We start from the raw sequence: 40,685 nt of genomic DNA, 5'->3' as shown, positions 1-40,685 counted from the left end.
CCGCCCTTGCCGGGCTTGGCCCCCTGGCTCAGCTTGATCTCAAACATGCGCACCGGTGCCAGGGCGGCCAGGTCCCGAAGCCGGTCATGATCCAGCCGGCCGTCCGGCGTCCGTACCCCGTATTTGGCCGTGCCGATCTGGAACACGAGATCGCATCCGGCCTCCAGGTGGTATGGCGAAAGTCCCCCTTCGCCGGTGTTGAGCCAGCAGCCCGCCCGTGCGGCACCCTGAGTGAGGGCCTGCACCGCAGGTTTGGAGACGGCCCCGTAACTCATGCCCGAGATGTTGAACAGCGAGGGGGCCGCGTAGGGACGGGGGCACTGCGGACCGATAACGAGTGGTTCGCTGGTTGCCGCGTCGGTCGCCAGAGTGGGAAAGGGACAGTTGACGAAGAACACCGAGCCGACGGGTGTGAGATCGCGCGTGGAGCCGAAGCTCGCCGTGGTATCCAGGTCCTTCGAGGCGCGGTAGACAAAGCTGCGCTGGGCGCGGTTGAAGGGGAGTTCCTCGCGGTCCATTGCGAAGAAGTACTGGCGAAAGAACTTGCCGAGGTGCTCCAGCAGATAGCGCAGCCGGCCGACGACAGGATAGTTGTGGCGGATCGCCTGGGTTCGCTGGGTACGGTCGATGATGTAAAGCACCACCAGCGCGGCGATGGTGCTGCCCACCACGAAGATGAACAGCAGCGACATGAACTCCATCAGGCCGATCAGCCAGCCGGACTGTCCCATGGTGGCCTCTCCCCGGGTGGTAACCCGTTTGCCTGGACCTGTCTCCGAGTATTGGCGTACCGGGGCGCGCGCGTAAGGGTCGAGCGTCCGGCAGCCGTGTCCCAGGGTCCGGGGGTACTTTCAGGTTGCACCGACGGCTATCTCGCCCACCCACTGGCCGGCGCGATAATCCAGCCAGAGATTGCGCGGCACCATGCGCTGGGCGCCGACGCTGGACAGCTCGCGGCGGGCGGGGTAGCCGGCGGCAAACGCCTCGGGCGAGCAGACATCGGATTCCACCGTGCTCGCCCGGACGCGCAGGTGATCGCCGGCCTCGACAAAGTCCGATCGACTCGGGGTGTCGTGGAACAGCACGCGTTTTTTCACTACGCAGGAAAAGTAGAGTTGCATTTCCACATAGAGGGGTGTTGCGCGGGTTTGCAGGGCCTCACGGGCCCGCCCGGTGCAGTAGACGTGCACCGTCCGATCGCGCAGGGGCACATCGGCCGCCAGACGATAGGGGTGCAACCAGCGATCGATATGGGGCAGCGGATTGAATCCGGCTGCCGAGAAATACGTATGTCGAAGGGCCATTTGGAACTCCTTGTACGGGGCGATGCCGGGCCCCGGGATTGTCCGCGCGGCCCGGCAATCCCGGTGAGTTAGCCGTCAGCGGCGCGGACGTTGTCCAGCTCGTACCAGGGGGTCGGATTGATCGGGCAGCGGTAACGAAAACCGTCCTCGCTGATGGTGACCCGGGCCGATCCGGTCTCACCCGGTTGCAGCGGGAACATGGCCAGAGTCTCCTCGGTGCGATGACCAGCATCTGGAAGCCCGCGACCTTGCCGGCCTTGTCGTGACGACGAACTCGTACTCACCGGGTTTCAGGTCGGCCAGGGTTTCCTTCGCGGCAAAATAGCCGTTGTGTTGTTGCAGGTGGAGGCGGGTAACGTCTTCGGCACTCGCGGTGGTCGAGAACGCCCGCGCGATGGGCAGGACCAGGCTCAGCGCCAGGCCCCCGATGCTGCGTGTACGGATGGAATGATGCATGACCATGCCTCCTCAAATGGGCTTGTGAGCGGGCGATCGGCCATTGAGCGCCCCGTTCCTCAAGGTAGAGGGGGCAACGTGGGGTGGATATGCCGCGGGGTGCGGTCTTTGTGTCCGGGCGTCCCGGTGCTGTCAGGCCGAGCGCCAGCCGCGCGAAGCCTCGCGATAGAAGGCAGCATCCGCGGTGGTGGCACCCTGCAGGGAGCAGACGGCGGCCGCGAACCCGAGCGCGCGCTCGAGGATGGTCGCCCAGGGCCAGTCGTGTTGCAGGCCGATGATGGCGACACTGGCGAATGCATCGCCGGCGCCCACGGCGTCGCGGAAGCCGTCGACGGTGGGGGCCGGGGCCTGCCAGTGCTGTCCGTCGACCGTGTGGATGCCGGCGCCGTCGGCGCCCTGCGTGATGATCAGGGCAGAGCGGATGGCCGCCCGTGCCAGAAGCGTGGCCGGGCGCTCCGTTGCGGCGACGTCCGGGGCCAGCGTGGCGGCCTCGTCGGTATTCAGCTTGACCACGTCGGCCCCGCGCATCAGTGCGAGGACGTCGGTGGGTTTGTACCACGGTGCACGCAGGTTCACGTCGACGAAGCGCCGGCGCGCGCGGGCCTGGAGGCGTTCCAGCAGGTCCCGGTTGCCGGAGCGCAGGGCCAGCGTGCCGTGATAGAGCAGCGCGGCGGTCTCGGGGAGTGCCTTTGCCCAGTCCGCCGGAACATCGTCGTAGGCCTGGTCGGGCACGATGGTGTAGGTCGGCTCGCCGTCGTCCAGTGCGATGCGGACCTGGCCGGTAGGGGCCGACGGGTGGCGGAACAGCCCCCGGGTGTCCATCGCGATGCGGTCCATGCGTGCGCGGATGTCGCGCCCGTCCGCGTCCTCCCCGATGCCGCCGACGAAACACGCCGACTCGCCCAGCTGGTGCAGGTTCCAGGCGACGTTGAACGGGGCCCCCCCGAGCACGCGTGTGCCGTCGGGGAAGCAGTCGAACAGGACTTCGCCGAAGATCAGGTGGGGTTGCGGTGCGTTCATGGCATCCCTCGACACAGGAATCAGTCGCGGGTCCGCTCGATGCGGTCGCGACCCCGCTTCTTGGCCTGCAGCAGGGCATGGTCGGCCGCGTCGAAGATCATCTCCGGCGTGGCGGCGGGGTCGATGCCGGCCAGACCGGCGGAGATGGTGACGTTCAGGCGGGTTTTCCCGGCCCGCACGATCAGGCGGTCCACGGCCTCCCGGATCGCGTCGGCCTGTTCGTGCGCGGCCGCAGGTTCCCGATGGAGGATCATCACGAATTCCTCGCCGCCGTAGCGCGCGACAAAGTCGGGTTCGCGGACGCCCTCGGCGAGGATTTCGGCGACCGCGCGCAGAACCTTGTCGCCCGCGGTGTGGCCGTATTCGTCATTGATGACCTTGAAGTGGTCGATGTCCCAGACGAGCAGCGAGGCGGTGCCGGACTGCTTCAACTCCGCGGGGAGCTGTTGCAGGCGTTGCTCGAACGCCGTGCGATTGGGCAGGCCGGTCAGGCTGTCGCGCGTCGCTTCGGCACGGGCCTGCTCCAGCCGGGTGCGCAGTGCCTGCACCTGTCCCTCCAGGCTGCGACCCTTGGAGCGCAGGGCCTGGTTGCGTTCCAGTGCGGCCAGCAGTTCGCTTTCCTGCTCGTTGCGGAAGGCCGTGACCCGTTCCACCATGCGGTCCAGACCGCGGCTGACTTCGGTGCGCAGGGTCGGCAAGTCCTTGATGTCGACGACCCGGCCCTTGATTTGCGCGACATCGCCGGAGATGCCGGCATGCAGCTCCGAGACCGATTCGCGGGCGCGTTCGCTGCGCGCTTCGTCCTCGGACAGGGCAGTGTCGACATCCTCCAGGCGATGCCAGATCTCGCCGACGACCTCGGTAAGCTCTTCGCGCTCGGTCATGGCTTTCTGGCACTTGTCGTGCAGCACCGAGAACAGGCGGCCCAGGGTGCGCTCGATCTCTGCCTTGTCGCGTCGGTCGGCCGCGCGGGCCAGGGCGTCCACTTCGGAGTCGAGAAACTCGAAGCCGTGGAGGCCGCGGCGTACGACCTCGAGGATGCCCTCGGCAAGGTCCTGGCGCTGGTCGCTGGAACGCACGGCATCGGCCAGCTGGCCGCTCAGGCGGTCCAGCCAGGCGGTATCGCCGGGGTCGGATTCGATGGCACGGCTCAGATCGCGTACGGCCCCCTCCAGCGCCGGGACCTTCGCGGAAACGACGGCGAGCGCGCGCAACGCAACCCGTCGGGTGGCGTCCTGAACGGAACGTTCCCGCTCCAGCGATCGTTCGAGGTCGATGACGGTTTTTCGCAGATCGCTGTCGGACATCGGGAAATCCCGGAAGTTAGGCGTGCCTATTTAAACGCGGAAGTGGGGTGGATGCCAGGGGAACACGGACTCGTGTGCACACCCGCGTTCGAACCGTACCCGTCTTTCGGCATCGGTTTAGTGCGCTGGATCATGAAGGGCCTGGCGCTGGGGCAGTTCGATCTCGATACCGACCGGGAGGTGGTCCGACAGGGCCACGTTGTAGACACGCACGTCGCTGACGTGCAGGTCCGGCGTGAGCAGGATGTGGTCGAAGACCAGGCGCGGGTCCCAGGCGGGATAGGTCGCGGGGCAGGCCATGGGTTCCATCAGGCCGGTGCGCGCGACCAGCTGGCGCAGTTCCTCGCTGTCCTGCTGGCAGTTGAGATCGCCCATCACCACGGCATGCGGCAGGTCCCGGATATGCTCGGCGACGTAGGCCAGCTGGGACTTGCGGGTGCGCTTGCCGAGCGCCAGGTGCAACAGGAACAGCACTAGCTCCTCGCCATCCCCCATCGCGTAGTGCGCCTCGATGGCGCCGCGCCCGGGCAGCGCGCCGGGCAGCCGGTGCATCTCGACGCGGTCCGGCTCAAGCCGCGAGAACAGGGCGAGGGAGTGCTTGGCGAACTGGCCGAGGTCGCGGTTGATGCGATTGTAGGTGTAGGGGAACTGCGCGCGTTCCGAGAGATAGGACGCCAGGTCGACGAAGTTGCTGCGAATGCTGCCGCCATCGAGTTCCTGCACGCCGACAATGTCGAACTCCGAGATAAATCGTGCGACCCGGTCCAGGTTGTCCATGCGCCCGCCGTACGGGAGCACGTGCTTCCAGCTGTTGGTCAGGTAGTGATGCAGACGGGAGGAATGGATGCCCACCTGGGCATTGAAGCTCAATAGCCGCAGGCGCTGGCTGTCCGGTTCGTGCTGGTAGCCCAGCTGTTCCCGGGCCGGCGTGTCCGGTTGTGCCGCACCCGCGTCCTCGGGGCTCGGCGCGTGGCCGGTGCCGGTCGCGATTGGGGTCATCGCGGGCGTTCTCCTGCTGGCGGGAAAGTCCGTGTTGTCAGAATGGACAAACCAGCTCGCCCAAACGTTCCGTCAGCTTCATGTTCTCGCTGTAGTCCACCGGGCAGTCGATGACGGTCACGCCGGGCTCCACGAGCGCCTCGCGCAGCGCCATCTCCAGGCTGTCACCGGGTTCGATCCGGACCCCGTGCGCGCCGAACGACTGCGCCAGTTGCACGAAGTCGGGATTGCCGAACTCGACGAAGGCCTTGCGACCGTATTCGCGTACCTGCTTCCACTCGATCAGGCCGTAGGCATTGTCGTTCCAGATCAGGACGACAAAGTTCAGGCCGAGGCGGACGGCGGTCTCCAGCTCCTGAACGTTCATCAGGAACCCGGCATCGCCGGTGACGGCGACCACCTGGCGCCCGGGGTACAGCTTCGCGGCGGCGACCGCTCCCGGGAGTGCGATCCCCATGCTGGCGAACCCGTTCGAGATCAGGCACGTGTTCGGCAGCTCGCAGCGGAACATGCGCGCCATCCAGAGCTTGTGGGCGCCGACGTCGGTGATCATGATCGCGTCGAGATCGGCCGCGGTACGCAGGTCCCAGATCAGCTTTTGCGGCTTGAGCGGTACCTGGGCGTCATCACGGTGCTCGTTCATGTCCGCGATCAGGCTTTGTCGCAGCGGGCGCAGGATGGTTTCCTCACGCGGACTGACCTGCTCGGCCAGGCGGTGCAGACAGGTCGTCAGGTCGCCCAGGACCTCGGCGGTCACGCTGTAGTGTCCGTCGATTTCGGCCGGGGCCGAGTCCACGTGGATCAGCGTGCGGTCGCCGTCCGGGTGCCAGAAGCTGGGCGGGTATTCCACCAGGTCGTAGCCGATGCAGACGATGACGTCGGCCTTGTGAAAGCCAAAATTCACGAAATCCTGGCTTTGCAATCCGACCGAGCCCAGTGCCAGCGGATGCCGGAATGGCAGCACGCCCTTGGCCATGAAGGTATTCGCCACCGGGATATTCAGGGCGCTGGCGAGCGCGGCCAGGGCGCCACTGGCGCCGGAGCGGATGACGCCGTTGCCGGCGAGGATCAGCGGGTGGTGGGCCTCGTTCAACAGCCGCGCGGCCGCTTCCAGCGAAGCGTCGGCCGGTACGGCCGCGGGTCCGGAGTGCACCGGCAGGGGTGGATTCGGGCACGGGAGGGAAGCGATGTTCTCCGGCAGCTCGAGAAAGCTGGCCCCGGGCTTGCCGCCCTCGGCCCACTTGAAGGCCTTGCGGACCACCTCCGGAAGGATCTCGGGCTCGACCACGCTGGAGCTGTACTTGGTGATCGGCTGGAACAGGCCCTTCAGGTCCAGGACCTGGTGGGATTCCTTGTGCAGACGGTGGGTGCTGGCCTGACCGGCAATCGCGACCAGTGGGGCGTGATCCATGTTGGCGTCCGCGACCCCGGTGATCAGGTTGGTCGCCCCCGGCCCCAGTGTCGCCAGGCAGACGCCGGCGCGGCCGGAAAGCCGCCCGTGGACATCGGCCATGAAGGCCGCGCCCTGTTCGTGGCGCGTGGTGACGAACTCGATGGAGGAATCGGCGAGCGCGTCGAGAACGGCCATGTTCTCCTCGCCCGGCAGGCCGAATATCCGTTCAACCCCTTCCTGCTCGAGGCACTCGACCAGGCGCTGAGCGGTCGTCGGGTCGCTCATGGACGAACCCGTGTGTGCAAAACCGCGCTAGCCGCGGGCACGTTCGATCAGGTAGTCGGCCACCTCCAGCATTTCGTCGTGCCCGCCGGCCATGCTGGCGGAGACGATTGCCTCGCCGTTGATCACCAGGGTGGGTACGCCTTCGACCCCATAGTCCTGGACCGCTTCGGTGGCCTCGACGACCCGGCGACGGATCGCATCCGAGCGCATGGTGTCGCGGAATTCGTCCGCGTCCAGCCCCCGCTGGTCAATGAAGCGCAGGATCCCACTTTCCGAACGCAGTTGGCGGCCCTGGTCGTGGATCGCGTCGTAGAACGCCTGATGGACCTCGTCCAGCACGCCCAGCTCCTCGGCGGTGTAGTACACCCGGGCATGCAGCGCCCAGACATCGTTCATTGGTGCCGGCAGGTATTCGAACTGCACGTCGTCGGCCAGATCGGGCTTCCAGTCCTGGACCTTGGGCTCGAATTGGTAGCAGTGCGGGCAGCCGTACCAGAAGATCTCGACCACCTGGATCTTGTCGTCCTCCAGACCGGTGTCGAGAGGCGGCTGGATGGCCCGGTAGTGCTGGCCCTCGCGGTAGTCGGCGGCGAGGCTGGTACCGGTGGCGAGCAGGAGGCCGGCGCCGCTGAGGGCGCCCATGAATTCACGACGCTTCATTTAGAGTTCTCCGTAGGAATGCAGGCCGGACAGGAACATGTTCACGCCCAGGAATGCGAAGGTGGTGATGAACAGGCCCACGATCGCCCACCAGGCCATGGTCGGGCCCCGCCAGCCCTTGGTAAAGCGCATGTGCAGCCAGGCCGCGTAGTTCAGCCAGACGATCAGCGCCCAGGTCTCCTTCGGGTCCCAGGACCAGTAGCCGCCCCAGGCCTCGGCTGCCCACATTGCGCCCAGCACGGTGGCGATGGTGAAGAAGGCGAAGCCGATCGCGATGGACTTGTACATGACGCTGTCCAGCGTCTCCGTGCTTGGGATGCGGCGGGTGATTGCGGCGTCGGGCCGTGTGCCGTCCAGCCGGTTCCGGACGAGGAAGGCGACGCCCAGCATCGCGGCGATGGCGAAGCCACCGTAGCCCACGAAGTTGGAGGGTACGTGGATCTTCATCCACCAGCTGTTCAGTGCCGGTACCAGTGGCTCGACCACATGCGCTTCCCGGTCGAACATGTACCACAGCAGGAAGGTGACCGCGGCCGCGATGACCAGCATCACGAATGCGCCCATGTTGCGCGAGCCGGTGCGCTGTTCGTAGTACAGGTACATCAGTGTGGTCAGGGCCGCGAACAGGATGAAGACTTCGTAGAGGTTGGCAACCGGGATATAGCCCCAGGTCGGATCGGTCAGGTAGATCTCGCGCCAGCGCACCAGCAATGCCATGGCACCGGCGCCCGCGCCCACCCAGGCAAAGGCGGCGCCTACGCGCGAGGGGAAGTCGGAGTTGGAGAAGAGGCCCAGCAGATAGGCGACGGTGGAGAGATACAGGAACACGCTCATCCACATGACGCCGGCCTGGCCGGAGCCGATGTAGTTCAGCCAGAAGTTGGTCTCGTTCGCGGCCAGGTTGTCGCCATAGAGCCAGATGCCGAACAGCGCCAGTACCCCGACAATGATCGAGAACGCCTTCCACGGCCGCCAGAACCAGCCCAGCCAGGCGCTGGTGCCGACCGCGAGCATCAGCCCGCCGATGTCGTAACGGTCCATGTTCTCGCCAAACAGCGTCAGCGAGATCGTTGCGACGGTGGCCATGAGGGCAAAGTAGCCCCAGTCGCGCAACTGCAGTTGCCGGAAGAAACCGGGCCGTTCGAAATCCAGGGCCTCGTGGGGTACTGACATGATGTGCTCCTCCGACTACTCGCGGGTCATGTGTTCTTGTTGTGAGAGTCTTCGCGTTGCGGGTCCGAGCCGACCGGCTTCTGGTCGATGATCCACCGCTTAAGATGCGCGAAACGTTCCTCGAATTCCACTTTGTGACGGTTGCTGGTGCCGGCCATCACCACGTGGGTGCCCTCGCCGTCCTCGCGCCGCCGCGCCATGATCCACAGACGCTGGTACGACACGTAGAACAGCAGGAAGATCCCGATGATCAGCATGGTACTGCCGGCGTAAACCGTGCTTTGGCCCGGTGCGCGGGCGATCTGCAGGCCCGAGGCCTCGCGGTGCTCGAAGTCCTTCAGATGGAAGAAGAACGGCGACTGATACAGGCTGATCGCGTTGATCGCCGAGATGGCGTCTTCCAGGAAACGTTGTTCCTCCTCTTGGATCGAGACCACACCCTCGTCCTGCAGGACCTCCATGTAAAGCCCCTGGAGGCCGGCGTGGAGGATGCGAATCATCAGATCGCGCACCTCGTCGATACGCTCGGCGGGCACGCGGCGCTCGATTTCCTCGTGCACGGCCCCGTAGCCGCCCTCGGCGAACAGGCCCATCAGTTCGGCCGTGGTACGGGCGATGGCCTCGCTCTGCTCGTCTGGCACCGTGTCGTCGTCACGTGCCACCTGTTGGGCAATCGCGTTTCGCACCTCGGGATTGTGCAACATGGCCAGATACGTGCGGAAGCGCTCCAGCGAGTCGTCACTGTCGGCAGGCAGGAACAAATAGTTGAACTCGTCGGCCGGGGTCTCGCGCACGCCGCTGAGGAAGTACATCGCACCCTCCTGGAGGGCCGGGCGCATGTAATTGCGGTAGTACAGGCCTTGCCCGGTGCGGTCGATCAAGCGGAAGTCGAAGCTCGGACCCAACTGCCGGTCCTCGCGCACACCTTCTTCATTCAGCAGCGGGACTACGTTCTCCGAACGGAAGTTGATGAACTCGACGGTGCGGTTGCCGCCGTCCGGGGTCGGAACGTCCATCTCCTGGAATACACGTCCTGGAACCTCGAGCTCCTGCAAAGCCTCGGCACCGAGCGGGATGGCGTCGATATCCAGCTTGGTGCCGCCGTCGGCAAAGCTGGCCTGATAGATCGCGTAGCCATCGTAGATCAGCGGGTGATTGACCGAGATGGTGTGGCGCAGCGGCTCGTCACGGTCCGGATCATGGATAACCAGGTCGGACTCGTAAGACTGTTCTGCTCCGGTGGAAAAGCGCTCGATGCGGAACTCCTCGAGCTCGATCCGGAACGGCAGCTCCTGCACGTAATAGCCCTCGCGCACCGGCAGAAAGACCACGTTGGCCGAGGCGCCCTCCGGAATTTCCACCGAACCGCGGAACGACGGGTTCCACTCCGGCACCCAGGCCGAACGCGGGACCTCCGAGATCGGTACGCTGCGGGTCTCGATCTCCAGGTTCCCCAGCCATTCGTTGAGCTTGAGGAGAGTCGTGCCGTCGGCCAGGGCGCCCACGCAGATCACGACGATGCCGACATGGGTCAGCAGGTAGCCCATGCGATTCCAGCGCCCGCGCATGGCTGCGATCACAGTCTGCCCTTCGCTGGTTTTTTCGCGCGCCCTGAAGCCCTGGGCCTTCAGTACCCGGTGGGCATGCTGGGCGAATTCCTCCTGCGGCTGGTCGAGGTCGCCGGTGGCGCTGGAATGGAACGAGCGCAGGGACTTTTCCTTGACCTGCAGGTTGTAGCGGCGCAGATCCTTCAGGAGCCCGGGCGACTGGCGATAGACACAGAACGATGTGGAAACGACCAGGAAGGCCACCACCAGCAGGAACCAGGTGGCCGAATAGACCTGGTACAGCCCCATCCCGGCAAAGACCTCGTGCCAGAAGGGTCCGAAGTCCATCAGGTATTCGGTGTAGGGCTCGTTCTGCACCAGTACGGTGCCGATTACCGATGCGATGGCGAGCGCGACCAGCAAGGTGATGGCCAGGCTCATCGAGCCCATGAAATCGACGATGATCCGGGTTCGCCGCGGCTTGCGGGCGGCCTTCTGACGGGATGCTGGGGCCGGGCCGGCGGTTGCGGCCTGATCGTTATTCGACATTCTGAAACCTGCTTTAACCCTGGCGACTATGCGAAGCAACCCGACGGGGATTCAATTTCCAAGACAAACTGCACGGACGTTTCGTGAGCACCGGGTGGACCGAGGGTGCGCCGTGAAGTTCGCCGCGTCCCACCATGACGCGTCCGGCAGTGGCGGCATTCCCGCGCGAAACATTTTCTTTCGGCCAATGAAAAGGGGCGGCCTAGGCCGCCCCTTCCCTGGGTCGCTCCGCCGCCGGTCCTGCGCGGCGCACCCGCAGCCGGATCAGTTGTTCGGCTGCAGACCGGCCATGTACTGGGACACGGCCTCGATGTCCTCGTCGGACAGGTTGCCCGCGATATTGCGCATCATCTGACCATTGTCGTTGGCGCGCTCGCCGCTGCGGAAGTAGCGCAGCTGGTCGGCGTTGTACTGTGCGTGCTGCCCGGCGACGGCCGGGAACATGGCTTCCGGATTGCCACTGCCGTTGGGGCCGTGGCAGGCGACGCAGGCGGCAACGTTCTCTGACGGGATGCCACCGCGGTAGATCTGTTCGCCGCGCTCGACGACCTCTTCGTCGGCGGTGCCCTCGCTGGTCTCCTGTTCGGCGAAGTAGGCCGCCAGGTCACGCATGTCCTGCTCGTCCAGGTCCGCGACCTGGCCCAGCATCAGGCTGTTCTCGCGGCGTTCGGACTTGTAGTCCTCAAGCTGCTTGACGAGGTACTTCGAATGCTGGCCGGCGAGCTTGGGCCATTCCGGATTGTTGCTGTTGCCGTCCGCCTGGTGGCAGGACGCGCAGGCCTCGGACAGTTCCTGGCCGCGCTGAGGATCGCCCGCCTGGGCCGCCGACAGCGGGAGCAGCAGGGATACGGACAGGGCAGCAAAGAGAGCGGAAAGCTTGTGGTTCATGACGGAGAATCTCCTGCTTGTAAATGCGTGCCGGGTCTCGACCCGTTCCTTGTGCCCCGTGGCAGGGCGATCAACATAAGGGGCGCAGTTTATAGCACAATGCTAATTTGTGCTCAAAAATAAACCGAGTCCGGCACTCGGCAAAGGACGTTTTCTCGCCCCATGGAACCGCGATTTCGTGAAACCGAATTCCTGCTTGGCGTGGCGCAGATTGCGCAGCTGCCGGCCGACACCGGCATCGAGATCGCCTTTGCCGGACGCTCCAACGCCGGCAAGTCCAGCGCCCTGAATGCCCTGTGCGGCCGCAAGGCGCTGGCGCGGGTCGGCCGCACCCCCGGCCGCACCCAGGAAATCAATCTCTTCAGTCTGCCGCCCGCCGAGCACTGGCGTCTGGTGGACCTGCCGGGGTACGGCTATGCGAAGGTCTCGGCCGGCAAGCGCGCCGAATGGGACCAGCTTCTTGGCGGCTATCTGCGAAAGCGCCAGTGCCTGATCGGGCTGGTTCTGATCATGGATATACGCCGCCCGCTGACCGAGCTGGATCGCCAGCTGCTCGGCTGGGTCCCACTGGAGCGCTGCCGGCTGCACTGCCTGCTGACCAAGGCGGACAAGCTCTCGCGCCAGGAGGCCGATCGGCAGTTGCGCAAGGCGCACGGGGAACTGGAAGCGATGGGCGTGGAGGCAACGCTCCAGACCTTCTCCTCGCTGAAGAACCAGGGCGTCGATGACCTGCGCGGCCTCCTGGGCGACTGGCTGGCCGAGCACGATGCGGGCGGCCTGGCGGCCGGGTGAGGAACCGCGTCCCCGCGTCTCGCGAAATCCAGACAAAAAGAAGCCCCGGCCTTGGGGTGGGACCGGGGCTAATTTCGGCCTCTACAGGGGGGAGAGAGGCCTATTGCCCGCTCAGGGAGAGAAGCGGGCCGCGCTGGGCTAGAGCGCTCAGTGAATGAGAAAGCGGTGCGCGGCCAAAGTTCCGGCCGGGTGCTTCTGGATTGCGAAATTTTTCACAGAATCCATCTTTTCGGGCTGCGTGAGCCTGCGGCCGCGGCCTAATCCCGATCGGCGCCCCGTTCCATGTGCCTCTGGAGGCCCTGCACCAGGTCGTCGGCCGGCGTTCCATGCGGGTAGATCTCCAGCAGTTTGCCTTCCGGTCCCACCAGGTAGGTGGATGAACTGTGATCCACCACATACCCCATGGCCGAGTCGATCTCGGTGCGCTCGTAGAACACCCCGTAGCGTTCCGTGATCGGCTGGAGCTCCTCGTGGCTGCCGGTGGCGGCCTGGATGGCCGGGTGGAAGTGCCCGACATAGGTCTCCAGGCGCTGCGCGTCGTCGCGTTCCGGGTCGACGCTCACCAGTACGGCGGCCACCTCGTCCTCCAACTCGGGAGGCAGACGATCCAGCGCGGCGCTGATCCAGCCGAGGCTGGTCGGGCAGGCATCCGGGCAGGCGGTATAGCCGAAGTACACCCAGACGTATTGACCTTCCAGGTCCGCAAGGCGGAACCGGTCGCCCTCGGTGGAGACCGGCAGTTCGATCGGCCCGCCGGAGACTGCATCGGCCACCGGGAGCTGCTCGTGGTCGGCCCCCTGGGACAGGGGCGGCGACGTCGGACGCAGCATTACCAAGACGAGCAGGGCGCCGGCCGCAAGCACGGCCAGGCCCCACAACAGGGTGCTCAGCGGAATACGCTGCATGTCGGTCTCCCTCAGGGTGCCACGGCCTGGCCGCGGCGGGTGATGAAGCGGAACTGGACCCGGGCCGCCTCGGGGTCACCCGCGGGCATCACGGTGGCTGCCCAGGTCATGGCCTCGGTGGTACAGATGGGCAGCGTTGTCTCGCCGGTGTAGCGCCCGTTGCCGGTGTGTTCCAGCCGCGGGCGCTGGAAGCCCATGTACATCTCCACCCCCGCCAGGTCCAGCTCCAGGGCCTCCGGTTCGCCCAGGCTGCTGCGGGCGGCTGCATCCAGTTCCAGGGTCAGGTCCAGTCGTTGCAGCATCGGCACCGGGCGCGGTGCGATCGCCAGGGTCAGCGTGCCGCCGGCCGGATGGGGGGCGCTGCAGGGCCGCGTGTTCAGGTCGCAGTCGCCGGGCTGGACGATGGTGATGCCGTCGGAGCCACCGGTATCCAGATAGCGATCGGCCAGTACCCAGGCCGTCGCCAGCAGCAGGACCGCGACCAGCCAGGGGGCGACCCGGTTGAAACCCTTCGCAAGCGAGCCGGCCATCTAGTGCGCGTCGTCCCAGTTGGCGCCGGTGCCGACATCCACCACCAGCTCCACGTCGAGCTCGGCCGCACCGCTCATGGCCCCGCGCACGAGCGTGGTCAGGGAGTCGATCGCATCGTCGGCCACCTCGAATACCAGTTCGTCGTGCACCTGCATGATCATGCGGGCGCCGATTTGCGACTCCGCGAGGTCGTTCGCGACCCGCACCATCGCGCGCTTGATGATGTCGGCGGCCGTGCCCTGCATCGGGGCGTTGATCGCGACGCGCTCGGACTGCTGGCGCCGCGCGCCGTTGCGGCTGTTGATCTCCGGCAGGTACAGGCGACGGCCAAACAAGGTCTCGACATAGCCGTTCTCGCGCCCGCTGGCGCGGGCCTTCTCCATATAGTCGTGCACGCCGGGGTAGCGGTTGAAGTAGCGGTCGATGTATTCGCGCGCCTCGCCCTGCTCGATGCCGAGGTTGCGCGCCAGTCCCCAGGCGGACATGCCGTAGATCAACCCGAAGTTGATCGCCTTGGCGGCCCGGCGCTGGTCGTTCGAGATCTGGTCCGGCTTCAGGCCGAAGACCTCGGCGGCGGTGGCACGGTGGATGTCCTGGCCCTCGGCGAAGGCCTTGAGCAGGCCCGCGTCCTGTGACAGGTGGGCCATGATGCGCAGCTCGATCTGCGAGTAGTCGGCCGCCAGCAGCTGGTGGCCCGTCTCGGCGATGAAGGCCTGGCGGATGCGCCGCCCGGCCTCGGTGCGTACCGGGATGTTCTGCAGGTTGGGTTCCGACGACGACAGGCGCCCGGTGGCCGCGCCGGCCTGGTGATAGGAGGTATGTACCCGTCCGGTTTCCGGGTGGATGCGCCGCGGTAGCGTCTCGGTGTAGGTGCTGCGCAGCTTGGACAGGCCGCGGTGCTCGAGGATCAGGCGTGGCAGGGCGTAGTCGTCCGCCATCTGTTCGAGCACGTCCTCGGCGGTGGAGGGCTGGCCCTTGGGCGTGCGCCGCAGCACCGGAAGCCCCAGGCGCTCGAACAGGATCTCCTGGATCTGCTTGGGCGAGCCGAGGTTGAACTCGCCGCCGGCCTCCGCGAAGGCCTCGCGTTCGATGCGCTCCATCTCGCTCAGCAGTTCCTGGCTCTGCTCGCCCAGCAGGTCCGGGTCCACCTTCACGCCCGCGCGTTCGATGTCTGCCAGAACCGGGACCAACGGCATCTCGATCTCGCGGTAGACGAAGGCCGGGCCCTCGGCCTCGTTCAGGCGCGGCTGGAACACGGCATCCAGCTGCAGGCAGATGTCGGCGTCCTCCCCCGCGTAGTCGGTGGCGATACCGATATCCACCTCGGCGAACGGGATCTGCTTCGCCCCCTTTCCGGCCACGTCCTCGTAGTGCGTGGTCTTGTAGTCGAGATGACGCTCGGCCAGCGAGTCGAGGTCGTGCCGGTTGGCGCCGGCGTCCAGGCAGAACGACTCCAGCAGCGTGTCATCAACGATACCGCGCAGGCTGATGCCGTGATTGCCAAGCACGTTGCGGTCGTACTTCAGGTGATGGCCGAGCTTGCCGTGGGTGTTCGATTCCAGCCAGGGCTTCAGGCGTTCAATGGTGTCGTCGAAGGGCAACTGCGGATCGGCGTCCGGCCCGGTGTGAGCCAGCGGCAGGTAGTGCGCGTTGCTCGGCTCGAACGCGAAGGACATGCCGACCAGTTCGGCACGCATGGCATCCAGGCTCGTCGTCTCGGTATCGAAGGCGACACGATCGGCCTTGTCCAGGCGCTCCAGCAGCGTTGCAAGCTCGGCCTCCTTCCGAATCGTCCGATAATCTCCTTTCCCCTGCGGCGGCCCCGGGTTGTCGCCGGCGGGTTCGCCGTTGCTGCCCTCCAGCTCCGCGCGCCAGCGCGTGAACCCGTAGCGGCGCACCAGCTCCAGCAGGCGCTCATGGTCCGGTTCCTGGATGGAAAGGTCGTCGGGGCCGACGTCCAGCTCGACATCACGCTTGACCGTGATCAGTTCGCGCGAGGTCGGCAGCCGGTCGGCGGCCGCACGCAGGTTCTCGCCGATCTTGCCGCCGATGTCGTCGGCCTGCTCCAGGATGGTATCGAGATCGCCGTACCTGGCGATCCACTTGGCTGCGGTCTTCGGGCCGACCTTGTCCACGCCCGGGATGTTGTCGACGCTGTCGCCCATGAGCGCGAGATAGTCGACGATCTGCTCCGGGGCGACGCCGAATTTCTCCTGCACGCCCTCTGGGTCCAGAGTGACGCCGCTCATGGTATTCACCAGCGTGATGCGGTCATCCACCAGCTGTGCGAGATCCTTGTCGCCGGTGGAGATCACCACGTCGTGCCCGGCACGCGCGGCCTGGTCCGAGAGGGTCGCGATCACGTCGTCGGCCTCCACGCCCTCGACGCATAGCAGGGGCAGGCCCATTGCGCGGACGAGTTCGTGCAGCGGCTCGATCTGGGCCGCCAGCTCATCCGGCATCGCCGGGCGGGTGGCCTTGTATTCAGGGTAGATGTCGTCGCGGAAGGTCTTGCCCTTGGCGTCGAACACCACCGCCATGTGCTCCGGGTCGTAGTCTGCGCGAAGCTTGCGCAGCATGTTGGCGACGCCGATCATCGCGCCGGTCGGGGCGCCGTCGGGCGCGGTGAGCGGCGGCAGCGCATGGAAGGCGCGGAAGAGATACGACGAGCCGTCGACCAGGACGAGAGGCGCTTGCGACATGGAGGCGGAATCCGGACGGGGAACGCGCGCCATTCTACAGGCCTGGCCCGTGCCGCGACCATTTGTGCCCGCCCGGGGCCGCCGGTACGCTGAGACCCTGACTCTTGGGAACCTCCTGCATGAACAATCGCGAACGTGCCGAACACCCGGGCCTGCGCCCGATCGATGACTCCGCCCTGACCCGGGAAAGCTGGAAGATCTTCCAGATCATGGCGGAGTTCGTGGAGGGCTTCGAGCGCCTGGCGCACATCAAGCCCTCGGTGAGTATCTTCGGCTCTGCCCGTTTCCCCCCGGAGCATCGTTATTACCAGCTGGGCGAGACGACGGCGCGGCAGCTTTCGGATGCCGGGTTCGCGGTCGTCAGTGGGGGTGGCCCGGGCATCATGGAGGCCGCCAACAAGGGTGCGTTCGGCGGCCGCTCGCCCAGCATCGGGCTCAATATCCAACTGCCCCACGAGCAGAGCGCGAACGACTACCAGGATGTGGGCCTGGGCTTTCGCCACTTCTTTTCGCGCAAGGTGATGTTCGTCAAGTACGCCTCGGCCTACGTGGTCCTGCCCGGCGGCTTCGGGACGCTGGACGAGCTGGCGGAGATCCTCACCCTGGTACAGACCGGCAAGACCCGGCGGATCCCCGTCGTGCTGGTAGGCAGCGAATTCTGGAAGGGACTCCTCGACTGGTTCCGGGACACGCTTGTGGAGCAGGGCACCATCGATCAGGAGGACCTCCAGCTATACTCGCTGGTAGATTCGCCGGAGGACGTGGTGGACGTGATCTTCGAGTACTACGAGGCGCGCAGCTTCGAACCGTCCGCGGAAGAAAAGAAACGACTCATGGAGCTGTGACGATGACCCCGATCCGCACGAGCCTGCCCCTGTCGCTGCTGGTGGCCCTGTTGCTGGTGTTCGGCACGGCCCAGGCACAGGAAGAGCGCGAATGGGGCGATGCCCCGCCTCCACCGGAACTCGAGGAGGGCGACAGCTCGCCGCCACCGGTGCTGGACGAGCGCGCCCGCGAGCAGCGTTCGCTGGAGGATGCCGACATCATCATCATCGAGCGCGACGGCGAGACGCGGCGCGAATACCGTGTGGGCGGTGAGCTGGTGATGATCGAGGTCACGCCCGCGGTGGGCCCGAGCTACTATCTGATCGATACCACCGGCGACGGTACACTCGATGGCCGTCGCAACGAGCTGGATCCCGACTTTGTACCCCCTTCCTGGGTGATTTTCGAATGGTAATGACTGATTCCGAGATCCGTGCCTGTGGCGAGTGCGCCGGCCTGGCCCTGGACCCCGGTGCCGATGGCCCGGAACACGAGGGCCGCCCGGTGCAGTGCCTGCGCGTGGCGCCGGGCACCGCGCCGGCACTGGAAGCCGCGCTCGCCGAAGTGCCCGCCGGCTGCGGTCGCGTGGTCGCCCGTGGCGCGGATGCCGATTCCGGGCAGGTGGTGCTGGTGCTGGAACGCGGCCAGCCCTTGCGGGGCGGCGCGGTCGCGGCCGAGGGGCCGGGCAGCCTTGTGGCCCTGGGCGAGCGCGCGGCCGAGTGGCAGGACCGCCACACGGCCGGCGCCCTGCCGGCCGGCGATGGCTACCGGCGCGGTGTGCTGCAGCAACAGATGCGCGAACGGGCGGATGCCATCGCGGCCTCGCTGGATGCCGCGTCGCGCGCGACCCTGGATGCCGAACTGCACCATCAGGGGCTTTATCGCTTCGAGGACCTGCCCCTGGCGGGGAGCTACTGGCAATCCGTGCGCGTCTCTCCGGAGGGCGCCGGCCTGGCGGACCTGGTCGCCCCGCCCGCACCCGTACCGGCCTTCTGGCAGCTCGCGCGCATCGCCCTGGCCGTGGCCGTGGACGATACCGGCCAGCCGGATGCCGAGCGTTACCGGACCTTGCTGTCCGGTTTCAACGGACGACGTCCGCTGGTCGCCATCGAACGCGGTGCGGCGCCCACGATGTTGCGCCTGGCTGCGCTGGACGACTGGCTCGGGAAGCTGGAGGCGGGCGCCGGCGGGACCGAGCAGCGGGATCGCCTTGCGGCCCTGCAGGCCGAAGCGGCGCGCCTGCAGGGCGTCTGGGTGCGCGCGGCCGCTTGATCCCGGCGTGCATTCGCGCCGACGGCGGGTGCGGGGCATGTCGGGCTTGCCGCGATCCGAAGGCATAAAAAGGGGGGCGGGATTGGTCCGCGCCATCCAAGGAGGAAAGCCCATGTTTCGAACCACGCTATGGCTGGCCCTGCCGGTCGCCGTCCTTCTGGCCCCGGCGGTCGCGAGCGCCGAGGTCTACCGCTGGACCGACGACCAGGGCAATGTCCATTTCGGGGACCAGCCGCCCGAGGGCCGTTCCTCCGAGTCCGTGGATGTGCGCGAGCCGATGGGTGCGGTGCCGCTGGAGGGGGCGCGGGAGATCCTCGAGCGTCCCGTGCGCCCGCGCGGCCAGCCGGAACCGGAGGGCGCCTATCAGCGGGTGGCGATCTCCCGGCCGGAGGATGGAGAGGGCGTGCGTGCGAATGACGGCAACGTCACCGCCGAGCTGGATCTCGAGCCGGCTCTGGATGCCGACGCCGGGCATCGCATCGTCTGGCTGCTGAACGGCGAGGAGGCCGGCGAGGGCGACGCGCCCAGCACAACGTTCGAGGGGCTCGATCGCGGCGCGCACACGCTGCAGGCCCGGATCGTGGATGAATCCGGCCAGGAGCTGGGGGCGAGCGAGACCATCGAGTTCAACGTCCTGCGCATGGCCGTTCCGCGCGAGCAGCAACAGCAGCAGCGGCCCCAGCAGTTCCCGTCCGGAGGCGCCCCTCAGGCGCCCCGGGCTCCACAGGCCCCACAGCCGGTGACGCCCGGCGCGAACTGACGAACCCTTGCCTTATCGCACTGTAATGGTGCGAAATGTGCCCTAGCGCGGTGCTATACTTGCACCAAGTTAGGGCACATTTGTTTTCAGGGTGTGTAACCGGCTTTCGATTCGTGATACAGCCCATGGCTTTGGCGCCTTGCCCGGCCCTGTTCGCTTGGCGCGATTCCTGCTTGAGGCCTGTTGATGACCATGCCCCCTTCCAATTCTGGACCGGCCACCCCGCCCTGGTGGGACGATCTGTCCACGGCGGTGCTGGTCACCGATGCCGACCTGTGCCTGCTGAGCATGAACAGTGCCGCCGAGGTGCTGCTCGGGCTCAGCCGCGAACGCATTGTCGGCCACGGGCTGGGGCAGTGGCTCAAGCTGGACCGCAACCTGTCGAGCCGTCTGCGTTCGGCCCTGACCCTGGATCAACCCATCACCCTGCGCGCACGACAGATGGAGCCGCTGCGCGCCGACCGCTTCCTCGCCGATGTGGTCATCACACCGCTGCACGGCGAGAAGGGGCGACCGGGCCAGTTGCTGTTCGAACTGAACGCGATCGATCGCCACGAACGCATCAGCCGCGAGGAGCAGTTGCAGAAGCAGCAGGCGATCACGCGTGCAGTGACCCGCGGGCTGGCCCACGAGATCAAGAACCCGCTGGGCGGGCTGCGGGGCGCGGCCCAGTTGCTGGCCAGCGAGCTGGATGACTCGGGACTCAGGGAGTACACCCAGATCATCATCCGCGAGGCCGATCGGCTGCGCAGCCTGGTGGACCGGATGCTGGGGCCGAACAATCTGCCGCGGCGCGAGGCGGTCAACCTGCACGAGGTGCTGGAGCATGTCCGGGGCCTGGTCAGCGTCCAGCTGCCGCTGGGGCTGAAGATCCGCGGTGACTACGACCCCAGCATCCCCGATGTGCAAGCCGACCGCGACATGCTGGTGCAGGCGATCCTGAATCTGGTGCAGAACGCGGTGCACGCACTGGAGGATGGGGGCGAGATCACCCTCAGCTCGCGCATCCTGCGCCAGTACACCATCTCCGGCCACCGCCACCGCCTGGTCGCCAAGCTGAGCGTGCGCGACAACGGGCCCGGCATCCCGGAAGAGATCCGCGAGCGCATTTTCTTTCCGATGGTGACCGGCCGCGCGGCGGGTACCGGACTCGGGTTGCCCATTGCCCAGAGTCTGATCCAGTTGCACGACGGACTGATCGAATGCCATTCGCGCCCCGGGGCGACCTCGTTCGACATCCTGCTTCCGATTGAACCTCCGAAGGCCCGGGAGGCTACGCACTGATGGAGCCCATCGTCTGGATTATTGACGACGACGACTCGATTCGCTGGGTGCTGGAACGCGCCCTCCAGCGTCACGCGATCGCCGTGCGCGGTTTCGAGTCCGCGGATGCCGCCTGGGGGGCGCTGGAACGTGACCCGGTGCCGGATACCATCGTCGCCGATATCCGCATGCCCGGCCTGAATGGCCTGGACTTCCTCGCCCGCATGCAGACCCGTCCGGACCCGCCGCCGGTCATCATCATGACGGCGTTCTCCGATCTGGAAAGTGCCGTGGGCGCCTACCAGACCGGGGCGTTCGAGTACCTGCCCAAGCCGTTCGACGTCGACGAGGCCGTGGCGCTGGTGCAGCGCGCCCTGGAGGCGCGCCGGGCCGGCCAGGAGAGCGGCCCTGCCGGCCCCGAGATCGAGGAGACCCCGATCATCGGCGAGGCCCCGGCCATGCAGGAGATGTTCCGAGCCATCGGCCGGCTCTCGCGCAGCAACATCACCGTGCTGATCAACGGCGAATCCGGTACCGGCAAGGAACTGGTGGCCCGCGCGCTGCATCAGCACAGCCCGCGCGCCGACCAGCCGCTGATCGCCCTGAACACCGCGGCCATCCCCAAGGACCTGCTTGAAAGCGAGCTGTTCGGCCATGAGCGCGGCGCGTTCACCGGGGCCAACCAGAGTCGCAAGGGGCGCTTCGAGCAGGCCGACGGGGGCACGCTGTTCCTCGACGAGATCGGTGATATGCCGTTCGATCTGCAGACGCGCCTGTTGCGTGTCTTGTCCGATGGCACGTTTTACCGTGTGGGTGGGCATACCCCGATCCGGGTGGACGTGCGCATCATCGCCGCGACCCACCAGGACCTGGAGGAACGCGTCCGCGCCGGCTTGTTCCGCGAGGATCTGTTCCATCGCCTGAACGTGATCCGAATCCACGTGCCCTCCCTGCGCGAGCGTCCGGAAGATATCCCGTTGCTGGTGCAGCACTTCATGGCCGAGGTGGCGCTGGAGCTGGGAGTAGAGGCCAAGACCATGCGCCCCGAGGTGGTTGCGGAGCTGCAGCGCCTGCCCTGGCCGGGCAACGTCCGCCAGCTGGAAAACACCTGTCGCTGGCTCACCGTGATGGCATCGGGCCGGGAGGTGCATCTGGATGACCTGCCGGCCGAACTGCATCAGCCCACCGAGACCCGCGCCGAGCCGAGGGGCGCTCCCGCCAGCGCCGCCGCGGGCCCGCGGGACTGGACCGCCGAGCTCGCCCAGGTCGCCCGCCAGCACTGGCAGCGAGGGGATCACGACCTGCTGGGTTCGGTCCTGCCACAGCTGGAACGCACGGTGATCCGCGAGGCCCTGAATGCCACCGGTGGCCATCGCCAGCAGGCGGCCGCGCTGCTCGGCTGGGGCCGCAACACCCTCACCCGCAAGATCCAGGAGCTCGGTCTCGACGACGAGTAGAGCGGACCCACTACCAAGCAGCGCCAGGTCAAAAGCGATTTACAGGAAGATGGGAAGACAGGAAGGTTTTTTGGGGTGAGAGCCCTTGGCGTCGCGCCTGGGGTCCCGAACCGGTGCCCTACGTCCCCCGGCCCCATTACTGCATTCTTCCGACCTTCCGATCTTCCTGTTAATGCTTTTCGCTTTTGACCTTGCCCTTCTCCGTGTTCTCCGTGACCTCTGTGGTGAACAGGCCCTTCAGGTGGTGGGGTCCTGCGGGGCGGGCGGGGCGCAGGCGGACATGGCACCATTCAGTTGCAGGGTGCCGGTCAGGTCGCGCACGTGGGTGTAGCCGTGGCGGTCCATGTAGTCGCTGATGCCGTGGAGGATCTTGGGCAGGCACAGCGGGTCGTAGAACAGCCCGGTGCCCACGCCGACGGTGCTGGCGCCGGCGATCAGGAATTCCAGTGCGTCGGTGGCATTCATCACGCCGCCCTGGCCGATGATCGGCACGTTGTGCGGCGCGGCCACCTGATAGACCTGCTGGACCTTCAACAACGCGATTGGCTTGATCGCCGGGCCCGACAGGCCGCCCTGATTGTTGCCGATGATCGCGCGGCGTTTTTCCACGTCCACCGCCATCCCCATCAGGGTGTTGATGACCGCAAAGGCGTCGGTCCCGGCCTCGATGCAGCGCCGGGCATTCTCGGCGATGTCGGTCTGGTTGGGCGAGAGCTTGGTGATCAGTGGCTTGGACGTGACCTTGCGGCAAGCCTCGACCACGCGCGCGGACATGTCCGGGTCATTGCCGAAGGCGACGCCACCCTCCTTCACGTTCGGACAGGAGATGTTGATCTCGATGGCGTCGATCGGCGAGTCCTCGAAGCGCCGGGTGACCTCGATGTATTCCTCGATGGTCGAGCCCGAGACATTGGCAAAGAAGCGCGTCTCCTCGAAGTCGAGCTGGGGGAGGGTGTGGTCCACCACCTGGTCGACCCCGGGGTTCTGCAGGCCAATGGCGTTCAACATGCCGTCCGGGGTCTCGTAGACGCGGTGCGGGGCATTGCCCAGCCGTGCGGCGCCCGTGGTGCCCTTCAGGCAGATGGCCCCGGCATCGCGGTTGGAGAACCCCGCCACGCGGGTGTATTCCTCGCCAAAGCCGACGCAACCGGACAGCAGCACCAGCGGCGTGTTCAAATGCAGCCCGCAGAAGTCCAGGGCCAGCCGCGGATCGGTGCGCGAATCACTCATGCTTCACATCGTCCTCTATGAACCGGAGATCCCGCCGAACACGGGTAACATCATTCGTCTGGCGGCCAATACCGGGGCCGCGCTGCACCTGATCCATCCGCTCGGGTTCGAGCTGGACAGCGCGCGGGCGCGCCGCGCCGGGCTCGACTATCACGAGCTGGCCCGGGTGCAAGAGTATGACAGCCTCGAGGAGTGGCGGGAATCGGTGCGGCCCGGCCGGGTCTTCGCCATCACCACGCGCGGCCAGGTCCGTCATGATGCGCCGGCCTACCGCGACGACGATGCCCTGGTGTTCGGCTCCGAAACCCGCGGCCTGCCGCAGCCGGTGCTGGACGCCCTGCCGACGGAGCAGTGCCTGCGCCTGCCGATGCGCGCGGGCAGTCGCAGCCTCAACCTGTCGAATGCCGTGGCCGTCGTGGTCTATGAGGCCTGGCGCCAGTTGGACTTTCCGGGTGGGCAATAGGTCTTTTCGGCGGCAGATTATTCCCGATTGCACTAGGATTCGTAGAAGATTCCCCCGACGAGCGGCCTGCAGGGCTCGCTCCGTCCCGAACGACGACTTCGAGCGAGGTTTCCGATGTCTCCAGTGCTGCGTGCCTTCGGTCTGCTGATGGCCGGTGTCCTGATCACGGTTCCGCTGGTTGCGGACGACCACACCGGGTCTGGCAGTTGGTGGTGGGATGACGACTGGTGGGAGGACGGCGTGATGTACTCCGATGTGGAAAACCACGAGGTCGAGATCGACCGCATCGAGTACCAGCGCGACGACATTGACATCCCCGCCATGGTAGCCCGCCCGGCCGATGGCGAGGCCTATCCGGCGATCCTCTGGGCTCACGGCCGGCGCGGGCTCGACGATCTCGCCGAGCTCCACGTGAAGCGTCTCGCGGCGCGCGGCTTCGTGGTGCTCGCCCCGGACATGTACACGGGGCGTTTCATGGAAAGCCACCCGCTGGATCATGACTACGAACTGGAAGGCGATCTGAACAGGGGGCTGGACGTACTTCTGGAACGTGACGACATCGTGGGTGACCGCGCGTGCCTGGTTTCCATCACCCGTGGGGGGTACAAGACCCTCAAGGTCGCCGTCACCTTTGAACGCCAGGTCGCCGATGTCGCCTGCTGGGCCGGCTACTACCCGCACCTTCAGGACCCGAACCTGGGCGAGCCGCACCAGGTGTATCGCTACGCCAGCGAGGTCAACGAACTCGAGATCCCGATGATGATCCTGATCGGGGACGAGGAGCAATACCAGCGTCACCGCACCGCGCGCATGGCCGCCGATGGCCTCGAAAGTCGCGGAGGCGAGGTGCACTGGATCGAGTACCCGGGCGTGGGCCGCGGCTTCGACTTCCGCAACGGCAACAACCGCACTTTCGCCGACGACCTCGCCTCGCGCGACGCGATGATCCGCGTTACCCGTTTCGCCAACCGGCACCTGCGCGACTGAGTCCCGCCCCCGTCCTTCTCCCCTTGCATCCGGGTCCACGCCACCGACCAGCCGGGCTGGTGGTGCCGTCGCACCCGGTGGTTCGTCGCTTAATCAATAAGCCTTTGATAATACAATTAAACAGTTCCGTGCGCAGAGTGCGGAATTTGCTATCTTCGGGCCTTACGTCATTGAGATGTCCCGGTCGATGTGTGGCCGGCTCCCGGTTTCTACCTACGAAAGTCGCAAAAAGGAGGATAAAGATGGCCAAGGTTCTCATCGCCCAGGGTGGCGGCCCGACGGCGGTAATCAATCAATCCATGGTGGGTGCGGTCCTCGAGGCCCGGAAATTTACCGATGTGGAACTCGTTTACGGGGCCTTCCACGGGGTGCGCGGGATTATCGACGAGGAGTTTCTGGATCTGACTCAGGAGACCACCCACAACCTGGAGATGGTCGCCGAGACGCCCTCGTCGGCACTGGGTTCCACGCGCGACAAACCGGACCTTGACTATTGCAAGGAGATCTTCAAGGTCCTGAAGGCGCACGAGATCACCTACTTCTTTTACATCGGCGGCAATGACTCCTCGGACACGGTGCGCATCGTCAGCGAGGAGGCCCGCAAGGCCGACTACCCGATGCGTTGCGTGCATATCCCCAAGACCATCGACAACGATCTGGTGGAAAACGACCACACCCCGGGTTTCCCGTCGGCGGCGCGTTTCGTGGCGCAGGCATTCATCGGCGCGAACCTCGACAACTACGCCCTGCCCGGGATCTATCTGGCGGTGGTCATGGGTCGCCATGCCGGCTTCCTGACGGCCGCCTCCGCGCTCGGCAAGAAGTTTCCCGACGACGGCCCGCACCTGATCTACGTGCCGGAGCGGGTGTTCGAGGTGGACCGTTTCCTGGAAGACGTCAAGGCGACGATGGACCGTTACGGTCGCTGTGTGATCGCCGTCAGCGAGGGCATCCATGATGCCGAAGGCGAACCGATCGCCACCAAGCTGGCCAAGGACGTGGAAAAGGACGCGCACGGCAACGTCCAGCTCTCCGGTACTGGCGCGCTGGCCGATATGCTGTGTGACGAAATCCGCGACAAGCTGGGCGTCAAGCGCGTACGCGGTGATACCTTCGGCTACCTCCAGCGAGCCTTTATCGGCTGTGTGTCGGATGTCGACCAGCGCGAGGCCCGCGAGGTGGGCGAGAAGGCCGTCCAGTTCGCGATGTGGGAAGGGCGCGACGGGTCGGTTGCGATCAAGCGTACCGGCTTTTATTCGGTGGACTACGACTATGTCCCGCTGGAAGCCGTCGCGGGCAAGACCAAGGTGATGCCGGACGAGTTCATTGATGCCTCGGGCACCGATGTCACCGACGCATTCCGGATGTACCTGCGGCCCTTGCTGGGCTCGGGGATGCCGGATGCCTACCGCCTGCGCAAGAACAAGGTGTCCAAAGTGCTGGGTCGCTAGGTACCCGTCGAACAGCCCCTGTCGCCGAGGCGCCAGGGGCTGGTGATTGCGTGGGGCCCCGGCCCCGCTTCGCGATGGCCCGCCCGGTGCCCCGGGCGGGCCATTTTCTATCCCAGGGCCTTGAAGATCTGGTCGCGGATATCTTCCACCGAACCGGTCCCCTTGATGTGGACGCACTTCGGTGCCTCGGGGTCGCCGCTCTCCTCCCATTTCGCGTAGAAGTCGACCAGTGGCTGGGTCTGGCTGTGATAGGCCTCGAGGCGCTTGCGCACGGTCTCCTCGTTGTCGTCCTCGCGCTGGATCAGGTCCTCACCGGTGACGTCGTCCTTGCCCTCGACCTTCGGCGGGTTGAACTCGACGTGGTAGGTGCGACCCGAACCCGGGTGCACCCGGCGCCCGCTCATGCGCCGGATCACTTCCTCGTCCGGTACATCCACTTCCACGACGAAGTCAAGCGGCACACCCTGATCCTTCAGGGCCTGGGCCTGCGGGATGGTGCGCGGGAAGCCGTCGAACAGGAAACCGGTGTCGCAGCAGTCGGGCTGCTCCACGCGTTCCTTGACCAGCCCCAGGATGATGTCATCCGACACCAGGCCCCCGGCATCCATGACCTCCTTGGCCTTGAGTCCCAATGGAGTGCCCGCCTTCACGGCTGCACGCAGCATGTCGCCGGTGGAGATCTGCGGAATATTGTACTTCTCGCAGATGTACTGGGCCTGGGTGCCCTTGCCGGCGCCGGGCGCCCCCAAAAGAATCAGTCGCATGCTTTCGCTCCTATAGGGAGTGGGTGGTGTGCTATGGTCGCGACAGGCACTCCCATGCCGCGCAAGTTACAGTACAGCCATTGTGGTTGTGGGTACAAGCGCCCCGTGCCGTCCCGGTATCGCCCCCCCCTGCAAGGAGCTCATCGATCGTCATGCAATCCGGCCCTCGCGAGATCACCACGCCGTTCCGCCCCATCCCTCTCGATATCCCGGAGGGGATGAAACCCAACGAGTTCTTCAACAGCACCGAGAACCTGGCTGATCTGGTCAACAACAACGGCCTGCTGGTTAACCCGGAAAATCTCCTGCTCTATCGCAAGGCCCTGGGGCACAGCAACGAATTCGACTGCTCCATCATCTATAACACTTCGCAGACGATACTGGACCCGATGGGACGCCCGGTGCGCCGCACCCAGGTCCCGGAGCCCGTGCGGCATGTCTGGAACCGGATGAACGGGGTCATCATCGAGTACATGCTGGAACAGTACCCGGATCCGGCAGAGGCCCTGGTGCTGGCGGGCGAGGCCAGCCTGGACGCCACCTGGCCGCTGACCGCCCCGGGCGTGCCCAGCATCCGCATGCTGCACAACCATTTCATGGTCTTCCCGATGGACACGCTCACCGCCGCGCCGCTGGCGGACCCGGGCAATCCCAACCTCACCGACGGTGGTCAGCACAGCCTGTTCCAGGCCTACATGCGCGAGGTCTACCGCGCGTTCTTTACCCGGGCGCTGGACCTGAAGATTCTCCGCCCGGCGTCGGATCACGAGGCCCGTCTGGACTTGACCGGATACCCGCATGGCCTGCCGAGCTGGGAGATCCAGGGTGGAGTCGAGGCGCTGAAGGACATCCGGTTCTGGCGTGAATACGACGCCATCCTCCAGGGATTTCTCGATTTCTACCGCACGTTCTTTTCGCAGGTCTCCACCCGCAATGCGCCGTTGCCCGAAGGTGTCCATTTCCCCGAAGCCGTGGAGGAGGTCCTGCTGTTCAACAATGACTTCCTGAAGACCGCGAAGAAGGTGCGTGACCGGTGCTTCACCGACGCCAAGTACGCCCATGCGATTCGCTGGCAGCCGGCATTCAAGCAGTTGATCTATCGCAACGACGAGGGCCGGCTCATCGTCACGATCAGCCAGAATTCGATCGGCAACGCGATCACCGAGCTGCTGGGCGTGGTCGTCAACCGGGTGCCGGACGCGGACGCCTACGAGCGTCACGAGCCGGGGCTGATCGACCAGTTAATGGAGGTGCGCCGCCGCCTGGTGGAGGTCGATCTGGGCGAGGGGATTGGCACCGAGAGCTGGTCCGCGACCTGAGAACTGGCAGGGCATCGCTCCCTGCGAGCCACGAGTGTCGCGGAGCCACGCCGCGGGGCCCGCAGGCCCCCGCGTTCAGGCGACCGACTGGTAGTAGATGTTCTGCGGGTGATTGGCCTGAGCGAAGAAGAACCAGCGCTCCGCGACCAGCCCCAGGTACTGGATCACGAATGCCGCGATCAGCACGCCGGTCGGGTCCATGCGTGTGGCCAGGACGACCACCAGCAGGATCGCCGGAATGACGAAGGCCGTCAGCAGGAACACCCATTTCATTCCGCGCAGGAACGCCGCCGACATGTGGTGGAAGAATTCCCGTGTGTTGAACGATCCGCCCATGAAGCCCTGGGACTTCTGCTGGATCTTCGGGTGTTTGATGCCAATCGCCGTTTGCAGCGTGGATTTGGCCTTGATGCGTGCGTTGCGCACGAGCGAGGCGATTCGGGTAACCAGGCCCAGCAGGGTCAGCACGATGGCGACCGTCACCAGGAAGCTCACCAGTCCCGTGCCGCCGGCCCAGGCGGCGTAGGCCGCCGCCAGGGTAAAGCCGGAGGCGGCCCCCAGCACCGTGTAGTTGATTACGGTCAGCGGCGAGTGCCATTCCTGCAGGAACTTGATGCAGGCGTAGATCATCGCGGTCGTCACGTACAGCACGATCGCGAGGAGTGCCCCGAGGGCCCCGAGCACGACGCTCGGCAGGACCGGATAGCCGCCGGCCAGCGTGCCCAGTGGTGGGTTGATCCCGAACCAGTGGGCGGCGCCGTACAGGAAGACCACCCCCATGAATGCCGGAAGCACGATCACCTCGCGCGACAGCCACGAGGTCCGCCATTTGGTGGCGGTCCGCCATGCGCGCTCCGGGCGCCCCAGGTGGAAGAAGGAGGCAATCAGGCCAAGCACCAGGAACACGAGCGAAACAAGCGACCCGAGCGCCAGGAAATCCGACCCAGGTGCCGGGAGCACGCCCAGCAGGCCCAGTGATTCGGCGCCGAAAAGGGCGAGGAACAGGCCTTGGCCGGCGCCGATGAGGGTGGTGAGGAAAATGACCGAAAAGGCAGGATGCATAGCGTGTTCGTCCCTGTTTACCAGCTGGTGACGTCGTCGAGCGAGGGTTCTTCCTGCCCGGGCTTGGGCAGTTGGCTGTCAATCTTCAGCGGGTTGTCGGCACGTTCCAGCTCTTCCTCGCGGATGGTGACCTGCGTCTTCCGTCGTGGCAGGTAGTGGTTGGCCGGCTTGGTTCCCCACTCGGGCATCAGTTGGTACCCGCCGGCCTCGCGGATCGCCTTCGAGACCACCGATTCGGGGTCATGAATGTCACCGTAAAGGCGGGCATTGGTCGGGCAGGCCCGCACGCAGGCCGGCTTGCGGTCCCACTCGGGCAGTTCCTCGTTGTAGATGCGGTCCACGCAGAGGGTGCACTTGGTCATGACCTTGCGTTCGGCATCCACCTCGCGCACGCCGTAGGGGCAGGCCCAGGAGCAGTACTTGCAGCCGATACACTTGTCGTAGTCGACCAGGACGATGCCGTCCGACTCGCGCTTGTAGGAGGCTCCGGTCGGGCACACCGGCACGCAGGGGGGTTCCTCGCAATGCAGGCAGGACTTGGGAAAGTGCACCGTCTCGGTGTTCGGGTACTCGCCGACTTCGAAGCTCTGCACCCGGTTGAAGAAGGTACCGGTGGGATCCGCGTCGTAGGGGTTCTGGTCGACCAGCGGGCCGGCGTCGCCCGAGGTGTTCCATTCCTTGCAGCTGGTCACGCAGGCGTGGCAGCCCACGCATACGTTGAGATCGATGACGAGGGCGAGTTGGGTCATTTCTTGCCTCCTATGCCCGCAAAGAAGTTCAGCACACGTTCCCGCTTGGACTGGCCGGGGTACGGTTTGAGGGATTTGAACTGGGGTGAAGTCTCCCGCGGCTCGCCTTCTTCGGCCTTGTAGATGCGGACGCGGACGTCGTACCAGGCCGCCTGACCGGTCACCGGGTCGGAGTTGGAGATCGGGCCGTCATGCCCCGGAAGCTCCTCGGAGATCAGGTGGTTCAGCAGGAAGCCCTTGCGCGATTCGTTGGCGCGCGGGGTCAGATTCCAGGCACCCGAAGCCTTGCCGATCGCGTTCCAGGTCCAGACCGTGCCGGGTTCCACCGCCTCCGAGTACTTGGCCATGCAGCGGACCCGGCCCCACTGACTTTCCACCCAAATCCAGTCTTCGTCCTGGATCCCTGCGGCATGCGCGGTACGCGCGTTCACGTAGAGCAGGTTGTGCGCGTGGATCTGACGCAGCCAGGCGTTCTGGGAGTCCCAGGAGTGGTACATCGCCATCGGGCGTTGCGTGATTGCGGCCAGCGGGTAGGTGTGCTTGTTGGTGGTCTGGTATTCCAGTGGATCGTAATAGAACGGCAGCGGGTCGAAGAAGGTCTCGACACGCTTGGCCAGGTGCGCGGGCGCCTTGCGCGATGGGCCCTTGCCCTGGGCCGCGGCGCGGAACTTCATCAGTACCTCGGAGTAGAGGTGTATCAGGATCGGCTCGCCAAACCGCGTGATGCGGTTGCGCTGCGACCACTCCAGGTAGCCCTTGTTCCAGTTGCGCATGTACTGGTAGCTGCGTGGCAGCTCGTACTGGAACACGCAGTTGTTCTGGGCGTACATCTCCCACTGGTTGGGATTGGGCTCGCCGCGCAGCGATTTCTCGCCACCCTTGCCGCGCCAGCCGGCGAGGAAGCCGATGCCCGAGCCCGGTTCGGTTTCGTAGTTGATCACGAAGTCCGGATAGTCGCGGAATTTGCGGTTGCCCTTCTCGTTCACGAACGCCGGCAGTTTCAGGCGCGAGCCCAGTTCGATGAGCACTTCCTGGAACGGCTTGCACTCGCCCTTGGGCGGTACCACCGGGATGCGCACCGAGTCCACCGGTCCGTCAAACTCGGAGATCGGGCGGTCCAGCATGGACATCACGTCGTGGCGTTCGAGATACGTGGTGTCCGGCAGGATCAGGTCGGCAAATGCCGTCATCTCCGACTGGAAGGCGTCCGCCACGACCAGGAACGGGATCTTGTACTCCCCGTTGTCGTCCTTGTCGTTCAGCATCTTGCGGACCTCTTCCGTATTCATGGTCGAGTTCCACGCCATGTTGGCCATGAAGATCAGCAGGGTGTCGATCGGGTAGGGGTCCCCCCGCCAGGCGTTGGTGATGGCGTTGTGCATCATGCCGTGCACGGCCAGCGGGTATTCCCAGGAGAAGGCCTTGTCGAGTCGAACGGGCTCGCCCTTGTCGTCCACGAACAGGTCGTCCGGGTCCGCCGGCCAGCCGAGCACCATGCCGTCCAGCGGTTTGCCGGGCTGCACGCCTTCCGGCCCCTTCGGGGTGCGGGCGCAAGGCGGGATCGGGCGCGGGAACGGCGCCTTGTGGCGGAAGCCGCCGGGCCGGTCGATGGTGCCCAGCAGCGACATCAGGATCGACAGGGAACGGATCGTGTGAAATCCGTTCGAGTGGGCTGCCAGGCCGCGCATCGCGTGGAAAGAGACCGGATTGCCGGTGACCGACTCGTGTTCCTCGCCCCAGGAATCGGTCCAGGCGATGGGGAGCTCGATACGTTGATCGCGGGCGGTCACCCCCATCTCGTGGGCCAGGCGACGGATATCCTCGGCCGAGATGCCGGTGATGCGTTCCGCCCACTCGGGCGTGTATTCCGCGACCCGGTCCTGCAACAGCTGGAATGCGGGCTTGGTGCGGGTGCCGTCTTTCAGGGTGAATTCACCCAGCAGATAGGGGTCCGCTCCCGGGGTGTGGGTTTGCACCGGGCGGCCTGTCTTGCGGTCCCACCAGAGCTGATCCTGCGCGTCGTAACAGCCGTCTGCCGGGGGTGAGTCGGCACGCAGGAACATCCCGAAGGCGTCGCTGTCCTCGTCCATGTTCACCAGTTGACCGGCGTTGCTGTAGCGCACCAGGAAGTCGCGGTCGTACAGGCCCTTGCTCATGATCTCGTGGATCAGGGCCAGCAGCAGGGCACCGTCGGTGCCCGGACGGATCGGGACCCATTCGTCCGCGATGGCGGAATAGCCCGTGCGCACCGGGTTGATGGAGATAAAGCGTCCGCCCTGGCGCTTGAACTTGGAGATCGCGACCTTGAGCGGGTTCGAGTGGTGGTCCTCGGCGGTGCCGATCATCACGAACAGCTTGGAGCGTTCGAGGTCGGGCCCGCCGAACTCCCAGAACGAGCCACCGATGGTGTAGATCATGCCGGCGGCCATGTTGACCGAGCAGAAGCCGCCGTGCGCCGCGTAGTTGGGGGTGCCGAACTGCTTGGCGAACAGCCCGGTCAGGGCTTGCATCTGGTCGCGCCCGGTAAACAGCGCGAACCGCTTCGGGTCGGTCTCGCGGATATGCTCGAGCCGTTCGGAAAGGATCTCGAAGGTCTCCTCCCAGGAGATCGGTTCGAACTCTCCGTCGCCCCGCTCGGCACCGGCCTTGCGCCGCAGTGGCTGGGTCAGCCGCGCGGGCGAGTGCTGTTTCATGATCCCGGAGGCACCCTTGGCGCAGATGACCCCCTCGTTGATGGGGTGCTCGGGGTTGCCATCGATGTAACGCACCTCCCCGTCACGCAGGTGCACCCGAATGCCGCAACGGCAGGCGCACATGTAGCAGGTGGTGTTCTTGATTTCGTGCGACGGGGTCTGTGCCATGAATCGTCAACGCCTTGAAAGTTAGACAATCGCGATATACCGCAATACCCCTTACTTCTCCCGGGGTTGCCCCCACTATGCAGTTCCGGGGGGTCCACCACAAGGCGTTTCGCGAGCAACCGGGGCATCCCGGTGGTCGCTTTCGCGAGGGCCCGGAATCGGACCCGTACGCGGCGAAGATCGCGGCAGTGTTATGGTTCCGGGCACTGAACTGCAAAACAGAGGCCTGTGAAACCCGATGAAGGTATGCATTGTTTCCGACAGTCATGACCGTGGCCCGATGCTGGCCCGTGCGATCGAAGCCGGCGTTGCCGACGGCGCCGAGGCGGTCATCCATTGTGGCGACGTGATTGGCGGGAATACGCTGCGCGCCTCGCTGAAGCTGGGCGTGCCGATCCATGCGGTGCACGGCAACAACCTGGGCGACCCGGTCGCGATCTCGCGCATCGCTCACCAGTCCGGTGGCCTGCTTCATTACTACGGGCTGGACGCGACCATCACGCTCGGTGGCCGGCGTATTTTCGTCACGCACTACCCCCATTACGCCCATGCGATGGCCTGTACAGGTGACTATGACCTTGTCTGCTGCGGGCACAGTCACGAGACCGAGATTCGCCAGCAGCCCCATGTGAAGGGTGGTTCGACCTGGCTCGTGAACCCCGGCACCGTAGCCGGTCTCGGGGCGCCCGAGGCGACCTGGGCGCTCGGCGACCTGGAAGGCATGGAGTTCGAGATTCGGTTCACGCCGGAGGAGCGTGCGGCCTGAACCCGTCGTATCCGGCTGGCTTGTGCTCGTGGCCGTGATTCGCCGTTGGTGCCTGTTCCACCCTCCCTGATCGCGGGACCGGCTTGTCAGCGGGTGCGTGTCAGGGCATCGTCTAGGTTCCCACCCTGGATGAGGAGCACTCGATGACAGCAGAATTCCCGCACAAACCCCTTCCGTCGAGCAAGGCATCGCCCGGAACCGGTCTCCAGCAGGTTACGGAGGAGGAGCCCCAGGTCACCCTGGCGTCGTCCGCGCTGTGTGTGATGACGGACTTTCGGCGGGTTCCGGTTGCGACCATTGGGCCCGAGGCGACGCTGAACCAGGCGACCGAGCAGATGATTGCCAAGGGCGTGCGGCTGTTGATCGTGGTCGACTCGGAACGTGTGCTCGGCTTGATCACGGCGCGCGACACCCAGGGCGAGCGTCCGATTCAGATGGTGAACGAACGTGGCGTGCGGCATCACGACCTGATGGTGCGTGACCTGATGGTTTCGCTGGATGACATCGACCTGCTGGACATGCAGCGCGTCATGCAGGCCGACGTGGCCGACATCGTCGCGACCCTGAAGGACTGGGGGCGTCAGCACGCACTGGTCGGGCAGCGAGATCCGCAGACCGGCGAAACCCGCATCCGGGGGATGTTCTCGGCTACGCAGATCGGTCGCCAGCTGGGAATCCAGGTACAGACATTCGACGTCGCGCGGACCTTCGCGCAGATCCAGGCGACCTTGTCCAAGGCCTACTAGTATTCCCGGGTTGGGCAGGGATTGCTGCCGCAGCAGCGGGTGCCGCGGCGGCAATCGGCCTGAACGCCCGTCCTACTGCGGGTTAAGACCCTGGTAGTACTCCATCAGGATCTTCGCCACTTCCGGACGGGAGAATTCGACCGGGGGCGCCTCCCCGCGTCCCAGCATCTCGCGCACCTTGGTGCCGGACAGCAGCACGAAGTCCTCTTTAGTGTGGTCGGGTGCATCGCACATCATGACGACACGGTCGAGCTTTTTCGAATAGGCCGTGTGGTCGGCGCGGAAGATCTCGATCTCCAGGGCATCGTCCGGTACTTCGGTATCGAAGATGGTCTGGGCATCGAATGGCCCGTAGTAGTCCCCGACCCCCGCGTGGTCGCGGCCAATGATGAAGTGGGTTGCTCCCATGTTCTGCCGGAACAGGGCATGGAGGACGGCTTCACGGGGGCCCGCATAGAGCATGTCGAAGCCATACCCGGTGATCATCACCGTGTTCGGGGGGAAGTAGAGTTCGGCCATCTTGCGGATGGCGGCGTCGCGCACCGGGGCCGGGATGTCGCCGGGCTTGAGTTTGCCCAGCAGCATGTGGATCACAATGCCGTCGGCGTCCAGCTGCTCCATTGCCATTCGGCACAGCTCCTCGTGGGCTCGATGCATCGGGTTGCGCGTCTGGAACGCGACCACCCGGTTCCAGCCGCGTTCGGCGATCTCGTTGCGAATCTCGACGGCGGTACGGAAGGTGTCGGGGAAATCGTCCTGGAAGTACGAGAAATGCAGGACCTCGATGGGTCCGGAGACGCAGACACGGCCAACGCTGTTGAATGCCGCGACACCGGGGTGCTCCATGTCGGTCGTGCCGTAGACTTTCTGGGTCATGGCCTCCATCTGCTCCGGTGTGAATTCCTCGATCGCCTCGACCTCCTGAATGGCGAGCACCGGGTTCCCCTCCATGTTCGGGTCGCGCAGCGCGATGCGCTTGGCCCCGCGAATTGTGTCGGCGTCTTCCAGCAGGTTGACGATCGGGACCGGGAAAAAGAGACCACTGGTGGTTCTCATGTTCTCGGCGCAACTCACCGCATCGGCCACATTCATGAAGCCGGTGAGCGGCGTGAAATAGCCGCCCCCCATCATTACGGCGTTGCCGGCGGCCGCGGAACTGATGACCACGGAGGGGAGGGTTTCCGCCTCTTGCAACAGGGCGTGGTGTCGATCGGGGTCGTATACGAACAGGGGCTTCAGGGTGTCTGCACCGTGCGGTTTGATCATGGGGCTTTATCTCCTGCCGACGCTGGATGTGGGCTGTATGGATGGGGCGGCATGGGCCGCCGGATGTCGTCCGGGCCGCATTCGCTCAGTCGGCCGCGTGGCCGGCGCGCTGCGACATCGACCCTGAACGTAGCACAAGATAGGCCATAAAGGGCCGGGTTTCTTGACCCTCGCCCCCGGGTAAATTCCGGGAAACCGGGCGTCAGGGGTTGTCCGAACAAGCTCTGCGCGGCGACTGCCTCGTTGTCTTGAGCCCGCCCAATGGGCGCTTCGCGGCACGCTCGAGACCGCTGTCTCGCCCGCGCAAATGCGGCCGTCGCGGGCCTCGAAGGATCGGTGGTTCGCGCGCATTCCCGTGGTGCCTTCCGCACACCTAGATTAGCGTTTCCATAAATAAGCATATGACACCATACATCTAGCTTATGCGCAGGCAAGCAAGTTTGATTTGAAGCGCGAGATCGAGTTGGCACAGACTCGGTCTGCCCATTGGACACCCTGAGGAGGCTTGACGCCGTGATCACTAGCAATCCCTTTGCCGAACTGGCTGCGTTTATCCCACCAGCCGCAATGCAGGCGTATGTCGTGCTCATGGTCATCCTGGTGGCCGTCGGCACGATCCTCGACATGATGCACAAGAGGAGTGCCCAGTACTTCTTCGAGAACGCCAAGAAAGCCGAAAAGAATGCGACCCGTAGCGTGAGTGGTGGCGAGAAATTCTCCCAGGCGATGCAGACCCTGGGGAAAGAGGTCATCACCTCCGGCGAGTTCAAGAACCCGAAGCGCCGCGCCTCGCACCTGTTCACGATGTGGGGCTTCATCGTTTTCGTGGTCTCCTCCGCCGTGCTGATCTTTGGCTATGCGACCGAGCCGGCCGCCGGGGTGTGGCCGATCCTGTGGCATCTGGGCGCCCTGTCGCTGGCCTTTGGCGGCTACTGGTTCTGGTTCTTCATCCGTGTCGACGTGTATTCCGAAGGGCGTCGCTGGTACCAGCTGGTCCGTGCCGACATGTTCATCGGGTCGCTGCTGGCCACGTCGACTTTCGCCATTCTTTGGTCGCTGACCCAGGGGACCGGCGCCCTCGGCTGGCTGTTCTTCGCGCTCTTCCTCGCGGCCACGACGACCCTGTTCGCGACCGTGTACTGGTCCAAGTTCGCGCACATGTTCTTCAAGCCCGCCGCCGCCTACCAGAAGCGCATCACCCGGGCCGACGGCTCCGCCGAGAACCTTCCGACCCTCACGCGCGACGACCCCGAGCAACAGCAGCGCCACTCGATGGAACTGCTGCGCGACGCGCCGATGGAGATGGGGAAGGGTATTCAGCGTGAAGCGCCCCACCACTACTAAGCCATTTAGCCAAACACCAGCATCGATCGAGGACTACCATGCCAACTTTTGTCTACATGACCCGTTGCGATGGCTGTGGATACTGCGTGGATATCTGCCCGTCAGACATCATGCATATCGACGAAACCACCCGTCGCGCCTACAACATCGAACCCAACATGTGCTGGGAGTGCTATTCCTGCGTGAAGGCCTGCCCGCATCACGCCATTGACGTACGTGGCTACGCGGATTTCGCGCCACTGGGTCACAGCGTGCGGGTCGACCGCGACGAAGATCGGGGCACGATTGCCTGGAAGATCAAGTTCCGCGATGGTCGCGAGAAGAATTTCCTTTCACCGATCACCACCAAGCCCTGGGGCAAGCACATCCCGCAGCTGGCGGACGTCCCCGCGCCGGACAAGTCCATGCGCGACAGCCAGCTGCTGTTCAACGAGCCCAAGTACATCCGCATGGATGAGGGGGATCTGCACACGCTTGAGGCCGCCGGTCTCAAACTGAAAGAAGGGGTGTACTACTGATGGCCTACAAGACAATCGTCGAAGACAACATCGACATTCTGGTCTGCGGTGCGGGGCTCGGTGGCACGGGTGCCGCCTGGGAAGCCCGGTTCTGGGGCCAGGACAAGAAGGTCGTGATTGCCGAAAAGGCCAACATTGACCGCTCCGGTGCGGTGGCACAGGGCCTGTACGCGATCAACTGCTACATGGGGACCCGCTGGGGCGAGAATAACCCCGAGGACCATGTGCGCTACGCCCGTATCGACCTGATGGGCATGGTGCGCGAGGACTTGCTGTTCGACATGGCACGCCACGTGGACTCCACCGTGCACCAGTTCGAGGAGTGGGGCCTGCCGCTGATGCGCGACCCGAAGACGGGCGCCTACCAGCGCGAAGGCCGCTGGCAGATCATGATCCACGGCGAGTCCTACAAGCCGATTGTGGCCGAGGCGGCGAAGAAGTCCGCCGACACGATCTACAACCGCATCTGCGTCACCCATCTCCTGATGGACGAATCGAAAGAGAACCGGGTGGCTGGGGCCGTGGGCTTCAACGTGCGCACTGGTAATTACCACGTGTTCAAGTCCAAATCCGTCGTTGTCGCTGCCGGCGGCGCCTCCATGATCTTCAAGCCGCGCTCGGTCGGTGAAGGTGCCGGTCGTGTCTGGTACGCGCCATGGTCGTCCGGTTCGGCCTATGGCCTGCTGATCAACGCCGGCGCCAAGATGACGCAGATGGAAAACCGCATCGTGCTGGCCCGCTTCAAGGACGGCTACGGCCCGGTCGGTGCCTACTTCCTGCACCTGAAGACCCGCACGCAGAACTGCAACGGGGAAGAGTACGAGTCCAAGTGGTGGCCGCAGTTGCAGGAAATGGTCGGCAAGGAATACCTGGATCCGGAGGTCTCTCACCGGACCCATCGGCCCATCCCGACCTGCCTGCGCAACCATGCGTTCCTCAACGAAGTGAACGCGGGACGTGGACCGATCCACATGGTCACGATGGAAGCCTTCCAGGATCCGCACCTCGAAGAGGTCGGCTGGGAGAACTTCCTCGGCATGACCGTCGGTCAGGCCGTCCTGTGGGCCGCCACCGATGTGGACCCCAAGAACGAGAACCCCGAACTCACCACCTCGGAACCCTACGTCATGGGTTCGCACGCCACTGGCTGCGGCGCCTGGTGCTCCGGTCCGGAGGATGTCTCCCCGCCCGAGTATTTCTGGGGCTACAACCGCATGACCAGCGTCGAGGGCCTGTTCGGTGCGGGCGACGCCGTGGGTGGGACGCCGCATGCGTTCTCCTCCGGGTCGTTCACCGAAGGACGCTTGGCGGCAAAGGCCGCCTGCAAGTACATCGACGAAGGCAAGGCCGACGGCATCCGCGTCTCCGATTCGCAGATCAGCAAGCTGAAACAGGAGATCTACAAGCCGCTCGAGCACTACAAGATCTACCGCAATGAAGTTGTTGCCGGTTCGGTCAACCCGAACTACATCAACCCGCGCCAGGGTCTTGACCGCCTCCAGAAGCTGATGGACGAGTACTGCGGTGGCGTGACGGTCAGTTACATGACCAACGAGAAGCTGCTCAATATCGGCTTGAAGAAGATGAAGATCCTCGAAGAGGACCTGGAAAAGCTGGCAGCGGAGGACATCCACGAACTGCTGCGTGCCTGGGAGCTGAAGCACCGCGTGCGCACCGCCGAGAGCGTTTTCCATCACACGCTGTTCCGCAAGGAGACCCGTTGGCCGGGTTACTACTACCGCGGCGACTACATGAAACTCGACGATCAGAACTGGCATCACCTGACCGTTTCCCGTCGCGACCCGAAGACGGGCGAGTACACTATGGAAAAGGCGCCGTGCTATCACCTGGTCGACAAGGACGAGGCCCCGGCCAAGGAAGCCGAGAAAGAGGAAGCTTAGGATTCCAACGTGGCGGGCTCGTGCGCGAGCCCGCCACCTCGCACGGAAGCGGCGACGGCCGACGCGTACGCGCGTGGGCCTTCTCTTTCAAACGCCACACTTGAGGGTTTCAACATGACCAGCGTAGCTGAAGCAGAGAGACCGCCGGAGACTTCGATGAATATCATCGATCACTCCGACGAGGAGATCGTTGAGATCGCCCATCCCATATGGTCCGATCTGATCAAGTATTCCAACAAGGGTCAGTACGGCAAGTTCGTCCGCCGGTTCTCCTATCACCTGTTGTTCGGACTTAATGAAGTCGAGGTCGGCAAGCAATTTGCCCAGAGCGAACTGACCCGCAACCTGAGCGCAGACTGGGACTTCCTCGGCATTATCCGGCGTGGCGAACACGTCACCGTCCTTTATCGGGTGCGCAGCACGAAGAAAGAGGGCGAGTGGCTCGGGCGCATGGTCCTCGGGTACGAGGAAGGCGAGGTGCGCATCTTCGGTGCGTCCATTTTCTGAGACTGCGGGACATTGAATGACAGATGTAATCCAGGACAACAAGTACGTCGAACTGAACTACCAGGTGATCGACGAGAAGTCCGGCCAGGTCCTGACCGAGGTCGAGTTCCCGCTGGGTTACGTGCACGGCGTGAACGAGGTTCTCTCGCCCCAGGTGATGGGCGAGCTGGAAGGCAGGGCGGAGGGCGAGACCATCGAGGTGCCCATCGACTGCAACGCACTGTACGGGCCGCGTGACGAGTCTCTCGTGATCACCGAATCGATCGAGAACGTTCCCGAGGAGTACCGCGAGGTCGGTACCGCCATCTTGATGGAGAATGAGCGCGGCCAGACCAAGAGCTTCCTGGTGACGCGGATGGATGACCAGACCATCACCATTGATGGCAACAACCCGCTGTGCGGCCGGCAGGTGGTTTTCAAGCTGAAAATCTTGCTGGTGCGCGATGCCAGCGCCGCAGAAATCGAACACGGCGGCAAGGTGGAAACGGGACCGGAAATCGACAGCGGGCGAACGGTACCCATCGAATGATGGAGCGCGTTCGTCCGGATTCGTCAGTGAGTCGGGGGTGAGACGGGGCTTCTCCCATCCCCTCTTTTTTCATCGCAGCGAGGTGAATGCACCATGAGCCAGCAACCCGAAAAGAAGCACCCGGAAGTTCCGGA

The 40,685-nt window shown here is 65.1% G+C and carries 39 protein-coding genes; 18 read left to right on the top strand and 21 right to left on the bottom strand.

Annotation, left to right across the window (positions count from 1 at the left end; translation table 11 throughout):
- The 12 genes from ACESLR_RS05765 to ACESLR_RS05710 form a co-directional block, all read right to left on the bottom strand.
- Positions 1 to 731, bottom strand: a 731-nt coding sequence (locus ACESLR_RS05765) for a glutamate synthase-related protein (RefSeq protein ID WP_373024844.1), incomplete at its 3' end; no start/stop codon positions are given.
- A gap of 120 nt (positions 732 to 851) precedes the next feature.
- On the bottom strand, positions 852 to 1,304 hold the full coding sequence (locus tag ACESLR_RS05760; RefSeq protein ID WP_373024843.1) for a hypothetical protein: 453 nt from the start codon (positions 1,302 to 1,304) through the stop codon (positions 852 to 854).
- A gap of 68 nt (positions 1,305 to 1,372) precedes the next feature.
- A complete protein-coding gene (locus tag ACESLR_RS05755) occupies positions 1,373 to 1,504 on the bottom strand; it encodes a hypothetical protein (protein ID WP_373024841.1) in 132 nt (43 codons plus the stop codon).
- A complete protein-coding gene (locus tag ACESLR_RS05750) occupies positions 1,482 to 1,760 on the bottom strand; it encodes a hypothetical protein (protein WP_373024840.1) in 279 nt (92 codons plus the stop codon). Before ACESLR_RS05750 ends, ACESLR_RS05755 begins: the two co-directional genes overlap by 23 nt.
- A 132-nt stretch (positions 1,761 to 1,892) precedes the next feature.
- Positions 1,893 to 2,780, bottom strand: a complete 888-nt coding sequence (locus tag ACESLR_RS05745) for a PfkB family carbohydrate kinase (RefSeq protein WP_373024838.1) — start codon at positions 2,778 to 2,780, stop codon at positions 1,893 to 1,895.
- A gap of 20 nt (positions 2,781 to 2,800) precedes the next feature.
- The gene (locus ACESLR_RS05740; protein ID WP_373024837.1) at positions 2,801 to 4,087 is read right to left on the bottom strand and encodes a GGDEF domain-containing protein; all 1,287 of its coding nucleotides are present in this window, start codon (positions 4,085 to 4,087) and stop codon (positions 2,801 to 2,803) included.
- Positions 4,088 to 4,204: 117 nt separating this feature from the next.
- A complete protein-coding gene (locus ACESLR_RS05735; RefSeq protein ID WP_373024836.1) occupies positions 4,205 to 5,086 on the bottom strand; it encodes an endonuclease/exonuclease/phosphatase family protein in 882 nt (293 codons plus the stop codon).
- 37 nt (positions 5,087 to 5,123) lie between these two features.
- On the bottom strand, positions 5,124 to 6,764 hold the full coding sequence (locus ACESLR_RS05730; protein ID WP_373024835.1) for an acetolactate synthase large subunit: 1,641 nt from the start codon (positions 6,762 to 6,764) through the stop codon (positions 5,124 to 5,126).
- A gap of 27 nt (positions 6,765 to 6,791) precedes the next feature.
- Positions 6,792 to 7,424 (bottom strand): thiol:disulfide interchange protein DsbA/DsbL, encoded by a 633-nt coding sequence (locus ACESLR_RS05725; protein ID WP_373024834.1) that lies wholly within the window; start codon positions 7,422 to 7,424, stop codon positions 6,792 to 6,794.
- Positions 7,425 to 8,597, bottom strand: coding sequence for a c-type cytochrome biogenesis protein CcsB (gene ccsB / locus ACESLR_RS05720; RefSeq protein WP_373024833.1), 1,173 nt, complete (start codon positions 8,595 to 8,597; stop codon positions 7,425 to 7,427).
- A 26-nt stretch (positions 8,598 to 8,623) separates the two neighbouring features.
- Positions 8,624 to 10,693, bottom strand: a complete 2,070-nt coding sequence (locus ACESLR_RS05715; RefSeq protein WP_373024832.1) for a cytochrome c biogenesis protein ResB — start codon at positions 10,691 to 10,693, stop codon at positions 8,624 to 8,626.
- Positions 10,694 to 10,957: 264 nt separating this feature from the next.
- A complete protein-coding gene (locus ACESLR_RS05710) occupies positions 10,958 to 11,581 on the bottom strand; it encodes a c-type cytochrome (RefSeq protein ID WP_373024831.1) in 624 nt (207 codons plus the stop codon).
- 162 nt (positions 11,582 to 11,743) lie between these two features.
- Between ACESLR_RS05710 and yihA the strand changes: the two genes are divergently transcribed.
- Complete coding sequence (gene yihA, locus ACESLR_RS05705; protein WP_373024830.1) at positions 11,744 to 12,373, top strand: ribosome biogenesis GTP-binding protein YihA/YsxC; 630 nt, start codon at positions 11,744 to 11,746, stop codon at positions 12,371 to 12,373.
- 257 nt (positions 12,374 to 12,630) lie between these two features.
- On the opposite strand, the gene ACESLR_RS05700 is transcribed toward yihA, so the two are convergent.
- Genes ACESLR_RS05700 through polA form a run of 3 tightly spaced genes read right to left on the bottom strand, consistent with a single transcriptional unit; the run spans position 12,631 to position 16,511 of the window.
- Positions 12,631 to 13,278, bottom strand: a complete 648-nt coding sequence (locus ACESLR_RS05700) for an SCO family protein (protein ID WP_373024829.1) — start codon at positions 13,276 to 13,278, stop codon at positions 12,631 to 12,633.
- An 11-nt stretch (positions 13,279 to 13,289) separates the two neighbouring features.
- On the bottom strand, positions 13,290 to 13,808 hold the full coding sequence (locus ACESLR_RS05695) for a hypothetical protein (RefSeq protein WP_373024828.1): 519 nt from the start codon (positions 13,806 to 13,808) through the stop codon (positions 13,290 to 13,292).
- Complete coding sequence (gene polA / locus ACESLR_RS05690) at positions 13,809 to 16,511, bottom strand: DNA polymerase I (RefSeq protein ID WP_373024827.1); 2,703 nt, start codon at positions 16,509 to 16,511, stop codon at positions 13,809 to 13,811.
- 119 nt (positions 16,512 to 16,630) lie between these two features.
- Here polA and ACESLR_RS05685 point away from each other — a divergent pair, with 119 nt between their 5' ends.
- The 6 genes from ACESLR_RS05685 (at position 16,631) to ntrC (ending at position 22,088) form a co-directional block, all read left to right on the top strand.
- A complete protein-coding gene (locus ACESLR_RS05685) occupies positions 16,631 to 17,356 on the top strand; it encodes a TIGR00730 family Rossman fold protein (RefSeq protein WP_373024826.1) in 726 nt (241 codons plus the stop codon).
- 2 nt (positions 17,357 to 17,358) lie between these two features.
- Complete coding sequence (locus ACESLR_RS05680; protein ID WP_373024825.1) at positions 17,359 to 17,751, top strand: DUF2782 domain-containing protein; 393 nt, start codon at positions 17,359 to 17,361, stop codon at positions 17,749 to 17,751.
- The gene (locus ACESLR_RS05675) at positions 17,751 to 18,608 is read left to right on the top strand and encodes a hypothetical protein (RefSeq protein WP_373066774.1); all 858 of its coding nucleotides are present in this window, start codon (positions 17,751 to 17,753) and stop codon (positions 18,606 to 18,608) included. Before ACESLR_RS05680 ends, ACESLR_RS05675 begins: the two co-directional genes overlap by 1 nt.
- A 112-nt stretch (positions 18,609 to 18,720) precedes the next feature.
- Positions 18,721 to 19,368: a DUF4124 domain-containing protein gene (locus tag ACESLR_RS05670; RefSeq protein WP_373024823.1), complete on the top strand. Its 648-nt coding sequence runs from the start codon at positions 18,721 to 18,723 to the stop codon at positions 19,366 to 19,368.
- Positions 19,369 to 19,554: 186 nt separating this feature from the next.
- Entirely contained in the window at positions 19,555 to 20,652 is a 1,098-nt protein-coding gene (gene glnL, locus ACESLR_RS05665) for a nitrogen regulation protein NR(II) (protein WP_373024822.1), read from the top strand.
- Positions 20,652 to 22,088, top strand: a complete 1,437-nt coding sequence (gene ntrC, locus ACESLR_RS05660; protein WP_373054346.1) for a nitrogen regulation protein NR(I) — start codon at positions 20,652 to 20,654, stop codon at positions 22,086 to 22,088. Before glnL ends, ntrC begins: the two co-directional genes overlap by 1 nt.
- 237 nt (positions 22,089 to 22,325) lie before the next feature.
- Here the strand turns inward: ntrC and ACESLR_RS05655 are convergent, their stop codons facing one another.
- Positions 22,326 to 23,318, bottom strand: coding sequence for a dihydroorotate dehydrogenase (locus ACESLR_RS05655; protein ID WP_373024819.1), 993 nt, complete (start codon positions 23,316 to 23,318; stop codon positions 22,326 to 22,328).
- On the opposite strand from ACESLR_RS05655, the gene trmL reads away from it, so the two are divergent.
- From trmL to ACESLR_RS05640, 3 genes are all read left to right on the top strand, one after another.
- Positions 23,317 to 23,781 carry a tRNA (uridine(34)/cytosine(34)/5-carboxymethylaminomethyluridine(34)-2'-O)-methyltransferase TrmL gene (gene trmL, locus ACESLR_RS05650; protein ID WP_373024818.1) on the top strand — a complete coding sequence of 155 codons (465 nt, stop codon included), beginning with the start codon at positions 23,317 to 23,319 and terminating at the stop codon, positions 23,779 to 23,781. The genes ACESLR_RS05655 and trmL overlap by 2 nt on opposite strands.
- A gap of 114 nt (positions 23,782 to 23,895) precedes the next feature.
- Positions 23,896 to 24,768 (top strand): dienelactone hydrolase family protein, encoded by an 873-nt coding sequence (locus tag ACESLR_RS05645; RefSeq protein WP_373024817.1) that lies wholly within the window; start codon positions 23,896 to 23,898, stop codon positions 24,766 to 24,768.
- A gap of 242 nt (positions 24,769 to 25,010) precedes the next feature.
- A complete protein-coding gene (locus ACESLR_RS05640; protein ID WP_373024816.1) occupies positions 25,011 to 26,219 on the top strand; it encodes a 6-phosphofructokinase in 1,209 nt (402 codons plus the stop codon).
- A 107-nt stretch (positions 26,220 to 26,326) separates the two neighbouring features.
- Here ACESLR_RS05640 and adk read toward each other — a convergent pair whose 3' ends face one another.
- A complete protein-coding gene (gene adk / locus ACESLR_RS05635) occupies positions 26,327 to 26,983 on the bottom strand; it encodes an adenylate kinase (RefSeq protein ID WP_373024815.1) in 657 nt (218 codons plus the stop codon).
- 152 nt (positions 26,984 to 27,135) lie between these two features.
- Between adk and ACESLR_RS05630 the strand changes: the two genes are divergently transcribed.
- A complete protein-coding gene (locus ACESLR_RS05630) occupies positions 27,136 to 28,302 on the top strand; it encodes a hypothetical protein (RefSeq protein ID WP_373024814.1) in 1,167 nt (388 codons plus the stop codon).
- Positions 28,303 to 28,377: 75 nt separating this feature from the next.
- Here ACESLR_RS05630 and ACESLR_RS05625 read toward each other — a convergent pair whose 3' ends face one another.
- The 3 genes from ACESLR_RS05625 to ACESLR_RS05615 are packed head-to-tail and all read right to left on the bottom strand — an operon-like array spanning position 28,378 to position 32,974.
- Positions 28,378 to 29,364, bottom strand: coding sequence for a dimethyl sulfoxide reductase anchor subunit family protein (locus ACESLR_RS05625; protein WP_373024813.1), 987 nt, complete (start codon positions 29,362 to 29,364; stop codon positions 28,378 to 28,380).
- A 17-nt stretch (positions 29,365 to 29,381) separates the two neighbouring features.
- Entirely contained in the window at positions 29,382 to 30,113 is a 732-nt protein-coding gene (locus tag ACESLR_RS05620) for a 4Fe-4S dicluster domain-containing protein (protein ID WP_373024812.1), read from the bottom strand.
- Positions 30,110 to 32,974: a molybdopterin oxidoreductase family protein gene (locus tag ACESLR_RS05615; RefSeq protein ID WP_373024811.1), complete on the bottom strand. Its 2,865-nt coding sequence runs from the start codon at positions 32,972 to 32,974 to the stop codon at positions 30,110 to 30,112. The genes ACESLR_RS05620 and ACESLR_RS05615 overlap by 4 nt, the downstream gene beginning before the upstream one ends.
- A 238-nt stretch (positions 32,975 to 33,212) precedes the next feature.
- Between ACESLR_RS05615 and ACESLR_RS05610 the strand changes: the two genes are divergently transcribed.
- Together ACESLR_RS05610 and ACESLR_RS05605 are read left to right on the top strand one after the other, a co-directional pair.
- On the top strand, positions 33,213 to 33,740 hold the full coding sequence (locus ACESLR_RS05610) for a metallophosphoesterase family protein (RefSeq protein WP_373024810.1): 528 nt from the start codon (positions 33,213 to 33,215) through the stop codon (positions 33,738 to 33,740).
- Positions 33,741 to 33,883: 143 nt separating this feature from the next.
- Positions 33,884 to 34,486 carry a CBS domain-containing protein gene (locus tag ACESLR_RS05605; RefSeq protein ID WP_373024809.1) on the top strand — a complete coding sequence of 201 codons (603 nt, stop codon included), beginning with the start codon at positions 33,884 to 33,886 and terminating at the stop codon, positions 34,484 to 34,486.
- A gap of 72 nt (positions 34,487 to 34,558) precedes the next feature.
- Here ACESLR_RS05605 and sat read toward each other — a convergent pair whose 3' ends face one another.
- Complete coding sequence (gene sat, locus ACESLR_RS05600) at positions 34,559 to 35,752, bottom strand: sulfate adenylyltransferase (RefSeq protein ID WP_373024808.1); 1,194 nt, start codon at positions 35,750 to 35,752, stop codon at positions 34,559 to 34,561.
- A 567-nt stretch (positions 35,753 to 36,319) separates the two neighbouring features.
- On the opposite strand from sat, the gene ACESLR_RS05595 reads away from it, so the two are divergent.
- The 5 genes from ACESLR_RS05595 to ACESLR_RS05575 all read left to right on the top strand — a co-directional run bounded on the left by ACESLR_RS05595 (position 36,320) and on the right by ACESLR_RS05575 (position 40,551).
- Positions 36,320 to 37,096 (top strand): adenylyl-sulfate reductase, encoded by a 777-nt coding sequence (locus ACESLR_RS05595; RefSeq protein ID WP_373024845.1) that lies wholly within the window; start codon positions 36,320 to 36,322, stop codon positions 37,094 to 37,096.
- A gap of 38 nt (positions 37,097 to 37,134) precedes the next feature.
- Positions 37,135 to 37,614 carry an adenylyl-sulfate reductase subunit beta gene (gene aprB / locus ACESLR_RS05590; protein ID WP_373024807.1) on the top strand — a complete coding sequence of 160 codons (480 nt, stop codon included), beginning with the start codon at positions 37,135 to 37,137 and terminating at the stop codon, positions 37,612 to 37,614.
- Complete coding sequence (gene aprA / locus ACESLR_RS05585) at positions 37,614 to 39,515, top strand: adenylyl-sulfate reductase subunit alpha (RefSeq protein WP_373024806.1); 1,902 nt, start codon at positions 37,614 to 37,616, stop codon at positions 39,513 to 39,515. Before aprB ends, aprA begins: the two co-directional genes overlap by 1 nt.
- A gap of 156 nt (positions 39,516 to 39,671) precedes the next feature.
- The gene (locus ACESLR_RS05580; protein ID WP_373024805.1) at positions 39,672 to 40,022 is read left to right on the top strand and encodes a hypothetical protein; all 351 of its coding nucleotides are present in this window, start codon (positions 39,672 to 39,674) and stop codon (positions 40,020 to 40,022) included.
- Positions 40,023 to 40,038: 16 nt separating this feature from the next.
- A complete protein-coding gene (locus ACESLR_RS05575; protein WP_373024804.1) occupies positions 40,039 to 40,551 on the top strand; it encodes a peptidylprolyl isomerase in 513 nt (170 codons plus the stop codon).
- The last annotated feature ends 134 nt before the right edge of the window (positions 40,552 to 40,685 follow it).

The sequence above is a fragment of the Thioalkalivibrio sp. genome (genome assembly GCF_041685615.1).
GTDB lineage: Bacteria > Pseudomonadota > Gammaproteobacteria > Ectothiorhodospirales > Ectothiorhodospiraceae > Thioalkalivibrio.
The sequence above is the reverse complement of the archived record's forward strand: the minus strand, read 5'-3'. Positions and strand labels throughout refer to the sequence as shown.

Bases quoted from the DNA above. Each gene is read 5' to 3' on its own strand.
- ACESLR_RS05760 (WP_373024843.1), bottom strand. From the start codon at position 1,304: ATGGCCCTTCGACATACGTATTTCTCGGCAGCCGGATTCAATCCGCTG.
- ACESLR_RS05755 (WP_373024841.1), bottom strand. From the start codon at position 1,504: ATGTTCCCGCTGCAACCGGGTGAGACCGGATCGGCCCGGGTCACCATC.
- ACESLR_RS05750 (WP_373024840.1), bottom strand. From the start codon at position 1,760: ATGCATCATTCCATCCGTACACGCAGCATCGGGGGCCTGGCGCTGAGC.
- ACESLR_RS05745 (WP_373024838.1), bottom strand. From the start codon at position 2,780: ATGAACGCACCGCAACCCCACCTGATCTTCGGCGAAGTCCTGTTCGAC.
- ACESLR_RS05740 (WP_373024837.1), bottom strand. From the start codon at position 4,087: ATGTCCGACAGCGATCTGCGAAAAACCGTCATCGACCTCGAACGATCG.
- ACESLR_RS05735 (WP_373024836.1), bottom strand. From the start codon at position 5,086: ATGACCCCAATCGCGACCGGCACCGGCCACGCGCCGAGCCCCGAGGAC.
- ACESLR_RS05730 (WP_373024835.1), bottom strand. From the start codon at position 6,764: ATGAGCGACCCGACGACCGCTCAGCGCCTGGTCGAGTGCCTCGAGCAG.
- ACESLR_RS05725 (WP_373024834.1), bottom strand. From the start codon at position 7,424: ATGAAGCGTCGTGAATTCATGGGCGCCCTCAGCGGCGCCGGCCTCCTG.
- ccsB (WP_373024833.1), bottom strand. From the start codon at position 8,597: ATGTCAGTACCCCACGAGGCCCTGGATTTCGAACGGCCCGGTTTCTTC.
- ACESLR_RS05715 (WP_373024832.1), bottom strand. From the start codon at position 10,693: ATGTCGAATAACGATCAGGCCGCAACCGCCGGCCCGGCCCCAGCATCC.
- ACESLR_RS05710 (WP_373024831.1), bottom strand. From the start codon at position 11,581: ATGAACCACAAGCTTTCCGCTCTCTTTGCTGCCCTGTCCGTATCCCTG.
- yihA (WP_373024830.1), top strand. From the start codon at position 11,744: ATGGAACCGCGATTTCGTGAAACCGAATTCCTGCTTGGCGTGGCGCAG.
- ACESLR_RS05700 (WP_373024829.1), bottom strand. From the start codon at position 13,278: ATGCAGCGTATTCCGCTGAGCACCCTGTTGTGGGGCCTGGCCGTGCTT.
- ACESLR_RS05695 (WP_373024828.1), bottom strand. From the start codon at position 13,808: ATGGCCGGCTCGCTTGCGAAGGGTTTCAACCGGGTCGCCCCCTGGCTG.
- polA (WP_373024827.1), bottom strand. From the start codon at position 16,511: ATGTCGCAAGCGCCTCTCGTCCTGGTCGACGGCTCGTCGTATCTCTTC.
- ACESLR_RS05685 (WP_373024826.1), top strand. From the start codon at position 16,631: ATGAACAATCGCGAACGTGCCGAACACCCGGGCCTGCGCCCGATCGAT.
- ACESLR_RS05680 (WP_373024825.1), top strand. From the start codon at position 17,359: ATGACCCCGATCCGCACGAGCCTGCCCCTGTCGCTGCTGGTGGCCCTG.
- ACESLR_RS05675 (WP_373066774.1), top strand. From the start codon at position 17,751: ATGACTGATTCCGAGATCCGTGCCTGTGGCGAGTGCGCCGGCCTGGCC.
- ACESLR_RS05670 (WP_373024823.1), top strand. From the start codon at position 18,721: ATGTTTCGAACCACGCTATGGCTGGCCCTGCCGGTCGCCGTCCTTCTG.
- glnL (WP_373024822.1), top strand. From the start codon at position 19,555: ATGACCATGCCCCCTTCCAATTCTGGACCGGCCACCCCGCCCTGGTGG.
- ntrC (WP_373054346.1), top strand. From the start codon at position 20,652: ATGGAGCCCATCGTCTGGATTATTGACGACGACGACTCGATTCGCTGG.
- trmL (WP_373024818.1), top strand. From the start codon at position 23,317: ATGCTTCACATCGTCCTCTATGAACCGGAGATCCCGCCGAACACGGGT.
- ACESLR_RS05655 (WP_373024819.1), bottom strand. From the start codon at position 23,318: ATGAGTGATTCGCGCACCGATCCGCGGCTGGCCCTGGACTTCTGCGGG.
- ACESLR_RS05645 (WP_373024817.1), top strand. From the start codon at position 23,896: ATGTCTCCAGTGCTGCGTGCCTTCGGTCTGCTGATGGCCGGTGTCCTG.
- ACESLR_RS05640 (WP_373024816.1), top strand. From the start codon at position 25,011: ATGGCCAAGGTTCTCATCGCCCAGGGTGGCGGCCCGACGGCGGTAATC.
- adk (WP_373024815.1), bottom strand. From the start codon at position 26,983: ATGCGACTGATTCTTTTGGGGGCGCCCGGCGCCGGCAAGGGCACCCAG.
- ACESLR_RS05630 (WP_373024814.1), top strand. From the start codon at position 27,136: ATGCAATCCGGCCCTCGCGAGATCACCACGCCGTTCCGCCCCATCCCT.
- ACESLR_RS05625 (WP_373024813.1), bottom strand. From the start codon at position 29,364: ATGCATCCTGCCTTTTCGGTCATTTTCCTCACCACCCTCATCGGCGCC.
- ACESLR_RS05620 (WP_373024812.1), bottom strand. From the start codon at position 30,113: ATGACCCAACTCGCCCTCGTCATCGATCTCAACGTATGCGTGGGCTGC.
- ACESLR_RS05615 (WP_373024811.1), bottom strand. From the start codon at position 32,974: ATGGCACAGACCCCGTCGCACGAAATCAAGAACACCACCTGCTACATG.
- ACESLR_RS05610 (WP_373024810.1), top strand. From the start codon at position 33,213: ATGAAGGTATGCATTGTTTCCGACAGTCATGACCGTGGCCCGATGCTG.
- ACESLR_RS05605 (WP_373024809.1), top strand. From the start codon at position 33,884: ATGACAGCAGAATTCCCGCACAAACCCCTTCCGTCGAGCAAGGCATCG.
- sat (WP_373024808.1), bottom strand. From the start codon at position 35,752: ATGATCAAACCGCACGGTGCAGACACCCTGAAGCCCCTGTTCGTATAC.
- ACESLR_RS05595 (WP_373024845.1), top strand. From the start codon at position 36,320: ATGCAGGCGTATGTCGTGCTCATGGTCATCCTGGTGGCCGTCGGCACG.
- aprB (WP_373024807.1), top strand. From the start codon at position 37,135: ATGCCAACTTTTGTCTACATGACCCGTTGCGATGGCTGTGGATACTGC.
- aprA (WP_373024806.1), top strand. From the start codon at position 37,614: ATGGCCTACAAGACAATCGTCGAAGACAACATCGACATTCTGGTCTGC.
- ACESLR_RS05580 (WP_373024805.1), top strand. From the start codon at position 39,672: ATGAATATCATCGATCACTCCGACGAGGAGATCGTTGAGATCGCCCAT.
- ACESLR_RS05575 (WP_373024804.1), top strand. From the start codon at position 40,039: ATGACAGATGTAATCCAGGACAACAAGTACGTCGAACTGAACTACCAG.